This window comes from Amycolatopsis sp. NPDC004368 (assembly GCF_053602515.1).
The window spans coordinates 55,822-105,415 of sequence record NZ_JBSGDT010000027.1 but is presented as its reverse complement, the minus strand read 5'-3'; the positions used below and the strand labels follow the sequence as shown (position 1 = coordinate 105,415).

The window sequence follows — 49,594 nt, the reverse complement described above, 5'->3', positions numbered from 1 at the left end:
GACCACCTGCCACTGCTCGTCAGTCAACTCATGCCTACGCACCACAACCCAAGATCAAAGCAGGTCGCACCGCCCACTTTGAGGACAGGCCCTAGGGGCGGACCGGGTGGCCGACGATTCGAGCGGACGGGAAGATCACCCGGATGCCGCGGGGGCGTGCGGCACCCGGGTGACCTTCCGGCCGGCATCGGGACGGCTCGGGCCGGCGGCCCCCCGAATGAGCCGTCCGGTGTCGGCGCGGCGAAGCGGTCACCGGGGAGGCGACTGCTTCAGGACCACAGTGCGCTCGCCGAGCGGCGCGGCCAGCGCGACGGACAGGAACGGGTAACGCAGGTTCATCGTGCACATCTGGCCGGTCTGGGCCTTGGTCTCGCTCAGGTCCACGACCACGTGCTGCGCGGTCTGCTCGATCGCCTCGCCGAGGGCGTGGCCGCAACCGCCCTCTTCGGCGCGCACGTTGAGGATCGTGCCGCCGTTGGCGGTGTACACCTCGTGCGGGAAGCCGGACGGCAGGGCGGTCGCGTCGACCTTGGCGGGAGGTACCGGGGTGCTGCCGGCCGGAACCTCGAACCGCGGTTTGCCCGTGGGGTTCGGGGGCGCCGGGGGCACCGAGGAAGGCGCGGTCGAGACGCTGCCGCTCGGTGCCGCGGGGTCGCCTGGGGAATCAGTGGCCATGGTTTGGCCGCAGGCTGTCACCGTGGCGAGGATCAAGCCCGTGCCGACCAGCTTCGTCAAGTACCTCATGCGTCCAGGACGGAACGGAACCCGCGAACGGTTGCACGTGATCACGGACCGGGGCGCAGCACCAGCGTGCGACCGCCGAGCGGCTCGGCCAGCGGCACGGGCAGCGACACCTCGCGCACGTGCATGGGGCACATCTGACCGCGCGGGGCCTTGGTGACGGTGATGACCACGACGGCTTTCTGCGCCGTCTGCTCGCCGGCGGCGGCCACGATGTGGTCGCAGCCCGCCTCGTCGGCGTGGATGACCACGACCTTGCCGCCCTGGGCGAGCGTCACGTCGTGGGGGTAGCCGCCGGGCAGCGCCGACGCGTCGATCTGGCCCGCGGCCGGTGCCGTGTCGCCGGGAGGCACGCCCTGCGTCGGGTGGCTCTGGGGCGGCCCGGCCGGAGAAGACGGGGGCGTGGGTGCCTGGGGAGGCGCAGAGACCGACGACGGGGGCACGGGCAACGAAGACGCAGTAGAAGAAGGCGGCGAAGAAGAAGGCGCCCCCGCCGGCGCCGTTCCCCCGCCGCAGGCCGCGACGCCGAGCAGCAGCACGCTCACACCCAGGACTTTCACCGTTGTCCGCATACCGTGCGGACGGAATCCGGGCCGCCCGGGTTGCACCCGCCGCCGAGAAACTTCAGCCGAGCACGTCCGGCAGGTCGCGGACCGAAGCCACCACGTGCGTCGCCCCCGCTTCCAGCAGCCCGGCCCGCGTCCCGGCGCCGGTCAGCACGCCGGCCACCACACGCGCCCCCGCGGACAAGCCGGTGCGCACGTCCGAGGGCGTGTCCCCGGCGACGGCGACGTTGCGCACGTCGGTGATCCCCAGCCGCAGCACGGCCGTGAGCACGAGATCGGGGTACGGCCGCCCGCGCAGGCCCTCACCCGGTGCGAGCGTGAGGTCGGCGAGGCCACGCCAGCCCAGCGAGTCGAGGATCGTCTGCAGCGTCACGGGCGCGAAGCCGGTGGTCAGCGCCACCTTCACGCCGCCGTGGCGCAGACCGCGGATCACGTCCTCGGCACCCGGCACCGGCTCGCACTCCCCCGCCGCGACGAGCCGGGCGTAGGCGCGTTCGAACTCGGCGTTGGCGCGCTGCGCGAGCTCCTCCGTCGGCAGCAGCGCACGAAAGACGGTGATTTTCGACTGCCCCATGGTGGCGTGCACGTGGCCGAGCATCACCGGAAAGCGATCGTCCACTTCGGACACTCCGGCGCTCGCGATCGCGGCGGTGAAGGCACGCACCACGAGCCCGTCGTCGACGACGGTCGTGCCGGCCAGGTCCAGCACCACGAGCTCGGTCGTCACAGGCCCAGCTCCCGCGCCGTGTCCTCGGCGATCGCCGGCGAGCACGTCATCCCGCGCCCGCCGGGTCCGGTGACGAGGAAAGCGTTGTCCGCCAAGCGTTCCCGGTGCACGACCGCGGCCGGGTCGAGGGCCTGGGCGTAGACCCCGGCCCACCGGCGGCGGATCCGGGGCAGCGGCCGGCCCAGCAGCGCGCCGGCGACCTCGGCGAGGTGCTCGTACGGGTCTTCGGTCACGTCGAAGCCGAAGGGCTGCTCGTACTCGTGCGTGTCGCCGATGGTGAGCGAGCCGTCGAGGCGCTGCACCATGAGCAGCTGCATCGCGTGGGCGGCGGCGGTGTCGCCCTGCGGCTGCCCGCGGCCGAGCTCGGCGAGCGCGTCGCCGCGGAAGGCCGGGTAGTAGCGGAAGCTGTCGGCATCGGCGACGCTCGTGGTCAGCGGCTCGCCGAGCGGCTCGGCCTGGGCCATCTGCAGGCGGACGCGGCGCACGGGCACCTCACCGGCGAGCTCACGCACGAGACCGCCGAGCCACGCACCGGTGCAAAAGATCACGATGTCGCCTTCGTGGTGCTGCCCGTGGTCGTCCACCACACCGGTTTTCGTCAGCGCCCGCACTTCGCGGCCGGGCAGCCAGGTGTGGCGTCCGGTCTTCGCGAGGGCCGCGCGCAGGGCGGGCTGGGCGGTGCGCGGTTCCACGGCGGCGTCGCGTTCACACCAGAGCGCGGCCGTGAAGTCACCGCGCAGCGCGGGGTTCAGCCGGCGCGTTTCCTCGGGCGTGAGCAGCCGAAAGCCACGCTCGGCTGCGTCGGGCTTCGCGGCGGCGGCTTCGGCGACGGCACGTTCGGCTTCGGTGCGCAGGACCGTCAGCGAGCCGTTGGGACGGAAACCCAGCCCGGGCGTCCGTTCGCCGATCTCCTGCCACAGCTCGCGCGCCCGCAGCGCGGTCGTGAGCTCGGGCCCGTCCGCGCGGCCACTCACCCACACGAGCCCGAAGTTGCGCACGGACGCACCGCGGGCCTCGGGTTCCCGCTCCAGCTGCACCACGTCGTGCCCACGGCCGACGGCCTGCCACGCGTGCATGGTCCCCAGCACGCCCCCACCCACGATCAGTACTCGCACGCCCGCCACAGTCGCGGCCGGGCGGGAATGGGGGTTGTCGGGCCGGGGAACAGCAGGTGAAGACGTGGCGGTCGCTTGATTCGGTTGTCACAGCCGACCGGCGGCGACGAACACGGCGACGGCGAGGATCACGACGTTGGCGCCGACGTTGCGCCACTGGGCGGCCTGGTGCTGCGTGATCGCGAGGCGCGCGTGCATGGCCATGGCACCGAGCATCACCACGACCAGCCCGACGGCGGCCCAGCCCGTGAGACTCGGCGCGACGCCGGTGAGCTGCGGCAGGATCAGGCCCACCACCGCGATGAGCTCGCAGATCGCGGTGAAGCGCACCACCGGCAACGGGTAGGCGGCCGCGCCGGTCTGGCCGGTTTCGAGCATCCGCTCGCGCGACATCGTGGACTTGAGCCAGCCGGACAGGGCGAACAGCAGGGCGAGCACGATCTGCCCGGTCCAGAGTGCGGCGTTCACGGGGGCCTCCCTTCACATGGCGGTCGAGGGAGGAACGAAGCCACGGGGTGAGGTGTGACAGCGACTGTGGTTCGCTGTCGCTGCCGAAGCCAGGGAGAGGAACCACACGATGCCGCTCGCACGCCGGTTGGGGCTGGGGGACGCCGTGTTCCTCGGGCTCGGGTCGATGATCGGCGCGGGGGTGTTCGCGGCGTTCGCGCCCGCGGCCGCCGCGGCGGGGGCCGGGCTGCTGCCCGCGCTGGGGATCGCGGCGGTGGTGGCGTTCTGCAACGCGACGTCGTCCGCCCGGCTCGCGGCCCGGCACCCGGAGTCGGGCGGCACGTACGTGTACGGGCGGGCGCGGCTCGGCGAGTTCTGGGGTTACCTCGCGGGCTGGGGGTTCGTCACCGGCAAGACGGCGAGCTGCGCGGCGATGACACTGACAGTCGTGGCGTACGCGGCACCCGGCGTCGGACAGCCGTGGCGCGCGATCATCGCCGTCGCCGTGGTCGCGGCGGTCACCGGCGTCAACTGCCTCGGGGTGCACCGCTCGGCGCTGGCGACGCGGGTGATCGTGGTGATCACGCTCGTGGTGCTGGCCGCGGCGGTGGTGAGCGCGACGTCGCGGGGGTTCGCGGCCGAGCCCTTCGCCCCGTTCGACGGCACCGGCGTGCTGACCGCGGCGGGCTTGCTGTTCTTCGCGTTCGCGGGCTACGCGCGGCTGGCGACGCTCGGGGAAGAGGTGCGCGACCCCGCGAAGACGATCCCGCGGGCCATCCCGCTCGCCCTCGGGCTCACGCTCGTGGTCTACACCGTGGTCGCCGTCGCCCTGCTGCTCACGCTGGGTCCGCAGCGGCTCGCGGCGAGCGCCGACCCGCTCGCGGAGGCGGCGGCGCCGTGGCTCTCGCCCGTGGTGCGAGCGGGCGCGACGCTGGCGTCGCTGGGCTCGTTGCTGGCGCTGGTGCTGGGCGTCTCGCGCACGTCGCTCGCGATGGCCCGCGACGGGCACCTGCCGCGCGCGCTCGCCGTCGTGCACCCGCGCTACGAGGTGCCGCAGCACGCGGAACTGGCGGTGGGCGTGGTGGTGGCGGTGCTCGCGACCACGGTGGATCTCCGTGGTGCGATCGGGTTTTCGTCGTTCGCGGTGCTGGCGTACTACGCGATCGCCAACGCGTCGGCACTGCGGCTGCGCGCGGACGAAAACCCGGCGCCGCGGTTCGTGGCGGTGGCCGGGCTGGTGGGGTGTGCGGTGCTGGCGTTCAGCCTGCCGTGGGTTTCGGTCGTGGCCGGGTGTGTGGTGTTGGCGATCGGGGCGCTGGCCTACTTCGTGCGCCGTCGCTGAGCCGGGCCGGTCGCCCGAAAGATCCGAAGAAAGTTGGTTGTCCGATTACCGGGCATCTGGTGTAGTCGAGTCATCACTCCCCGTATCTCCTCTCCCTTGTGGACACCGGAAGGACGGATCCCCATGACGCTCGCCAGACGGTTCACCCTGCTCGGAAAAGCTCTCGTCGCCGTCACCGCACTGGCCGCCGCGGCCGGGTTCGCGACCCCCGCCGTGGCGGGGCCACCGCCCTCGACCAACGGCACGCAGGTGGTGGGCGGCACCCGAGCCGCGCAGGGTGAATTCCCTTGGATGGTAAGGCTTTCCATGGGCTGTGGCGGTGCGTTGTACACGCCGCAGATCGTGCTCACGGCCGCCCACTGCGTCACGCGCACGGGCTCGAACTCCTCGATCACCGCGACGCTCGGCGTGGTCGACCTGCAGAGCTCCAGCGCGAAAAAGGTGCGCTCCAGCTACGTCTACCGCTCCACGACGTACGACACCACCGGCGGTGACTGGGCCCTGATCAAGCTCGCCAGCCCGGTCAGCGGCATCCCCACGCTGCCGCTCGCGTCGAGCACGTCCCTGAACTCCGGCACGTTCACCATCGCCGGCTGGGGCGGCGCGACCGAGGGCGGCGCTCAGCAGCGCTACCTGCTCAAGGCCCAGGTGCCCTTCGTGACCGACGCGACCTGCAAGGCTCAGGGCGGCGACTACACCAGCCTCATCCCCAGCGCGGAGATCTGCGCGGGCAACGTCTCGGCCGGCGGCGTCGACACCTGCCAGGGTGACTCCGGCGGCCCGATGTTCCGCCGCGACACCGCCGGCGAATGGGTCCAGGTCGGCATCACGAGCTGGGGCACCGGCTGCGCTCGTGCCCATGCGCCCGGCGTGTACACCGAGGTCACGAGCTTCACGAGCGCCATCGCCGCGACAGCCGCGAAGATCTGAAGGTTCTGACGGAGGCGGCGTGACCCCATCGGGGCACGCCGCTTTCGTAACGTGATCGGCCGATTACCCGACTTGCCGAAAAGGGGGCTGATCACTGGGGGCGGCATGCGCGGGAGCACACGGACGGAGATCCTGGCGGGCCTTGTCTCGGCCGAAGCGGCCCAGGTGTACGAACGGCTCCACACCGCGGGCCGGCTGCCGGTCGGGGCGGGCGCCTACGACCCGGACGCACCTGCCGAGCGTGAGCTGCAGGAGGCGGGGGTGATCAGCTTCGGCGGCGCGGGGGCGGACCGGTTCGCGCGAGCGGTGCCACCGGCCGTCGCGTTGCGGCGGCTGCTCGATCGCCAGCACCGGCGCATTTCCGAGCTGCAAGCCGATCTCGCGGGCACCTGGGAACGGTTCACCGCGTTCGTCGCCCCCACCGGCGGGCTCACCGCGGTCGACGGCGAAGGGGTCCGCGCGATCGAGGACCACGACGAGCTGACCCGGCTCGCGTCCGGCCTCTACCGCTCGCCGCGGCAGCTGCTGCGCGCCACGTTCACCGGCAGCACCGCCGGGCACCGGGTGAGCGAGGGCGTGCTGCTGCCGCCCGCCGACGCCCTGGCGGCGGGCGCGGAGTTCCGCATGATCTACGACGCCGCCCACGCTCAGGACGACTGGGGCGCCCGCAGCATCCGCGAGTCCACGGCCGCCGGCGAGCAGGCGCGGGTCCGCAAGTCCGTGCCGGTGCGGATGATGCACGTGGACGACACCGTCGCACTGGTCACGATCGACCGCACGGGCGTGTCGGGTGCGCTGCACGTGACCTCACCCGAGCTGCTGAAGCTGCTCGCCGAGTGGTTCGACGCTCTGTGGGCCGCCCCGGACACCGTGCCGCTCGACGGCGCGGACGGCGACGAGCTCACCCCCGCCCGACGCCGGGTGCTGTCACTGCTCGCCGCGGGGCTGACCGACGAGGCGATCGCGCGCAGCACGGGTACCGGCGAGCGGACCGTGCGGCGGCACGTGTGCGCGATCCTCGAGATCCTGCAGGTCGAAAGCCGATTCGCCGCCGGCGTGGCGGCCGCCAAGCGCGGTTGGGTGTAGTCGCCGTCGCCAGTGGCCGGAACCGGACAATGGCCGGAAAATCACTCCCCGGGTCTCCCCCGCGCCGGAAAGGTGGGACGAACGGGTCGAGGGGCGACCCGGCCAGGGGAAGGATTTCGATGCGCAGGATTCTCACACTCGCCAGTGCCGTCGCACTCGTCGGCACCGCGGTCTTGGCGGCAGCGCCGGCCGGGCAGGCGGCCGGTCGGTACTCGATCGTCGGCACGTGCCCGGGAAACATGGTCAGCGGCTTCCCGAAGACGTTGCACAACGCGGTCGACGAGACGCAGGGCATCGTCGAGCTCAGGTACTCCAGTGCCAACGGGGGCACGAACTGCGCCAAGGTCTACGACAACGCGTCGGGCAAGCACGCGATGAGCGTGACGATGACCGTCGACACGATTCCCGGCTCCGGCCAGGACTCCGGCACGTTCGAGACCTACGCCGGCGGCGTTTTGGTCACCGGGACCAACGGCCACTGCGCCCACGTGAGCGGCACGCTGGTGATGGGCACGCACTCGATCGACCACTTCACCTTCAGCTCGGGCCCCGTCGCCTGCGGCTGATCGGAGGGAGGTCCTTTCAGGACTCGATCGAGTGTCCTGAAAGGACCTCACCGCGGCTTGTCCAGCCGCGCCAACGCTTCCTCGTACCCACTCACCAGCTCCGCCACCAGTCGCACGCCGCTCATGACCGGCGTCGGCCACGCAATGCGAAGAAGGTGCCCAGCGCCCCCAGCACCGCGCCGAGCGCGAGGGGACCGGCCGTGTGCCGACGCGGCGCGACCACCGGTCGCAGCTGGGTGGGCGAGGGCGGCGGCACCGGCTTCCGCGGTGCGTCGCGAGCCGTTGCCGTCCACGCGGTGATGTAGACGAGCATGCGGGCGATCAGGGAAATGAAGAACAGCAGACCGATCACCGACCCGAACGCGACGCCCGACGGCGACGCGCTGATCAAGCTCAGGTAGAAGCCGCCCGCCTGTTTCAGCAGTTCGAAGCCCAGCGCCGCCGCCACCGCGCCGCGCATCGCGCTGCGCCAGCCGACGCGTTCACGCGGCAGCCGCGTGAGCACCCACAGGAACACCAGCCAGTCGGCCAGCAGCGCGAGCGGCACCGAGGTCGCCGAGAGCACCGAATGGCCCCAGCTCGTGTCGTCGACGCCGATGAGTTGCAGCAGGTAACGCCCCACGGCCGTACCCGACACGGTGATCCCGAACGACACCAGCAACGCGGCCGCGAGCCCCAGCAGCGCGAGCACGTCCATCATGATCGTGCGCAGCAGTGGGCCCTCGGAGCGGTTCTGGCCGTACATCGCGGTGAGCGCGTCGCGCAGGGAGTTCATCCAGTTCCAGCCGGAGTAGAGGCCGACGACGAGACCCGCGACCCCGACGCCGGTGCGCTGCTCCACGAAGCCGGTCAGCAGCTCCGAGGCCTTGTCGCCGAGTGCGCCCGGCAGCGTGCCGGAGATCGCGTGCAGCATCTGGTCGAGCAGGTGCGGCTGCGTGGCCAGCACGAACCCCGCGGCCGACGACGCCAGCATCAGGATCGGAACCAGTGAGAGCAGGCTGAAGTACGTGATCGAGGCGACGTAGTGGTAGCCCCCGTACTCGAGGTACCGGTTGGTGGCCAGCGCGAGGTGGTCGAGCCAGCGGTACCGGGCACGCGCGCGGGCCCACCGGCTCGGCCCAGGCAGTTGACGGTTCACGGTCACTGTCTACCCAGCCGGGGCCAGGTTTGTCGCACCGGACCCGCGTTTCAGGCGAGGACCACCGGTTTGTCGTGATCGTCGAGCGGCGGCGGGGCGTCGGTGGTGGCGAAAACGGTGGCGCCGAGGAAGTCGAGCTCGCAGCCGAGGGGCGTGAGGAACCCGGTGTCGGCGGCGTCGCGTCCGGTGGCGATGCGCAGCATGGTCTGGCGCGGCGCGAGGCGCGTCGCGTCGAACACCAGCCAGCGGCCGCCGACGCCGGCCTCGAACACGGCGTGGAAGTCCATGGGTTTGAGGCCCGGCGCGTAGACGGTGGTGAAGCGCGCGGGAATGCCCGCGGCGCGGCAGAGGGCGATGCCCGCGTGCGCGAAGTCGCGGCAGGCGCCTTCGCGGGCTTTCAGGGTGGCGGCGGCGTCGCGGCCCGCGGGGCTGGCCGGGGCGTAGGTCAGCCGGGTGTGGAGGTGGTCGGTGATGACGCGGACGAGGGCGCGGTCGTCCTGGTGCTCGAACGCGGTCATGCGGTCGGACGGGCAGAAGCGGCTCGGGCGGGTGTAGCGGGCGAGGTCGGCGAGCGTCACGGCCTCGGCGGACGCGCGGCACAGCGTGCGTTCGGCGTGGTAGGTCACGCGGTGCTCGCCGGCGGGCAGGTCGTACACCTCGGCGCGGGTGCCGTGGTCGAGCTCGGCCACGCGCGGGGCGCCCGCGCCGGACACGGTGAGCTCGTCGGCGTCGGCGTGCACGGCGGCGACCGAGATCGCGGCGAGACCGGGCTTCGTCACCCGGACGCCGAACTCGACGTCGACCGTCACGCGTTGCGCCACCGGCCCATCATGCCGGTTTCGGGCGGTTCCGGCGCGGTTGTCAGTGGTAGCGGACCTGGTAGTGCTTGATGCCGTTGAGCCAGGCCGACCGCAGGCGCTCGGGCTGGGCGAGCTCGGTGATCCCGGGCATCACGTCGGCGATCGCGGAGAAGATGAGGTCGATCTCGAGGCGGGCGAGGTTGGCGCCGAGGCAGTAGTGCGAGCCGGTGCCGCCGAAGCCGACGTGGGGGTTGTCCTCGCGGAACACGTCGAAGCGCTCGGGCTCGTCGAACACCTCGGGGTCGAAGTTGGCCGAGCTGTAGAACATGCCGACGCGATCGCCGCGGCGGATGTGCGCGCCGCCGAGCTCGGTGTCGCGCGTGGCGGTGCGCTGGAAGGCGACCACGGGCGTGGCCCAGCGGACGATCTCGTCGGGCGCGGTCTTGGGTTTTTCCTCGCGGTAGCGCGCCCACTGGTCGGGGTGGTCGAGGAAGGCCTTCATGCCGTGGGTGATGGCGTTGCGCGTGGTCTCGTTGCCCGCGACGGCCAGCAGGATCACGAAGAACCCGAACTCGTCGGAGCCCAGTGCCTCGCCGTCGACGTCGGCCTGCACGAGCCGGGTCACGATGTCGTCGACCGGGCAGCGGCGGCGTTCCTCGGCCATGTTCCAGGCGTAGCCGACGAGCTCGGCACTCGCGGTGAGGGGTTCGAGCTCGTACTCGGGGTCGTCGTAGGCCACCATCTGGTTGGACCAGTCGAAGATCTTCATGCGGTCCTCCTGCGGCACCCCGATGAGCTCGGCGATGGTCTGCAGGGGCAGCTCGCACGCGACGTCGGTGACGAAATCACCGTGCCCCTTGCGCCTGGCCTCGGCGACGATGCGCTCGGCGCGCTCGCGCAGGGTGTCCTCGAGCTTGGCGATCGAGCGCGGCGTGAAACCCTTCGCGACGACGCGACGCAGCTTGGTGTGCTGCGGGGCGTCCATGTTGAGCAGCACGAGGCGGTTGGCGTCGAGGTTCTGCTCGGTCATGCCGTCGTTGAAGCGGATGATGGCGGTCTTTTCCCGCGACGAGTACAGCTCGCAGTCGCGCGAGACTTCCTTGACGTCGGCGTGGCGCGTGACGACCCAGTAGCCGTCGTCGCCGAAGCCCGCGGTGTTGCGCCGCTGCGGGTTCCACCACACGGGCGCCGTACGCCGCAACTCGGCGAATTCCGCCAAGGGCAGGCGGTTCGCGTAGAGATCCGGGTCCGTGAAGTCGAAACCGGCGGGCAAAAGCGGAGCGGCCACGGCTGCCTCCTGCACGGGATCGGTGGTGACTCGCGCACTGCAACACGTTCTATGAGCAAGTAGAGCATACGGTGTTTACTTACGGAACCCCGTTTGGTGATACGTGTTTACTTTACCGATTCTGCGCTGGTGATCGAGCGCTCAGTTGGTGAAGATCGAAATTACGGGACAGCTGGGAGTTGTTGTTCAAAAGGGAAACGTGTTCTGGTTTTGGGGAGGATTTCAGCGGAAGGGGATCCCGCGGGCGACCCCTCGACGCGCAGGGCCGGTCAGCCCACTCGGTGGGGGCCGACGCGATCTGCGCCGGCGTGGCATGCGGCCCGGAGTTCGATGAGCCGGGTGCCCTTCGGCTCGCCACGCCAAAGCCCGCGGTGTGCGGCCACTTCGACTGTGTCACGGGACGAGGCCTCCGGAAGACCACTGTGGACGGTCTGGTCCGCCTGAAGCCGGCGGTGTCCACACGGCGGGCCCGTCGTCCCAGATATCCGACGGTGCGGCGGCATTGCTGCGCATGGACACCGACCGCCCGCGTCCCCGCCGAAGCGTTGTTCGCCGAGCCTCGCTACCACCTGGACGGCCCCGTGCGGGCCACCGCGCGCGTGCTCGCGTCGGTCGGCATGACGAAGCGTTTTCTCGGTCGGCCTCTCATGGGCGCACGGTCACCGTTGGCGAGCCACCAGCCGAACGAGCCGCCGCTTGCCGATCGGGCTGAAACACGCGTGGTTCGGCTTACGCTGAGGTGATGAAACTGACCGCAACCGTGCTCGGCGCCCCCGACCCGCGGGCGCTGGCGAAGTTCTACCAAGGCCTGCTGGGCTGGCCCCTCGGGGTGAACGAGCCGGACTGGGTCACGCTGCGGCCACCCCTGGGTGGGCCGGGTCTGTCGTTCCAGTTGGAGCGTGAGCTGGTGCCGCCGAAGTGGCCGCAGCAGTCCGGGTACCAGCAGATGATGATGCACCTGGACATCGAGGTCGACGACCTCGCGAAGGCCGGCGCGAAAGCCGTCGCGGCCGGGGCGCGGCTCGCGGACTTCCAGCCGCAGGAGCACGTCCGTGTGTACCTCGACCCGGCCGGGCACCCGTTCTGCCTGTGGAGCCGGCCCTGAACCCTCACGCCAACGGCACGCCGACCACCCCGGGCGGCATCCGCCCCGGCTCCCGCCGCCACGCCGCGGCGAACGCGTGGGCAAGCCGCTTCGGCACCTCGACCTGGGCGCCGCCCTCGTGGAAATCGATGGTCACCAACGTCGCTTCGACCTCCCACGGCACCCGGCGCAGCAGCTTCGCGTAGTCCGCGCTCGACGACACGAACCCGAGCACCCGGCGCGACCGCAGGCGCCGCACCTCGTGCAGGATCGCCGCTTCGATCGTCCCCGCCGGCCAGTCGCGCAGCCTCAGCTTCCGGTCGTAGCGCGCGATCGGCTCCTCCGCCCTCGCGACTCCGTAGCCGCCACTGAGGATCAGCAACCGACCGGACGCCGCGGCGTCGGGCAACGCGTCACCGACGTTCCGGTAGAAGTGCCCGCCGTACCGCCGCCATGCGGGCAACCACGCCCGCTCGTCCACACCCGACCGCGGCAGGATCTCCTCGCGGGCGCGCATCAGCTCCTCGGGCCAGTCCTCCGCGCACGCCGCCACGCGCGGGCTGCCACCAGTGACCTTGGCTTTCGACGGGCCGATGATCAGCAACGTCCCGGGCTCGTCGACCAGGTCCTCCACCAGACGCATGCCCCGCATTGAACCACCCGGCCCGCCGACCCTCGGCACATCGGCGATCTGGCCTCGCGACTCCGGCGACCGAGCCGAACTGCACCGCCGGAACCCGCCGCCCGGAGCCCGAGTCCGGCTACCGGCGCCCGCCGCGAGGCAGCTCGGCACCCAGTGCCCAAGACTTGCATGCCCGAGCAGAGCTGCGACGGTGTCCGTGCCCCACCGGCAACCGACCACGCCGCCTGACCACCCGACCGGGCCGGCCGACTCAGCACAACCGCGCGCCGCGCGCCGACATCCGGCGCCAGGAATCGGCAAGCCGCGACAGACGTGCGCCCAAGGAGTGAGCAATCACCCTGGGAAACCAACCAGCCCACGGCAATTCAGTCACTCAATGCCGCGACGCTCGCCACGCGGCCCGCGCACCCGCGCACCCACGCACCCACGCACCCACGCACCCGCGCCCCCGCGCCCCCGCGCACAGAAAAACCCCACCACGGCCGCTGGCCGACCCCTGACCGGCGACACACCGACCCGAGGCCAGCGTCGATCCGTACGAAAACTCAGCCCAGCACCGTTCGCTCCACCGGTCCGTTGTCCGGCCTCGCGAACCGCACCCACGCACCCCCGTCGTGCCAGGATTCGACGAACAGCGTGTTGTCGGTGACCCACGTGTACACCGCCTCGGAGATGTCCAGGTGGAACAGATGGCTCGCCGGGTCGACGCCGAGGCGCTCGACTTCGTCCGCGGCCGTGATCTCCGAAGCGACTCCCGCGAGTTTGGCGTCCCCCTCGCCGCCGTCTTCGATGCCGGGGTAGGCGTGCAGGGCGAAGCGGCCGTCGCGTTGGAGGTCGCGAGCCTTGAGGGCGTGGAGCATCGAGCCGATGTACAGGCGGCCGTCGTCGCGGAAGGCGACTTCGGAGCCGCTCACGCGGGGTGAGCCGTCGCGGCGCAGGGTGGCCAGGACGTGGGATTCGCCGGCCGTGAATCGTCTGTGGATGTGGGAAGCGAGCGACGGGGCCGCCGCCGCGAAGGTCTGCCAGGTGGTCATACGCGCCAGTCAAGCACCCGCCACCGACAGAACCAGGCGCCGTGCACCGGTTCGGGTGAGGTGCCTCGGCGAGCCGTGAAGGCACCACGGCCCCAAAGCGCCCGCGGTCACCGTCCATTTCGGACACCCTTCACTTCGGCGGACTCCCCGGCGCCGCCGTTTCGAGCGCACCTTCCGTCATCCGCGTCCGCGCCGCCGGAGTGATCGCGTACACGCCACAGTGCCCCGGCTCCGCGGCACGACCCGGCAACCGGTGCCGTGGCGTCGGGGCAGGTCGTCGGGCTACTGCGTGACGTGGTGCGGATGGCGGACCTGATCGCACAGATCGCGCCCGACGCGGAGGCGATCCTGCGCCGCCTCGGCGGTGGTGGTTGTGCTTGACTTCAAGGCATGATCTCGGAAAGCCGCTGCCCGGTCGCGGAGGGCGAGCTCGCCGTCCGCACCGGTGGTGAGGGCCCGATGCTGCTGCTCGTCCCCGGGGGCACCGGCGGCGCGGACTCGGTGCGCGCGCTCACCAAGCTCCTCCAGGCGGACCACACCGTGGTCACCTACGACCGGCGCGGCCACTTCGCCAGCACCGACACCACCACGGGCCCGGTGCCCGTTTCGCGCCACGCGGACGACGCCCTCGCCGTGCTCGACCACGTCGGCGCCGGTCCGATCCCCGTCTTCGGCACGAGCGCCGGCGCCCTCATCGGCCTCGACCTCGCCGCGCGCCACCCCGACCGGGTGTCCGTGCTGGTCGCGCACGAACCCCCCGCCGTGCAGCTCATGCCCGACGCCACGGGCTGGCTCGAAGCCGTGAACGAACAGGTGCGGCTGGCCCGTTCCGGTGACGTGATGGGAGCCTTCACCCGCTTCGCCGACGGCATCGCCGGCGCGGCCCTGCCCGACCTGCCCAACCTGCGGCTGCCGCAGGAGCAGGAGTGGCTGCGGCTGTTCGACCGCGAGCTCACCGAGTTCTTCGACTACCTGCCCGACCTGCGCGCCCTGCGCCGCGCGAGCACCGAGATCGTGCCCGCCGCCGGTGAAGGCAGCCGCGGCCGTTACCACTACCAGCCGGCGAAGATCCTGGCGCTGGAGCTGGGTCTGCCGTTCGCCGAGGTCCCCGGTGCCCACCTCGCCCCGCAACGCAACGCCCCGAAGTTCGCGGCGGCGTTGCGGGAACTGATCACCGCGGCGCAGGCCTGACCGGTCACGCCGTCCGCAGCCGGTTCCGATAGACCAGCCCGACAACCAACCCGGCGGCGATGACCGCCCAGCCGATCGGCTTGCCCACCGCCAGGAACGTCGCGGTCGGCAGGGAGATCGCCAGTACCAGCAGCACCACCGCGTGCAGCACGAGCACCCCGCCGACCAAAGCCGTCAGGACGGTGAGGGCACGGCGGGGAACTGACCGGCCCTCACGGGCGCCGGCGAAGCGGTGCACCACGAGCAGCAACGGCTTGCCGATCAGCGCCGAGGCGATGAGCACCAGGCCGAGCGGTCCGGTGAGCACGGCTTCCTGCAGTTTCAGCACCAGCTCGTTGCCGCCGGTGAGCCCGAGGACCACGAGCATCGCCACGAATCCCGCGATGGCCACGGCGCCGACCGGGTCCAGGCGCCGCCGGACGGCGAACTCGCCGACGGTCACCAGCAGCGGGATGGCGGCGGAGATCGCGAGGGCCACCACCTCGCTGCCGACGACCGGCTCGAGGATCAGGTACACCCCCAGCGGCACGGCGACGTTCAGTACGAGGCTCGGCAGCAGCCGGCGCAGCAGTTCGGGTTTCACGAGTCAGGTCCTCCCGTTCGGTGACCTGCCCAGCGTCGCCTCCGTGACCGCCTCCCCGCGTCGGCGCCAGGGTGGGAAATCCTTCTCGACCCCGGGGTCTACGCGCACCGCGGCAGCTCCGCCCGTCGCCGCGACCACAGTTACACCCGAGGGTTGACGACTCGCGCCCGTGCCGCCGATACCGTCGGTCGGGTGTCCGAACCACGCGTGAGCAGCACCGTCCACCGCTGGCGGCAAGCGGGGGCGTTGCTCGTGCTGGCGCTGCTGACGTGGCTCGCGGCCCACTCCGAGCCCCGCCCGGCGCTGCACGGGCCGGGCCTGGGCGTGCTGCTGGGCCTGTTCGGCGTGCTGGTCGGCGGGGCCACGCTGCTGGGCACCGAACCCCGGCGGCGGCTGCCCGCGGCGGTCGAGACCACCGTGTTCCTCGTCGTGCTGGCGAGCTCGGTCACGCTGGTCTGGCTCGAGCCCAACGGCACGGGGTTCTTCGGCGGGTTCCTACTGGCCAGCGTCGCCTCGGCGCGGCTGAGCACGCGCGCGGGCACCGTGGTCACGGGTGTGGCCGTGGCGGCGCTCGTGGCGGCCAGCTTGTGCGGGGCTCGCCACGACGTCGTGCCCACGCTGCTGAGCGCGCTCGGCATGCTGGCGTTCCACCGGCTCGGCCTCTACACGCGCCGGCTCAAGGAACGCACCGAGGAGCTCGAACAGACCCGCGCGGCCCAGGTCCGCGCGGCCGCGCTCGCGGAGCGGCAACGGCTCGCCCGCGAGATGCACGACGTGCTCGCCCATTCGCTCTCCGGCCTGCTGCTGCACCTCGAAGGCGCGCGGTTGCTGTCCGTCCACAGTGGAGCCGATCCTCGGCTGACCGACGCGGTGGAGCGCGCCCACCAGCTCGCGCAGAGCGGGCTCGCCGAGGCTCGCCAGGCGATCGGCGCGCTGCGCGGCGAGGACCTGCCAGGCCCCGAACGGCTGCCGGTGCTCGCGGCGGCGTTCGAACGCGACACCGGGATCCCCTGTGAGGTCACCGTTTCAGGCCAGGCGCCCGCATTGGCCGCGCAGACGCGGCTCACGCTGTACCGGGTGGCGCAGGAGGCCCTGACGAACGTGCGCAAGCACGCCGACGCCGAGCGCGTGGACTTGCGCCTGACCTACGAACCGGGCGGCACGCTGCTCACCGTCGAAGACCGCGGCAGCCCCGCCACCGGCCTCGGCGACCACGGTTACGGTGTCAGCGGCATGCGCGAACGCGCCGCGCTGCTCGGCGGGCAGCTCGACGCCGCACCGACCGGCACCGGATTCCGGGTGAGCCTGTGGGCACCGGCGTGATCCGCGTGCTCGTGGCCGACGACCAGCGCGTGGTGCGCGACGGCCTGTCGATGCTGCTCGGCCTGCTGCCCGGCGTCGAGGTCGTGGGCACCGCCGCCGACGGCGAAGAGGCGACCGAGCTGGCCGGGCGGCTCAAGCCCGACGTCGTGCTGATGGACCTGCGCATGCCCCGCTGCGACGGGATCGAGGCCACGCGCCGCATCCGCGCCCACAATCGTGCGGTGCAGGTCGTCGCGCTCACCACGTACGCCGACGACCGGTCCGTGCTCGACGCGGTGCAGGCCGGCGCCCGCGGTTACCTCACGAAAGACGCCGGCGCCGACGACATCCGCGCCGCGCTGAGCCAGGTGACGCGCGGTGCGGCGGTGATCGACCCCGCCGTGCAGCACCACCTCGTCGACGCGCTCACCTCGGCCGCACCCCGGCCCCCGCAGGCCCCGCCCGACCGCCTCACGCCTCGCGAGGTCGACGTGCTCACCCTGATCGCCGACGGCCTGTCCAACACCGAGATCGCGCACCGGCTCTTCGTCGCCGAGGCCACCGTGAAGAGCCACATCAACCGCATCCTGGGCAAGATCGGCGCGCGCGACCGGGCCCAGGCCGTGGGGTACGCGTACCGCCACGGGCTGACTTCCGGTTGACACGACCGTAGAGTCGGCGCATGGCTGACGTGCTCCCGTGGCTGCTCGACTCCGACCCGGCCCTGCGCTGGCAGGTCGAACGCGACCTCGCGGGCGAACCACCCGCCGTCTGGCAGGCCACGCGCGCCCGCGTCGCCACCGAGGGCTTCGGCGCGCGGCTGCTCGCGCTGCAGGACCCGGACGGCCAGTGGGCCGGCGGCGCATACTTCCCCGCCGATTTCCGGGGCTCGCCGGAAGACGGCCAGCCGTGGACCGCGACCACGTGGTCCCTCAACGCCCTGCGCGACTGGGGCCTCGACCCGGCCGTGCTCGCCGGGACCGCCGAACTGCTCGCCCGCAACAGCCGGTGGGAGTACGAGAACCTGCCGTACTGGGGCGGCGAGGTCGACGTCTGCATCAACTCGTGGACGCTCTCCAACGGTCTCTGGCTCGGCGCGGACGTCCACGGCATCGCCGAGTGGTTCGTCGAGCACCGCCTGCCCGACGGCGGCTGGAACTGCCTGTGGGTGGAGGGTGCACGGCGCTCGTCCGTCCACTCGACCCTCAACGCCCTGAAGGCCCTGCTGGACTACGAGGTCGCGGGCGGTGACGCCGGGGTTTTTCGGTCCGCGCGCCTCGCCGGCCAGGAATACCTGTTGTCCCGCAAGCTCTTCCGCCGCCTGTCGGACGGCGAGCCGATCGCGCCGTGGACGCTGCTGTTCAGCTACCCGTTCCGCTGGTTCTACGACGTCCTCAACGCCGCCGACTACTTCCGCACCGCCGCCCTCGTCGACGGCACCGCCCCCGACCCGCGGATGGCGGAGGCCATCGAGGCCATCCGCGCCGCCCGCCGCCCCGACGGCACGTGGCAGCAGTCGCGCAGCCTTCCCGGCGAGGTCTGGTTCGAGGTCGACTCGCCGGCCGGGGAGCCGTCGAAGTGGCTCACTTTCCACGCGATGAGGGTGCTGGATTGGTGGGACTGTCACGCTCGCTGAGTCAGGGGGCGGTCTTTCAGAAAAAGGGAACCCGCCCCCAAACCCGGCCGCTGCGGCGCCAGGGGCTGAGTTGTCAAACTCGGCTTGCCTGTGGAAACCCGGGCAGCCTCCGCGCGAAGGCAAGCACGGGACGGACGAAGCGAGGCGCAGTCATCACCACATCCAAGGCAAGGCCCCCACGAAGTACTGATGGTTCACTCGTGCGGGTGTGAGCACGCGTTCGCCCCTGCCGGACGCCCTCCAGCGGTGTACCTCTGAGAAGGTCGCCGCCGAGGGGAGCTGGGGCATGGAGCCGCGTCGGGTGCTCACGTTGGCCGTCGTTGTCGCCGTTGCGGCCGCGGTGCCGATCAGCTCGCCTGCGAACGCCATACCGAAAGACGCCAAAACTGCCCAGGTCGCGCAGGCCGTGCGCGCGGGCACGCTCGGGCTGGACCACAGCGTCACGAACTCGTGCACCGGTGTCCTCGAAGGACACCAGGTCGACCTAGGCTGCCTCGCCCAGGTCGTCACGCAAGACAAGACCACCGAAGACCCCCTCACCACCCCGGCCCCCGCCGGGTTCTCCCCCGCCGACCTCGCGCGCGCCTACCACCTGCCCGACGCGAAGACCGGCGAACGCGGGCTGATCACGATCATCGGCGTCGGCGCGTACCCCACGCTCGAGGCCGACCTCGCGACCTACCGCGGCCAGTTCGGGCTGCCCGCCTGCACCACGGCCAACGGCTGCCTCACGATCTCCGACTACCACGGCGGCCCGCCGCTCAAGCCCGTCGGCGAACTGGGCGAGATCGAAGAGGCCTACGCCACCGAGACGGCACTCGACGTCGACCTCGCCTCCGCCGCGTGCCCGATGTGTCGCATCGACATGGTCCAGATCCCGATGGACGTGGGGCGGCTCCTCAACGCGGTGCTGCTGCAACTGCCCGGCGAGCTCGCCGACGACTTCGGCACCGCCGTGAACCTCGCGGCGAGCCGGCACTCCAGCGCCGTGAGCATGAGCTACGGCGTGCCCACCGGCCTGCAGGGCGACTACCTCGGCACCGGCTCGCCCGCGACCGCGCTGCACCACCCGGGCATGGCGGTCGTCGCCGCATCCGGTGACAAGGGGTACCTCGGCGGGCCGCAGTTGTGGCCGCAGGAACTGCCCTGGGTCACCTCCGTCGGCGGCACCTCGCTGAGCGGCACCGACGGCTCGTTCGTGCAGAAAGCCTGGGGCAGCCTCTTCACCCCCCACGGCGAACAACAACGCTGGGTCGGCGCCGGCAGCGGCTGCGCCCTCGACCTCGGCCCCGCGCAGGGCCAGCCCACCGCCATCGCCGCCAACTGCTCGGGCCACCGCGCGGGCTCCGACGTCTCCGCCGTGGCCGATCCCCTCACCGGCGTCGCCGTCTACCGTTCCTACGCGCCGAACAACGGCAAGTCCGGCTGGCTCGTCGTCGGCGGCACGAGTGCGGCGTCCCCGTTCATCGCGGGACTCTACGCCCGCGGTGGCAATCTGTCCGATGTAGACGGTCCGAGCACGCTTTACCGAGCACCCCAGGGGAGCATCGCCGACGTCTCGTCCGGCAGCAACGCCCAGCACGGCGCCGCGGACTGCGCGCAGTTCAAACCCGTGGTCTGCTCCGCCGGCCCTGGCTGGGACGGGCCGACGGGACTGGGGGTGCCAGTAGGCCTCGGCGCCTTCTGACCCGACAGAGTCACACCGCCCGCACCCCGTCCTGCCACACCTCCCGCACGTTGCCCGCCAGCCCGGCGAAGTCGTACGCGTCCCCCGCCACCACCACGAGATCCGCGCGGTGCCCCGGTGTCAACCGGCCCAGCTCCCCGTCCATCCCGAGCAACCGGGCGGCCGACGACGTCGTGGCGACGAGCACGTCGGCCGGAGTCATCCCGCAGGAGCGCATCAGCTCCAGCTCCTCCAGGTTCGTGCCGTGCGGACCCACGCCGCTGTCGGTGCCCATGGCGATGCGCACCCCCGCGGCGACCGCGCGGCGCACCGAGTCGGCGTGGACTTCGGCAACCTCCTTGGCCTTCTGGACGACCGCGTCGGGCAGGGAGGCTCCCGCGGCGGCCGCGCGGATCACGTTCACCGGGGCCACCAGGGTCGGCACGAGCCAGGTGCCGCGGGCGAGCATGAGCTCGATGGCCTCGTCGTCGAGGTAGATGCCGTGTTCGATCGAGCGGATGCCGGCGCGCACGGCGTTCTTGATGCCCTCGGCGCCCTGCGCGTGGGCCATCACGGCGCGGCCCTGCATCTGGGCCTCGGTGACCAGCACGTCGAGCTCTTCGAGGGTGAATTGCGAGTGCCGCGGGTCGTCGCGCGGCGAAAGGACTCCGCCGGTGGTGCAGACCTTCAGCACGTCCGCGCCGGCGCGCAGCAGGGTGCGGGCGACGCGGCGCATCTCGTCGGGGCCGTCGGCGGTGGCGTCGGGACGGCCGGGGTGGGGCAGCGACAGCGGAAGGCAGTGACCCGAAGGCATCCAGCCGTCGCCGTGGCCGCCGGTGGGGCTGATCAGGCCGATGGCGATCTCCAGGCGGGGGCCGGGAATCAGCCCGTCGGCCACGGCCTGCTTGATGCCGAGGTCGGCGCCGGCCGCGTCGCGCACGGTCGTGATGCCGAGCTTGAGCGTGGTCCACAGGTTCCGCGCGGCCTCGTAGAACTGATAGGAGAACGGCTTCTGCACGCGCGGCAGCAACCCGAGGTCCGACACCGTCACGTGCACGTGACAGTCGAAGAGGCCGGGCAGCAGCGTCGCGCCGGTGCAGTCGATCGAACGGTCGCCGTCGAGGCCGGTGCCGACGTCGACGATCCGGCCGTCCTCCACCACCACGTCGGCCGGTGCGGGTGCGCTGCCGGTGCCGTCGAACACCGTGCCGCCGCTGAACACCGTGCGGGTCATACCGGTTCTCCTGTCTTCACGGGGACACCGGGCCGCGTCACGGCCCGCTCGATCACGGCTGCCACGGCGAGCACCACGACGTTGGCCGCGAGCCCGATGAGGCCGACGTTCACGGTGCCGGCGAACAACGCGGCGAAGAACGTCAGCCAGACGACCACGAGCTCGCCGGCGATCAACCCGGCCAGCACCGGGCCCTTGCCCACCGGCACCCTCTTCAGGAACCCGAGCAGGTTGGCCGGCGCGAGCTGCACCGAGCCGGAATAGGTGAGCAGCAACAGGTTCGCGAGCAGATCCGGCCGGAAGATGCCGAGCACCAGCGCCAGCGCGCTCGCCAGCACGACCGTGCCGTGGTTGATCCAGAACTGCTTGCGCTCCCCGCGCACCCGCGCGATGTTGCGAGCGACCAGCGACGAGATCCCGATGAGGATGCCGGCCGCCGGCACCATCGCCGTGGCCGTCGCGGCGACCACCACGAGCCCGGTCACCCAGCCCGGCAACGCGTCCTTCGACAGGGTCAGCAGCACGCCGTTGGGGTCGCTGGTCTTGTCCACCACCAGGATCGCGGCGAACCCGATGATCATCGGCAGCAGCAGGCACAGCTCGTAGATCGGCATCCACGTGTAGTTGCGCCGCAGCACCTTCGGGTCGCGCGCGGCCATCAGCGCGGGCCACGAGTGCGGCAACGTCATCAGGCCCACGCCGATCGCGCTCACGAGCATGCTCGTGATGAACCAGGTGTGGTCGTTGCCGCCGGCGTGGATGAACAGCTTCTCCGGGTGCAGCTGCTCGATCTTGTGGAACACCCCGGACACGCCGCCCGCGAAGTGCGCGGGCACCGCGATGATCAGCACGACGAGGACCACGAGCATGATCGCGTCCTTGAAGTACGAGGTCGCCGCCACACCCCGCAACCCGGCCCACAGCACGAACGCGACGATCAGCACGCTGCCCAGGACCATGCTCAGGTTGCCCGACGCCGCATCGCCCGTGACCAGCCGCACGATCAGGCCCAGCCCGGTGATCTGCAGCTGCAGGTACGGCAGCACGAAGATCACGCCGAGCACCGCGGAGAGCGTGCCGAGGAACTTGCTGGAGAAGCGGTCCTCCAGGAAATCGCCCTGCGTGAGGTACCCGCGTTCCTTGCCCATCCGCCACAGGCGTTTGGCCAGGAAGAACAGGACCACGTAAGCGATCGGCACGTACGGCAGCGCGTACATCGCCGCGACGCCGCCGGAGAACGCGAGCCCCGCCATGCCGAGGAAGGTGAAGGTGGTGAACACCTCCCCCGCCTGCAGGAACCACATCGTGAGCGCGCCGAACTTGCGGCCGCCCACCGTCCACTCGCTCAGATCGGCGGCGGGTTTGCGGCGGCCGACGAACCCGAGCACGCCGATGAGCACGATGCCGACGATCGTGAAGGCCAGGATCATCAGTCGTCACCCGCCCCCGCGCGCGTCATCAGGCGCTCGCTCAGCATCAGGGCGGGGGTGAACATGAGACACCAGAAAGCGCCCCACACCAGCATCTTCGGCAGGCCGAGCCACAGCCCGGTGGAGTTGACGAACGGCAGGAACGGCATGAGGACCAGCGCGATCACCGGGATGATCGGCGGCAGGTGGTAGCTGCGCATGTGATCACGCTGCCAGCACGGCGAGCTGTCGGCACGCCAGCTCGGCGAGCAGGGTCGCGCCGTCGGCGAGCACTCGATCGTCGAACGCGGCGCGCGGCGAGTGGTTGCCGGCCGCGGTGAGCGGGTCGTCCGAGCGCGACGCCCCCAGGAACACGAACGCCCCCGGCACCTTCGCGAGCACTCGTGAGAAGTCCTCGGAGCCGGTCATGGGCTCGGGCAGCAGCTCGAACCGTTCCTCGCCGAAGACGTCGCGCACGGTGTCGGCGACGAACTCGTGGCCCGACTCGTGGTTCACGAGCACGGGGTACTCGGCCTCGTAGGTGATCTCGACGTCGAGGCCGTGGGCGGCGGCGATGCCCTCGCACACGCGCACGACTTGCGTCCGGATGCGCTCGCGCACCTCCGCGTCGAACGAGCGCACGGTGGCCTCGAACACGGCGTCGTCCGGGATCACGTTGCGGCGCGTGCCGGCGTGGAAGCTGCCGACGGTGAGCACCACCGGCTCGAACGCGCCGAAGCCGCGGGTCATCCGCGTCTGCAGGGTCCCGACCATCTCGCACGCGGCCGGGATCGGGTCGCTCGCCATCTCCGGCGTGGACCCGTGGCCGCCGGCGCCGACCACGCGCACCTTCACCGCGTCCGACGCCGCCATGAGCGGCCCGGGACGGCAGGTGAACAGCCCGCGCGCGTGGCGCGACGAGGAAACGTGCAGTCCGTAGGCGGCGTCGACCTGGCGGCCGGACGCGGTGAGCACGCCTTCGTCGATCATGTAGCTCGCGCCGTCGCAGCCTTCCTCGCCGGGCTGGAACATGAACACGACGTCGCCGGCCAGCTGATCGCGGCGGCAGACGAGCAGCTGCGCCGCACCGACGAGCCCGGCCGTGTGCAGGTCGTGGCCGCAGGCGTGCATGGCGCCGTCGATCTCGGAGGAGAACTCTTCGCCGGTCGCTTCCGTCACGGGCAGGGCGTCCATGTCGCCGCGCAGCAGCACAGTGCCGCCGGGTCCACCGCCGCCCCGCAGCACGGCGGTGACGGAGGACAGGTCGCGCCCGAGTGTGATCTCCAGGCCGAGGCCGTCGAGGGCGTGGAGCACCTTCTCCTGGGTGCGCGGCAGGTCGAGGCCGATCTCGGGGGTGCGGTGCAAAGAGCGGCGGAGCGCGACGAGGTCGGGGCGCAGGGCTTCGGCGTCGGAGCGCAACGACATGGGTCTCCCTCGCTGGAACATCGACATATGCTGGCCCGAAGATGATGCGAGTGTCGAACGCTCCTGCCGGCCGGATCGCAGGAATCCGCCAAATCGACGCCGCAGGGACGAAGGATCGGCCATGTTGAGCGAGAGCGACCTCAAACTCCTCGACGCCCTACAGACCCGGCCGCGCGCGTCGTGGGCGGTGCTGGGGCAGGCGCTGGGCATCGGCGCGGTCACGGCCGCACGGCGCTGGGAGACGCTGGTGTCGCGCGGGCAGGCCTGGCTCACCGCGTACCCGGGCGGCGAGCTGGTGGCGCAGCTGGCGCTCGCGTTCGTGGAGATCGACTGCGCGCCCGGCTCCGCCCTGGCGATCGCGCGGCAGCTCGCGGCCGACCCGCACGTCGCGACGGTGGAGTACCTCGCCGGCCACTGCGACCTGCACCTGCACCTGGTGGCGCCGTCGCTGCGCGCGATCTCCGACTACGTGCTGCACCGCCTGTCGGCCGTCGCGGGCATCACGGCGACTCGCACGGTGGTGTCGCCACGGCTGTTCACGGAGGGCAGCCGGTGGCGGGTCCGGGCCATCTCGCCGGGGGAACGGGAGGCGCTGGTGTCGCCTTCGGCCCGGACGTCCGGACCACTGCGGTTCGGCGCGCTGGACCGGGCGCTGATCCTGGCCCTGGGCGAGGACGCCCGTGCTTCGGCCGCGTCGCTCGCGGTCGAGCTGGGGGTCGGGGCGAGCACCGTCCGGCGCCGGTTGGAGGCCTTGCTGGCCCGCGGCGCGGTGCGTCTGCGCTGTGAAATCGCGCGCCCGCTGTCCCCCGCGCCCGTGACGGCGATGCTCTGGCTGCACGTCCCACCCGACAAACTCGAGACGACCGCGCGCTCGCTCGCCATGCTGCCCGAGGTCCGCATGTGCGCCGCCATCAGCGGCTCGGCGAACCTGATGCTGGTGGTGTGGCTGGCTTCCCAGCACGACTTGCCCGCGGTGGAGAGCTCGCTGGCCGCGAAACTGCCGTGGCTGCAGATCGTCGACCGCGCCGTGACCCTGCGCGGTGTGAAGCTCATGGGCCACCTCCTCGACGCCGACGGCCGCGCCACCGGCCACCTCCCCCTCGACTTCTGGTCGCCCGTGACCCACGCCTGAGGACCGCGGCACCCGTCTGACCGGCCCGGCGGCGCGCGGGGGGATGTGGGAGGGAAGCGCGCCGCCGAACCGGCCAGTGATCCCGGCCCGGCGAGTGGGGGGTGGGTGAAGGAGAGGGAACCTCGCCGGGCCGGAGCTTTATCGGGGAATCAGCCGGTTTCCGAGGTAGGCCAAGGGGAAACCGGCAGCACACCGGAGAAGCGCCCGTAACCGGCCGCCCGTCCGCCGCCCTCGCGCCAGCGCAGGTCGGTGGCCGTGTCGCGCGAGGCGCCGGCTTGGTCCTCGCGGCCGTCCGGGTCGCGATCCTCGGCGTGGTAAGGGAAATTCATGACTGCTCCCGAGTCGTTGGGTCTTCCTTGGGCGCCAGCGGTGCCCGCGCCGAGACGGAGCGAAGCACCACCCCGCGCCGCCGGGCCGGGCCGCGGAACCGCAGGACCCGCGAACCCACTCGGCGCCGACCACGTCGAACCGACAACGCCTCCACAGGCGGGGAAATCCTCATCGAAACTCCTCAACTCTCCTGCCCGAACCCTCGCGGGCGGGGCGGGGGCGGCCCGGTTCCCCGCGGTGCCCGAGCGAGGCACCACACCGGGCCGCCGGCTCCCGGGTCACTCCTTGCAGCGTTTGCCTGTGTTGATGCACGAGACCACGCGGTTCATCTGAGACTGCGTCATCACGTTGGCGAAGTCGTCGTGGTCGGAGCGGGGGTTGTGCTTCTCCTCGGGGAACGCGTCCACTTTGTACTGGCCCTTGACCTGCACGTCGTGCGGGATGTTGTAGACCAGGGTGATCTTCAGCTGCGGCACGGCCTTGAAGCCGCGCTTGCAGTTGCCTCCTCCGTCGGAGAAGACGATGTGGGTGCGGTGGTTGGCACTGTCGATGTTCTCGCCGTCCCAGCAGTTGGGGAAGGCGTGGATGCGCTCGACGTTGCTGCCCGCCGGGCAGATCGGATAGTGATCCGTCAAGCGGTCCTCGAAGCCGGAGCACGTCCAGCTCGCGCGGGCGTTCGCGGGGCCGTTGGCGCCTTCCTTGGCGTCACCGTAGAGAACCCGCAGGAACCGCGGCATCGCCACGACCCGGCGGGCGCCGCCGCTGCCGAAGGAGAGCGTCGCGGAGACCACGCGCTGGATCTCGCCGTCGTTGCCGGCGACCTCGTTCTCGTCGTTCACGCCGGGAAGCTCCGCGGCCTCGCCGTCGGACTGCTTCTGCTTCTGCTCCGCCGCGCCCTCACCCGCGGCCGGGTCGCTGTTGGCGCCGCCGTTGTCGAGGCCCTCGCTGTCGGCGTCCTGCACGGCGCAGTCCGCGAGATCGGCGGGCGCCTGCGCGCCCGTTGCGTCGGAGATCTTCTTCAGCGAGGCAGAGCGCTTGTCCTTCAACGACTTCAGCACCGCGGCCGAGTCCTTTCCGGACTCCACCTGCCGGTCGGCGGAATCGACCTGCTCGTCCATCGAGTCGAGCTCGGAGTTCACGGCGTCCATCGCCTCGTCCGACACGTCGGGCAGCTCGCTCGCCACGTCGGGGCATTCGACCTGCGGCTGGGCCGCGTCCTTGGCCGCGTCGGCGCGGTCGGCGGCCGCGTCCTCGCTCTCCGCCGGGGCGGCGGCTTCCTCGTCGTCGTCGGTGTCGATGCGGACGACCGGCCAGTAATAGGTGGACTTGTCGCCGTTCTTGCACGTCGTGCCGGCCCGGGCCAGGCTGCGGTTCGTCGAGTCGGCGTTGGTGGAGAGGTTGCCGACGTAGTCGTGCAGGTGCTGGGCGCCGTTGCGCACACCCGGCTGCGCGATGAAGTTGTCGGGGTTGAAGTGGCCGTTCTCGTTGCGTCCACAGTCGACGGTGAAGGTGCCGCGCGCACCGCGGCTCTGTGAGCGGCTCACGTTGGCGCCCTTGGGGACCTTGGTGATGTCCAGGAAAAACGACTTGTCGGCCGGATCGGCACCGGCCTGGCCGGGTTCGCCGGACGTCGCGTTCACGGCCAGCGCGCCGACCGCGATGGCGAGGCCGAGCGCGCCGGTGACGATCGCGGCGCGTTTCGGCGGCCGGTGACGGGGATGGTTCCTGGTCATGGTGCTCAGTTCACCTCGTTCGCTGCGCCGGGCGCGCCGAAGACGGCCGCTGCCCGGGTATGAACTCTCCGGAAGTCGAGGCGCTCGGATGCGGGGAATCCGGCGCCGGCACTGGGGAATACGGCCAGGCAGCCCAGTTGGTTCAAAAAGAAATCGCCGCGTTATCCGCGCGTGATCGGCAATCCGACCTGGTAATCCACAAAGGACAGCGCATTTCCCCCGGCGGGAAGCGTCAGCGGTCGACGACCACGAGCAGGGTGCCGTCGTCGGCGCGCACCTCGAACCGCGTGATGTCCTCGGCGGGCAACGACGTGCCGCCGGTCACGTGCAGCGGGTCCGGCGAACCCGGGATCCCGTAACCCTTCGCGGGCACGGACCAGCCCATGACCGTGCGGATGTCGCCGGCGGCCGAGATGGCCAGCAGCTGGCAGTTCATCGGCCCCGCCACCCCGCTCAGGTCGAGGTCCACGGCACTGCCCCACTCGCGCGGTGTCACGGTCACGCGCGCGGTCAAGGCTGAAGCACCCCGCCCCGACGATGTGCCGCCACCGGGCGCGGACAACGACGGTGTCGGCGGCACCGACGTCGGTGCGGCCAGGCTCACGGAGGGACCGGCGGCATCGGCCGGGCGCACGGCGAGCGTGACGAGCGGACCCGCCACCACGAGCGCCGCGGCGGCCATCGCGGCGACGAGCCCGGCACGGCGGCGCCGCTTGCGCTTCACCGTCGCCTCGGCCATCAGCGCGCGCAGCACGCGCGGGCCGGGCGCGAGCGTGCGTCCCGGCGAAATCGGTACCGGCGGCTCCGGCCAGTTCTTCTTCACGAGGTCGAGCACGTCGGGCAGCTGGTGGAGCTCGACGAGGTCGAGCTGGCAGTGCGGACAGTCGAGCAGGTGTTCCTCGAACCGCGTGTTGTCGGCCTCACTGAGCACGCCGAGCACGTACGCGGCGAGGTCGGTGTGCGGGGACCCGGCCACCGTCATCTCACCCCCGCTCGCGCAGCGCCTTCCGCAGGGCGCGGACGGCGTGGTGGATTCTCGATTTCACGGTACCGGGCGGCACCCCCAGGGTGGCCGCGACCTCGTTCACGGTCCGGTCGGCCAGGTACGTCTGCTGCACGGCTTCGCGGTGTTCCGGCGAAAGCCCTTGCAGCGCCTCGTACAGGATCATGGCCGCCACCGTCTTGTCCGACTCGTCGGGCACGAACACGGCGTCGGACTCGATTTCCTCGAGCTCCTGAGGACGGACGCTGCGGCTGCGCCAGCCGTCGATGACGATGCGCCGGGCCACCGTGAACAGCCACGCGCGCAGCATCGCCGGCCTCCGGTCGAGCTTGTCGGCGTTGCGCCACGCCTTGATCAAGGTCTCCTGCACCACGTCTTCCGCCCACTGCCGGTCGTGCCCGGTCAGGCGCAGCGCGAAGCCCATCAAGGCTCCGCCGAACTCTTGGTACAACGCTTTGGCCAGGTCGTCATGAACCCCGGGGGTTTCGGTTTCATGATCGTCCGTCGGGCTCAGCGTTCGATTGTGCCGTCCCACGCGGGACATCTTTGTGGCAACCACGTCATTTCGTCCAGTACCAAATTCGAGGGCACTGGTCACCGAAGTTTTTTGAACCGTGTCGAACCCGTGTCCGTATCCCCTCTCGAAGACCCCGACAAAGCGTCGTTCCCCCGCGACGCGCCGCATTCACCATGGGCTTACTGTCCACAGTGGATCCCCTGCGCCCTTTTCCTGTCGTTTCCCCACGATGGCGCGCAGTTCCGCCCCCTGGAGGAAGCCGTGAACCGCTTGATCGCCACGGTGGCGCCGCCCGCCGTGTGCCTGGCCGCATTCACATTGTTGACCGCATGTCAGTCCGAAACCGCTACCAATGGTTATTACCCGAGCCCCGCGGGCCCGATGAGCATGCCCGCGCCGATGCCGGCCGACCAGACCGACCCGGCGAAAGCCGCCCTGCGAGCCGCGCGGGCGTTCGACCTCGGAGACGTTGTCGTGGACGGAAGCGGTTTCGCCGTCTACCGCTACGACCGCGACAGCGCCAAGCCCTCGCGTTCGCGCTGCACCGACGAATGCGCCGAGAAGTGGCTGCCCGTGCGCGCCAGTGGTGACGTTCAACTCACCGGCATCGACCGTGCTCTCGTGGGGAGCGTCACGCGCCCCGACGGCACGGATCAGGTCACCCTCGCCGGCTGGCCGCTCTACCGCTACACCGGCGACGAGATGCCGGGGCAGACGTCCGGGCAGGGCGTCGGCCGCGCGTGGTTCCCGCTGACGCCCGAGGGCGCCAAGATCGAGGCCACCACCGACACCTGGCGGGCCGATGCGTTCCGGATCTGATCGCCTCCGCAAGGCCCTGCGTCTCGTGCTCGTCCTGTTCGTCGCGCTCGTGGTGGTGCCGGCCCCCGCGTCGGCCCAGACCGGCGTCGACGCCGGTGACGAGCTGCTGCTCGTGAAGGTGCGCCAAGCCGGGCTGTGGGAGATGCCGGCCGGTACGTGGGCCGAAACCCGCGGTGCGGACCCGAAGGTGCGCGAGGTCGGCGCGGCGATCATGGTCGACCACGGCCGGCTCGACGTGCTCACCCGCCAGCTCGCCGCGAAGCTCGGCGTCGTGCTGCCGGCCGAGCCGTCGGCCCAGCAGATGGGCTGGCTCGACCAACTGCAGAAGGCCCCGACCCCGCAGGACTTCGACCGCCTCTTCGCCAACCTGCTGCGCGCGGCCCACGGTCAGGTGTTCTCCGTGATCGCCCAGGTCCGCGCCGGCACCCGCAACCCCGAGATCCGCGCGTACGCGACCGTCGCGAACCAGGCCGTGCTGCGGCACATGACGTTGCTGGAGAGCACCGGTCAGGTCGACTTCAACGCGCTGCCGTCTTCCCAGGTCGCCGATTCCGCCACACCTGCCGGCAACGCTCTAGACCTCCAGAGCACCGACTTGCTCACCGCCGCACTGCTCTTCGTGCTCGTCGGCGGGGCGACGCTGCTCGGCGTCCGCTACGCGAAGTCGGGCCGCGTGCGCGGTCGCCGGCTCCGTCCGAACTCAGGAGAAACCCATGGTTGACACCGTCCACGAGGCGGTGACCACCCTCGCGCAGCAATCGACCGACCCGGCCGCCCGCGGCATCGCGGCCCTCTCGGCCCGCCTGTCGTACGCGTTCATGTGCCTCGCCCTGTGCTGGGGCGTGCTCACCGCCACCGGCTGGGTGCGCTCGGTCACCGGCCGCAGGGCCCTGCGCAGCGGCCACTTGATGCTCTCGACGCTGGCGCTCGCGTTCGGCTGCCTGCACGCGCTGGGGTTCCTCTACCTCACGGTGGATCCGTTCTCACTCGCGTACCTCTCGATCCCGTTCATGCCGGGCACGCTCGCGCGGCACACGTTCGGCATCGTCGGGCTGGAGCTGATGCTGGCCATCGCGCTCACCACGTGCGTGCAGCGCTGGACGTCGTACCGGCGCTGGCTGTGGTTGCACCGGCTGGCCTACCCGGCCGTCGCGCTGACCGCGCTGCACGCGTTCCTCGGCGCGATCGCCAACGGTCACCTCGCCGCGATGTGGCTCGTCGGCATCACCCTGCTCGTCCCCCCGGTCACGTTGGCGCTCCTGCGGTTCCTGCCGCCGCGCACCCTCGAGCGGATCGGGCTCGTCGAGGAGCACGTGGCGTGAAGCTCCCCGGCAGCGGGCCGCGCGTGAGTGTCGACAACGACCGGTGCGAGCTCTACGGAATCTGTGCGATGGAGGCTCCCGGCCTCTTCGACCTCGGCCGCGACGGGCGCCTGCGCTTTCGCAAGCGGCTGCTCGAACCCGAAGACATGACCCAGGCGATCGCCGCCGCCCGCGTGTGCCCGATGCAGGCGGTCGTATTGAGAGGGGAACTCGATGGCTGACGGCGACCGCATCGTGATCGTCGGCGCCGGCGTCGCGGGCCTGCGCGCGGCGGAACGGCTGCGCGAGCTGGACTTCGACGGTGAGATCGTGGTGGTCGGCGACGAGCCGCGCCGCCCGTACCACCGGCCGATGATCTCGAAGCAGCTCGTGATGGGCGCGGCCCGCCCACCCGACACCACGCTGCGGGCCTACCGCGACCTCGACGTCCACTGGCGGCTCGGCACGCGCGCGACGCACCTGGACACCGTCGAACGCGTCGTGCACCTGCCCGGCGGCGAATCGCTCTGGTACGACGGGCTCGTGCTGGCCACCGGCGTCGTGCCGCGGCACCTGCCGGGCTCCCCGCGCCACGACCCGCGCGTGCGGGTGCTGCGGACGATCGACGACGCGCTGGCCGTGCGGCGGTGCCTGCACGCCAGCAACAAACCGGCGGTGGTGATCGGCGGCGGGCTGATCGGCAACGAGTTCGCCGCGAGCATGCGCCACCTCGGCCGCGACGTCACGCTCGTCGGCCACGCGAAAGCGCCGTTGCACCGCTTCGGCACCCGGATCTCCGACGCCGTGGTGAAGCTGCACCACGAACACCGCACGAAGCTCGCGATGGGTTCGGAGGTGCGGCACTGGATCAGCACCGACGACACCGTGGGCCTGCACCTGACGAACAACAAGCTGCTCGTGGCGAGCTGCGTGGTGCTCGCCATCGGCAGCGTGCCCGCCGTCGACTACCTGCGGGGCTCGGGCCTCGACGTCTCCGACGGCGTGTTGTGCGACCCGGCGCTGTTCGCCGAGGGCGCCGAGGACGTGGTGGTGGCGGGCGACCTCGCGCGCTGGCCCAACCTGCGGTTCGACGAGGTGCCACGGCGCGTCGAGCACTGGATCAACGCCGTGGAATCGGCGCGGGCAGCGGCGGAGAACCTGATCGCGGGCCGGTCGGCGGCCACGCCGTTCGCACCGCTGCCGCGGGCGTGGTCGACGCTCTACGACGTGCGGCTGCAGATGGCGGGGCTGCCCTCGCTCGGTGAGGACACAGTGTCACTCGCCGACGGCATCACCGGGTTCATCCGCGGCGGGCAGCTCGTCGGGATCACGGCCTGGGACCGGCCGCGCGCGATGCTGGACTGGACGGCCGAGCTCGAGCGGCGGCTGCCTGCGCCGTCGTACCCGCCGGCCGCGATCGAGCCCGAGCACGTGGACACGTGGCCCGAGGACGTCGACGAGCGGTTCGACACGCAGGAGTTCTACGCGCAGTTCGCGGATGAATTCGACGCTGCCGAGTTCGACACTGCCGAGAACCACACCGCGCAGGACTACGCGCGGTGAGAGCCGGGGGTGGCTGTGCGCGGCGGCCGCCCCCTTCCGCCGGTCACCACACCGTCCCTGCGGCTGGGTGGTGTGGTGACCGGCCCATTCAGAACCGTTCGATGAGCGTCAGCTTGGCGGGTGCCGCCGTCGAGCCGAGAGTCCACTGTGGACCGCGCGGGCGAGGATCTTCGCCCGGAGCGAGCGCTCCTGCTCGTGATCACCACGGCTGCGCAGCGTGACGGAGCGCCTGTGCTGTCCGACACAGTGCTCGTGCCACGCTGAGCCGAACGCCAGTATTACGGTTGTCGGGAAGGACACCGGAACAGGGACGGGACGGCGGATGGCGGACGAGCACGCGCTGGGTGAAGACGACGGCACCTTCTTCGTGGTCCGCGGTCCGGTGGAGCCGGGCGACAAGCGTGGCCGCGAGCTGGGCTTCCCCACCGCGAACATCGCGTTGCGCAACCAGAGCGGCCAGGTCGGCGACGGCGTGTGGGCCGGCTGGGCCGAACGCGCCGACGGCACGCACGTGGCCGCCGCCGTCTCCGTCGGGCGCCGCCCCACGTACTACGGCGCCGACGGCTATCGCCTCCTCGAGGCGCACCTGCTCGACTTCAAGGGCGACCTGTACGGCGAGACGCTCACCGTCTGGCTCGGCGCGCACCTGCGGGAGCAGCAGAAGTACAACTCCGGCGAGGAACTGATCGAGGCCCTGGACCGCGACGTCGCCGCGGCGCGCAAGTGGGTGGACGAGCACCCGGCGAGCGAGCTGCCGGACCTGGGGACACCGCCTGGTGACGGTGAGGTTCGCCGGCTCGGCTGAGGGGCTGTCCGCAGCCCAACCGGCGACAGTCCGTCACACCGCGGCGAGCAGCAGGTACCCCATACCCGCACCCATCACCGCCCGGCACACCGTCCGCGAGGTCGAGCCGGGGGTCGCCCCCTCGCGCAAGCGCAACGCGACCACGCCCGAACGCGCGGCGTCGGCCACGAAGTACACCGCGCCCAGCACCGCGAGCACGGGCAGCGCGAGCCGGGTGTCCATTGAGGACATCGTGAGCCACGGGCCGTGGGTCATGCCGTCGTGGGGCATGGCGGTGACCATGTACAGCATGGCCGCGGCGGAGAGGGCGTGGTGGCCACAGCCCGGCACTCCGCCGCCGCGGCCGCGCCACCAGGCGAAGCCGAACCAGGCCGCGGTGAGCGCGAACACGGCTTGCCAGCCGGCGGCGGGGATGGGGCCGCCGACGGGCGAGATCATGGCCACCATCGCGACCACGAGCAGCAGTTCGGCCAGGTCGCCGTGGCGGACGCCGGAGCCGAGGCGGGCGTAGTCGAGGCGCACGAGCCGCAGGACGCAGGGCAGGGCGAGCACGGCGAAGACCGCGGTGAGCAGCCACGCCAGCAGCACCGGAGTGGTCATGGCGAGTCCGACATCACTCGTGCCTGCTTTCACGCTGCGTCGTTGATCCGGGTTCCACCGTGGCATCCCCCGAAGGGTCGGCGCCAGCCAGCAAAGAGGTGAAAGTCGTTGCCCCACAAGAGTTACGGCGGGGAAATCCGTACCGTACGGGGCCAGGGTATGCGTCGCTGTCAGTGACCGAAGTCAGGCCGCCCACTGGTCGAGACGCCCTGGAGGTACGCGTCGCCGAGCCGGCCCCCGAAGCCCAGCTCCGTTGGTTGCCTCGGCACGTACAGCACCGCGACGTCCACATCGGACGATGCCGAACACCCGCGCGGTCAGCGCGGCGATCTCGGCCTGCGTATCGTCTGGGGTGAAGTCCACACCGGTCCCCTTCCTCCGGAGGGCGACCTCAAGTGGAACACGTTCCAACCCGACCCGGAAGGAGCGGGATCGGCAACCCCGAGAGCTTCGGCAACCGGGTACTCCAGAAGGTGAACACGCCGTCGAGACAGAAGGGGCGCCGAGTCCACGTGGGTGCGGAACAAGTTCTCCTGGGCGCGCTGAGCGACGTCGGCTGGCAGGCCACCCGGCGGCTGGCCACGATCCCGTCCACCGCCGGGGTGCCGGACCCGGAGCCGCTGTCCCTGCCCGGGCGCGGCCAGACCGTGGTGGTCGACGTCGGCCCGCGGCAGGCGCCCGCGATCATCCTGCTGCACTCGGTGGCGTGCACCGGTCTGCTCACCTGGTACCCGGTGCTGCAGAGGCTCTCCGCGCACTACCGCGTGGTCGTGTTCGACCAGCGCTGGCACGGGCAGGGCATCCGCTCCCACGAGTTCTCGCTGCAGGACTGCGCCGACGACGTGGTGGCGGTGGCCGACGCGCTCGACCTCAAGCGGTTCATGATCGCCGGCTACTCGATGGGCGGCATGGTCGGCCAGCTCGTCGCCCACCAGCAGCCCGACCGTGTGACCGGGCTCGTGCTGTGCTCCACGGCCAGCCACTTCCGCCGCGGCGTGCGCCAGCGCGTGGCGCTCGACCTGTTCGGGCGCACGCTGCAGCTCATGCGCGACCAGGCCAAGATCGGCCTCGTGCCCGGTGAACCCCGTCGCGAGCGGCTCGCCCGCCTGGAAGACCACCGCTGGGCCCTCGCGGAGTTCCGGTCCACCAGCCCCTGGGCCATCGCCGTCGCGCTCGACGAGATCGGCCGGTTCGACTCGTCGCCGTGGCTGCACACGCTGCGCGTGCCGACGTCGGTGGTCGTGACCAGCCGCGACGGCTTCATCGCCCCCGCGCACCAGCGATCGCTGGCGCGGCGCATCCCGGGCGCGGCGACGTACGAGATCCCGGCCGGGCACACCGCGTGCGTGCTCGCGGCCGGCCAGTTCGTTCCGGCGCTGATGGCGGCGTGCACGTCGGTGCACGCGGCGATCGCCGACCGGGAGACGAGCCGGGAGCAGGAGCCCGGCTCGGCGTGAGACTCGAGAGCTCAAGGCTCAGTAGCTGGAAACGAGGGCGGCGGGGCTGAGGTCGATGCGGTAGGGCACCTCGAGGCGCACGATCTCCTCGCCGGTCGCCTCGGCGTCGAGCACGTATTCGGTGCCCTCGATGCGGAAGCAGCTGATGGTGGGCTCACGGGGCTCGATGACCCAGTAGAACGGGCAGCCGGCCGCCGCGAGGCGGGCGGGCTTGAGGTGGCGGTCGATGTAGCGGCTGGACGGGGACACGACCTCCACGGCGAGCACGGGCACACCCACGAGTGCGCGCTCGGTGAAGGTCTCGCGCCGGCCGATCACCACGTCGGGGATCATCACGGTGAACTCGTCGAGCACGACGTCGACCGGTGCCGGCAGCACCTCGCAATCCTCGGGGCACACCGGTGTGAGCGCCGCGAGCAGACGCGCGACCACCCTCTGGTGCAGCGGACGCGGGGACGGGCTCACCAGAAGCGTCCCGTCCACCAGTTCGTACCGATGGCGTTCATCCGTGATCGCCTCCAGGTCCCGACGGGTGAGACGGTCGCCGTGTGCGAACGACGGGACTGTCATCATGCTGCCCCCAGGACGGGCCGACCGGAAAACGACTAGGCAAGGGTAGACGGACACAAGCCGCAGCGCGAACCGCGCTCCGGCGTGGCGGAAACCCGGGCGGCCTATCGTTCCGCACGCGGTCCGGCGGCCGCTGTCACACAGCGTCATGGAAATGCGGCGAAACCGACCCGGACAGCCCAGGAGAACCCCGCGCGACAGGTCCGTTCGAGTCATGTGAGCGAATTCTCGGAATGGCCATTCCAGGTAGGTACATTCGACACCAATGGATTACCCGCTGGACGTCTGAGCTGCGCCGAAACCGATGTTTCGCGATGCCGTAAACGCTCCCCTCCCGGCGCCACATCACGGTATCATTGCGCGATCGAGGCAATCAGGAAACCCCGCTTAAGGTGAACTTCACCATTCCGCACCGCGTTCGCTCTCCGTGATTAACCCCCGCGACGACGAAATCACGCATTCTGATCGGACCTTCGCACGCGTCAGCACTCTTCGGTGGTGGTCATGCCTGCCCCGTCCGCACCCAGCCGACCCGTCTCCCTCTTCCGTCTCGACAGCACCGGCGCCGAGTCCGATCTGCTGGTGTCGCTCAAACCCGAGCAGGTCACCACCGACACGGCGGTGGACCTCTCCGGCACGCGCGCGAGGCTCGTCGCCGGCGCGTTCCACACCGAGATCCCGCAGTGGCTGCCGCACGCGAGTGCGTTGACCGGCAACGAACTCGACCTCTCCTCGACGTTGCCGTTCGCCGTGCTGCTCGTGCCGCGTCCACCTTGGACATACGCGGTGTCCTGGGGCGCCGGGCACCTGGTGCTCAACGACGAGTACGTGGAGCAGGGTTTCGGGCTGTTGTTCGGGATCCGCCGCCTCGACCCGTTCGACCTCGGGCTGGTGTCGAGTGCCGCGCTCGACGTGTCGGCGCGGGCCACGCAGATCTCGATCCCGGGCGGGGGCGAGCTTTCCGCGTTCCGGCTGGAGCCCTACGGCGATCTCGTGAACCGGCTGGCGGGTTCGGCGGACCTGACCGATCTCACCTACGGGCGCGTGACCGGCAAGCGCTACCGGATCCGCGTCGGCAACTCGCTCTACCTCCCGCTTGCCAAGGAACCACAGGCATTCCTGGCGGATCTCGACGCCGTGGGCGCGGTGGTCGACGAGCCCGACGGCGAGTCGGCACTGCGGTTCGTGGCGCAGACCCGCCCGCTCGAGCGCCACCACCGGCTCGTGCCGACGCTGGAACAGCGCCTGGCCGAAGCCCTCGGCGGGGACACCGACGCGGCGCTGGGCCTCGCGTGGCCCGCGTCCTCGGTGAACGACGCCGAGAACGCCGGCTCGTTCCGCATCACCGGCCTGGGCTCCGGCGGGCCGCTGCACGTCGAGTCGCGGCTCGAACTCGACCACCTCACGAGCCGGCTCGCTCGGCTGCCCGAGGACAAGCGCGTGAAAGCCCTGCGCGCCGGGCGCGTGGTCACCTGCGCCGACGAGGCCGGCGAGGAGGAAACCGGGTCACCCGTGCAGGTCGCGAAGTGGCTCGTGTTCGAGACGACCATCGGGCACACGCGGTACGTGTTCCACCAGGGCCGCTGGTACCGCATCGGCGAAACGTACGTGGAACAGATGCGCGAGCAGGTCGCGCAGCTGCTGGCGCGCAAGTACGAGTGGCCGGACCTCACGTGGAAACCCAGCGGCCAACCCGACGACGAGAACCGGTACTGCCGCCAGGTCGCCACGCTCGACGGCTACCTGTGCCTCGACCGCGACACCGCGACCACACCCCTGCACCCGCGCTTCGAGCTGTGCGATCTGCTGGGCCCCGGCAACGAGCTGATCCACGTGAAGTGGCTCGGCCGCGCGACGGCGGCGAGCCACCTCTACACACAAGCGCTGGTGTCGGCCGAAGCACTGCACGACGAGCCGGAAGCACTGGCCCAGCTGGCCGGGAAGGTGTCCACTTTGGACCAGGGCCGCGTGCTCACCGAGGCACCGGACACCGTCGTGCTCGCCGCCGCGGGGCGCGCGTGGCACGTCGACGAACTGTTCACGCTGTCGCAGGTCGCGCTGCTGCGCCTCGACCGCGCGGTGCACAGCCTGCAGGCCACGCTCAAGTTCGCCGACATTCCATATCTGGCCAAGAAGAAGACCACCGCGCAGCCCGCGAAACGCCGCCGGAAGGCGTGAGGCGGTCAGGCTGGCCGATCAGCCGGATCACCGGCGGCGGGGCGCTCTGGGTCAGCGAGTGCGTGATCACCTACGACGGCGCGCCCACGCACTCGGTGAGCGTCATGGAGTTCGCCGATGGCTTCGTCACGCACGAAACGCAGTACTTCGCCGACCCGTTCCCGGCGCCCGGCTCTCGGGCCGCGGGGGCCGAGCGGATGCCGGAGTGACCATCACGCCGGTGAAGCCTTCAGCAGCTCCGTCATCGCCTCGGGCAGGGCTTCGGCCAGCGGCCACAGGTCCTTCACGAGCTCCTTCGCGCCGAGCAGGCCGACACCGACCTTGCCCTCGTAGGAGAACACCGTGATGTTGAGCCCGGCGCCGTGGAAGACCGGGCCGAGCGGGAACAGGCCGGTGACGCGGGCACCGAGCAGGTAGAGCGGCACCTGCGGGCCGGGCACGTTGGAGATGATCAGGTTGTGCACCACCGGGTGACGCTCGGCCAGCCGCAGCGACGAGTAGGCGCGCACGCCGAGCCCGAACACCGTGGCCGGGGAGAACTGGGCCCAGTCGGCGAGCATGTCGGCGTCGATGTCGTAGTGGTGGTCCTTCGACAGCCGGTTGGCCTCGGCGAGGAAGAACACGCGCGCGGCCGGATCACCCAGGTGGGTGGGCAACGAGGCGAAGAAGGCCGACACCTTGTTGCTGCCGTGGTCGCGTTCGGTGCGCTCGTGCACCGACACCGGCACGGTCGCCACCAGCGGGTCCTCCGGCAGCTCGCCGCGGCCGAGCAGGAACTGCCGCAGCGCACCGGACACGAGCGCCAGCACCACGTCGTTGACCGTGACACCGAAGGCGTTCTTCACGCGCTTCACGTCTTCGAGGTCAACTTGTGCGAAGGCGGTGCTGCGGTGGCCGGTGATCGTGCCGTTGAGCGACGTGCGGGGCGCGGTGAACGGGACCGGCATCCCCTTGCCGCGCAACGTCTTGCCGAGCCAGCGCGGCACGAGCTCCAGCAGCTCGGGCAGCAGCCGGGCCATCTCGGCCGGGCGGTGCACCAGGCCTTCGACGCTTTCGCGCAGGATCTCGACGCGCGTGGGCAGGCCGCCGTTGTACCGCTTCTCGCGCGGGATCTCGGGCAGCGGCGCTTCGGGTTCGAGCCCCGCGAGGTAGGTGATCAGGCTGGCGCCGCCGACGCCGTCGATGCTCGCGTGGTGCATCTTGATGAGCACGGCGATGCTGCCGTCCTTGAGGCCCTCGATCACGTAGAACTGCCACAGCGGGTGCGCGCGGTCGAGCTGCTGCCCGGCGATGTGGGCGCACAGCTCGGCCAGCTCGCGGTCGTCGCCGGGCGCGGGCACCCCGATGCGGTGCACGTGGTTGTCGAGGTCGAAGTCCTCGTCCTCGACCCACACCGGGTGGCTGAGGTTCCAGAGTGGATTGTGCAGTTTGCGGCGGAATTCCGGAATCAACGCGACCCGCTCGGAAAGCCGGCGCTGGAGTTCGGCGAACGAGTAGCCGCCGGGGATGGTGGAGCCGTCGAGCGTGAGCAGCCCGCAGACGTGCAGGACCTGCGCGGGGGTCTCCAGGTAGAGGAAACTCGCGTCCAGGCCGCTCAGTCGCTGCATGCAGTCAGGCTACCAATCCGGCCGAAAGCAGGCGGGTTCGCAAACCGCGCGTTATCGCACGTGGCGACCGTTCCCGCCGTGGCTGTGGCCGGGTTGGCAGCGATCAGCACAGTAGCCAGAACGGCGGACGGGGCGGTTTGCGGCGGTAACATCGGGAAGGTGAAACCGGCCTTCCTCACCCGGCGGGCCGCGCAGCTCGGCCTCACCGCCGTCGCCCTGCGCCCGCCACGTAACCGTCTCACGTCGATCCCGGTGTTCTTCTCCGCCTGGCTCACCGACGAGCTGGCCCCGCACCTGCTCGCGCTCACCGCGCTGGACACCGCCCAGCACGTCGCGCGCCACGGGCTGCGGCGCTCGAAAGCCGGGGTCGCGCTGGCCGCGCTGTCGGCCGCCGGGCTGGGTGCGCTCGTGGCCACGGCGCAGAAAGCCCGCGGTGAGGTCGAGTCGGCGCTCACCGAGGCCCTCGGCCCGGACTACTCGACGCGGCTGGCGCACCCGCCGAGCCCCGACGACCTGGCGACGCCGTGGGGCCAGCTCGTGCTGCCGTTCCGCGGCAACCACGACCCGGACGTGGTGCGCGAACGGGACATCCCGTACGCCCCGGGTGGCAAGCGGTTCCTGCTCGACGTGTTCCGGCCCGCGAAGCCGGTGACCGGCGCGCCCGTGCTGCTGCAGATCCACGGCGGCGCGTGGACGATCGGCACCAAGGACGAGCAGGGCCAGCCCCTCATGCGCCACCTCGCGCGGCGCGGCTGGGTGTGCGTGGCCATCAACTACCCGCTCTCGCCCGCGCACCGCTGGCCCGCGCACGTGGAAGGCGCGAAGCGTGCGCTGGCGTGGATCCGCTCGAACATCGAGTCCTACGGCGGGGATCCGCGGTTCGTGGCCGTCACCGGCGGTTCGGCGGGCGGGCACCTCGCGGCGCTGCTGGCCCTGAGCCAGAACGACCCGGCGCTGCAGCCGGACTTCCCCGAGGCCGACACGAGTGTGCAGGCCTGCGTGCCGCACTACGGCGTGTACGACATCGCGGCGACCAGTGGCGCGGCGATGAGCCAGTACCGGCTCGAAAGCCTGCTGGCCCGGCGGATCTTCGCGCCCGACCGCGACCCGGTGGCGCACCTCGACGACTACCTGGCCGCGTCTCCGCTCGACCGCGTGTCCGGCGAGGCGCCGCCGTTTTTCGTGATCCACGGCCGCAACGACTCGCTCGTGCCCGTCGAGGAAGCCCGCGAGTTCGTGCACCGGCTCCGGGCTGCGTCCAAGCAACCCGTGGCCTACGCCGAGCTCGCGGGCGCGCAGCACGCGTTCGACATCTTCCCCTCGATCCGCAGCGCCCACGTCGTGCGGGGCGTGGAACGGTTCCTCGACCACACCTACCGGGCGTGGGCCGCCGCGGACCGGTAGCTCAGGGTTCGAGCGGGGCGTTCACGTCCGCGAGCCGGTCGGCGTCGATCGGGCCTTCGGCGCGGATGAGGGCCTTGAGCTGGTCGCCGACGTCCCAGACGTTGACGTTCATGCCGGCCAGCACGTGGCCGTCGCGCAGCCAGAAGGCGATGAACTCGCGGGCCTCGACGTCGCCGCGGAAGACGACGCGGTCGTAGCCGCCGGGGGTGACGTGGCCGTGGTACTCCATGCCCAGGTCGTACTGGTCGGTGAAGAAGTACGGCAGCTCGTCGTAGGCGGCGTCCTGGCCGGCCATCGCGGCGGCGGCCACGGCGGGCTGGTTGAGCGCGTTGGCCCAGTGCTCCACGCGCACGTGCTCGCCGAGCGTCGGGTGCAGCGCGGCGGCGATGTCGCCGGCCGCGAAGATGTCCGGGTCGGAGGTGCGCAGCGACGAGTCGACGACCACGCCGTTGTCCACGGTCAGGCCCGCGGCCTGCGCGAGCTCGACATTGGGCGCAGCACCCACGGCGACCAGCACGGCGTCGGCGGCGACCACCGTGCCGTCGGCGAGGCGGACACCGGTGGCCTTGCCGCCGTCGGTGGTGATGGCCTCGACGCGGACGCCGAAGCGCAGGTCGACGCCGTGCGCGCGGTGCAGGTCGGCGAACACGGTGGCGACCTCGCGGCCCAGCACGGCCAGCAGCGGCAGCTCGGCGACCTCGAGCACGGTCACCTCGGCTCCGGCCTCGCGCGCGGCGGCCGCGACCTCGAGGCCGATCCAGCCGGCGCCGATCACGGCCAAGCGCGTGCCCGCGGTGAGCGTCTCCTTGAGCCTCGTGGAGTCGCCGAGGCGGCGCAGGTAGTGCACGCCCTCGGCGTCGGCGCCCGCAATCGGCAGGCGGCGCGGGGTCGAACCGGTGGCCAGCAGCAGCTTGTCGTAGGCCACGACCTCGCCACCGTCGAGGCGGACCACGTGGTTCTCGCGGTCGATCTCCGTCGCCGCGACGCCGAGGCGCAGGTCGACGTCGTGCTCGGCGTACCAGCCCTCCTCGTGCACGAAGAGGCTTTCACGCTCGGCCTTGCCGGCGAGGAAGTCCTTGGACAGCGACGGGCGCTCGTAGGGCCGCTCGGGTTCGTCGCCGACGAGCGTCACCCGTCCGGTGAACCCCTGGCTGCGGAGTGCTTCAGCGGCCTTGGCTCCGGCGAGGCCCGCGCCGACGATGACAAAACCCTGCTCTGGCAAAGGGAACAACTCCTTTCATGCGTTGACGCCGGTGAGTGCGAAGAACTCCTGGCGTGAGCGGGCATCCTCCCGCAACGTACCCAGCAATGTCGAGGTGACCGTGCTGGACCCGGTGGCCTGTACGCCGCGCAACGTCATGCACGAGTGCTCGGCCTCGATGACCACACCGACGCCCTTCGGGCTGAGCTGCTCACCGAGCCAGCCCGCGACCTGCTTCGTGAGCCGCTCCTGCACCTGCGGCCGGCACGCGAAGTGCTCGACCACGCGCGCCAGCTTCGACAGGCCGAGGATGCGTTCACCCGGCAGGTACCCGACGTGCGCGACGCCCGTGAACGGCAGGAGGTGGTGCTCGCAGACCGACCGCACGGGGATGTCGCGGGCCAGCACCAGCTCGTCGTAACCCTCGTCGTTGGGGAAGGTGGTGAGGTCGAACGAGCGCGGGGTGAACAGCTCCACGTACGCGCGAGCCATGCGCGCCGGCGTGCCCCGCAGGCTCTCGGTGTCCAGCCCGATGCCGAGCGCCCGGAGGAAATCGCCCGCGGCGCGCGTCGCCGCGGCCAGGTCGACGCCGGGATCGGGTTCGTGGACGACGTGGAGAGCAGAGCCGGAGTGCATGGGAACCCCTTGGGATCGGCGGTTTTCGTCCATGAGTATTGGTCTTATTCGTGACGCAGGTCAAGGTGAGCAGTTCAACAGGACGTGGCACTGCTTGTGGACACGGTCATGGGCGTTATCGTGGAGGCGTGACGACTGAGCCCGCCGTCCCGGCGATCAGGGCCGTGGCGGCGCTGGAGGAGGACCTGCGCCGGGGGATGTACACGTTCATCCGCGGCTCGGGTCATCCCGTCACGCGCGACGAGGCCGCCGCATCGGTCGGGATCTCCCGCAAGCTCGCGGCGTTCCACCTCGACAAGCTCGTGGACGCCGGTCTGCTGCGCTCGCGGTACGAGGCGGTCGGCGGCATCCGCAAGGTCGGGCGCACGCCGAAGGTCTACGAACCGGCCGACACCGACTTCGCGGTCACCATCCCGCCCCGCCGCCACGGCGTCCTCGCCGACATCCTCCTGGACGCCGTCGTCACCGAAGCCGAGGGCGAAACCGCCCGCGACTCGGCGTTGCGCGTGGCCGCCGCCCGCGGCACCGCCCTGGGCGCGACCGAACGCGACGAACTGCGACCCGGCCGCCTCGGTGTGGAACGCGGCCTGACGCTCACGGAGACCGTGCTGGCCAGCCAGGGCTTCGAGCCGCGCCGCGAGACGCCGACGTGCGTGCGGTTGCGCAACTGCCCGTTCCACCCGCTGGCCGGGCAGGCTCCGGACCTGGTGTGCGGGATCAACCAGGCGTATCTCGGGGGGATCGTGGCGGGGCTCGAGGTGCCGGGGGTGGATGCGGTGCTGGTGGATCCGCCTTCGGGTGGGTGCTGTGTGGAGTTGCGGGGGTCGGTGGATCAGGCGGGCGGGTAGGCGACGTCCAGAGGGCTGGTCGCCGGTGGACCGTCGAGCTGCCAGCCCGAGCCGGTGCGCACGAAGCGGTACCAGCGGTGGTCGCGGCCGTAGCGCAGTTGCAGTGGGCCCTGGGTCACGCGGTTGCGCCACGTCGTGATCGGGTCGCCGACGCCGGTGTCGGCGAGGCAGGCGCGGGCTTCGGCGAGGGGGCCCGGGCCCGGTGACCACACGTCACGCTGGGCGGAGAGGCCCGGGCGGCCCGCGGAGCGCCAGGTGTGGGCCCAGGTGGTGAGCTCGGCGAGCCCGAGGGCGGCCGCCTGGGCCAGGGCGGGCAGGTCGGCGCCGGGGCGGGCGGCGCGGCGGGCGAGGTCCTCGTCGAAGGTCAGGTCGGTGGCGGCGGGGCCGGAGACCAGCAGGTCGCGGGCGAGGGAGGCGGCGTCGGCGGCGAGGGTGGCCAGGGTGGCGGCCGTCCAGCCCGTGCTGGGCGGCGGGTCGAGGTCGAGGACGGCCGGCGGGCCGGCGACGTCGGGCACGGGCGGCAAGCGGGGCACGGCGGTGACGCGGCGGGCGTACGCGCGGCCAGGGGTGAGCCCCGGGTCGCGCACCTTCACGGGCCGCGGGTGGTCGGGCGCGCGCAGTGTGCGCAGGCGGGCGAGCACCTCGTCGCGGGGGCGGCCGCGGAGCTTGAACAGCACGAACGGGTCGGCGTCGACCTCGTCGGCCACCACGTAGTAGACGGCGGCGACGTGCTTGCACGGGTTGGCATCGTCGGGGCACGAGCAGCGCGGCCGCAGGTCACCGGGCCCCGGCAGCAGGTCGGCGCCCGCCTCGCGGGCGGCGACGGCCAGCTCCTCGGGCAGCTCGCCGTCGAGCAGCGCGGCGGTGTGGCCGAGGCGGCGGCCGACGACGTCGAGCAGCGCCGCCCACTGCTCCGGCGAGAACTCCCGCGTGCGGATCGTGACGCGGTACGGCTCGGGCCGGCTGCCGCGGACCCGCGCGGTGATCTTCCCGGCCCCGACGTGCAGCTCGCTCACGGTGTCCTGCCGCGCGTACGTGCGCCCGCGCGGCAGGCGGTTCGGGTCCACGCTCGCGCGCTGCTCCAGCGCCTCCACCCAGGCGTGGCCCCACCACGTGTTGCCGAAAGTCCGGCGCCGGCCGCGCATCAGCCGCCACCGAGCCGGACCAGGTCGGCGAGCTGCTCGTCGGACAGCTCGGTGATCCAGTCCTCCCCCGCGCCGACCACGGCCTCGGCCAGCCCGCGCTTCGACTCCAGCACCGTCGCGATGCGCTCCTCCAGCGTGCCCTCGGCGATGAGCCGGTGGACCTGCACGGGCCGGTCCTGCCCGATCCGGTACGCGCGGTCGGTCGCCTGGTCCTCCACGGCCGGGTTCCACCAGCGGTCGTAGTGGATCACGTGCGTGGCGCGCGTGAGGTTGAGCCCGACGCCGCCGGCTTTGAGCGACAACAGGAACACCGGCACCTCACCCGACTGGAACGACGCCACCAGCTCGTCGCGCCGCTTCGGCCCGACCTCGCCCGACAGCAGCGCGACGGGCAGCCCGCGGTCGGCGAGGCGGCGTTCGAGCAGGCGGCAGAGCTGTACGTACTGGCTGAACACGAGCACACTGTCACCCTCGTCGAGGATCACGTCGAGCAGCTCCTCGAACGCGGCGAGCTTGCCCGAGCGTCCACTGAGGACTCCGCCGCTCTCCTTGAGGAACTGCGCGGGGTGGTTGCAGATCTGCTTGAGCTCGGTGAGCAGCTTCAGCACCTGCCCGCGCCGCTGCACGCCCTGCGACTCGCGGATCTCGGCCAGGTTCTCGCGCACGACGGCCTCGTACAGCGTGACCTGCTCCGAAGTGAGCGGCACGAACCGGTCGGTCTCGGTCTTGCGCGGCAGCTCGGGCGCGATGTCCGGATCGGTCTTCTTGCGCCGCAACAGAAAGGGCCGCACGGTCGTGGCCAGGCGCTCGGTCGCGGACTTGTCGCGGTCGCGTTCGATGGGCCGCGCGACGGCGCGGCGGAAGCGGTCGAGCGGCCCGAGCAGACCGGGCGTGGTCCAGTCCATGAGCGACCACAGCTCCGTGAGCCGGTTCTCCACCGGGGTGCCGGTGAGCGCCACCCGCGCGGCAGCGGGCACCTTGCGCAGCTCCTTCGCCGTGGCGGACAACGGGTTCTTCACGTGCTGGGCCTCGTCGGCGGCGACGAGGCCCCAGTCCACTTCGGACAGTGTCGCGCGGTCTCGGCGCACCACGCCGTAGGTGGCGAGCACGACCTCGTCGGGCAGCAGGTCGTCGAGGTGACGGCTGCCGCCGTGGAAACGACGCACGCGGACCGCGGGCGCGAACTTCGCGAACTCGCGCTCCCAGTTGCCGAGCAGCGACGTCGGGCAGACCACCAGCGTGGGCCCGGCGCCGAGCGCGCGGCGGTGCAGGTGCAGGGCGATGAGCTGGATGGTCTTGCCCAGGCCCATGTCGTCGGCGAGGCAGGCGCCGAGGCCCAGGCCGGTCATGGTGGCGAGCCAGCCGAGGCCCGCGAGCTGGTACGGGCGCAGCGTCGCGGAGAGGTCCGCGGGCGGCCCGACCGGCTCGGGGTCGCGCTCCTTGAGCCGCTGGACCAGGCCGGCGAGCGCGGGCTGCGCGGCGAACTCGACCGTTTCGCCATCGATCTCGAGCTCCCCCGTGAGAGCCGCGGCCAGCGCCTCCGCCCCGGTGAGCTTGCGGTTGCGCTTGGCGCGCACGCGGGCGAGCAGGCGCGGGTCGAGCTTCACCCACTGGCCGCGCAGGCGCACGAGCGGACGCTTGGCCTCGGCGAGGGCGGCGACCTCCTCGTCGGTGAGCTCGGCGCCGCCCAGCGACAGGCGCCAGCGGAACTCGAGCAGGCCCGTGAGCGGGAACGCGGGGCCGCCCTCGCCGGCCGGCGCCTGCGTCGCGCTGGCCTTCGCGCGGACTTCACCGGCGAAGAGATCCTTGGGCCACAGCACTTCGATGCCCGCGCCACCCAGGTCGCGCCCGCCCGCGCCGAGCAGGTCGACCACGTCGTCGTCGGACAAGGCCAGCCGCGTCGGCGCCGCCTCGGCCAGCACCCGGCCCAACGGCGACCACGCCCGCGCGCCGCGGCGCAGGCCCAGCAGCAGCTGCGTCTCGACCTGCTCGCCGAGTCGCTGCAGCACGGCGTCGGGCGCGTCCCACAGCGTCTCCGCCTCGACGACCAGGCTCGGCTCCAGCGCCGACCGCACGGCCAGCGCGCCCGCGAACTGGTCGTCCTCCCCCGCTTCGACGCGCAGGATGAGCTGCGCGCCGTGCGGCCCGCGGGCCTCGAGCTCACCGAGCCACGCGGCGCCCTCGGGCCCCACCAACGTCGGCTCGGCCTCCGCGAACGCCGGCCCACCCGCCCCGACCGCCGCGGCGGGGCTGCGCACGAGCACGTCGGCCGCCGCGTCCCACAACGCCCTGACCAGTGACTCCGGCGAATGCAACCTGATCCGCTTCACCCCGGACAACGGCAACGCGTGCGCTTCGGGCGGCAACGCCGACGCCAGCCCCCGCAGCAGCTCCTCGTCGGCCCCGTCGAGCGGACCCACGCGCCAGCTGCCCACCCCGCCGGGCGTCAACGCCGGCCGCAACCGCCCGCGCGCCACGAGATTGACCCCCGCGTTGACGGCGGCCGACCACGCCGCGATCGCCGCGCTCACGTCGTCGGGCACCACCAGCAGCCGCGGGATGGCCCGCGCCAGCGGCACCAGCCGGGCCTCGACCTTGGTGCGCGCGAACTTCTTGTCGTGGGGCAGCACGAGCTCGATCGCGGTGTCTCCCGCGACCCCGTCGCCCCACAACGCCAGCACACCCTCCCGCGGCGGATCCGAGGGAAGGTAGGTGGCTTGGGTGTGCGCGCCGAACTCCACGCTGAGCACCGTAGGGCAGGGGTACGACAACGGCGCAGCGCGGCAGGCCGAGCACCCGTCCGGTGGTCGCGGAGAGCAGGCCTTGGGTGGTGCCGCAGAAGCCGCGGCGATCGCGTGGTGCGGGCCGTCGCCGCGTCCGGGACCGGGGCTTTCGCGGCCTCGGCGCGGCACAGCACCTCAGAAGAACGTGTTACCGTTTTTCGGCCAGCCAGTCGAGAGCCGAACGTTTCGCCAGGGAACGTACGCTGAACGCAGAACTGGAACGAGTTCCGCAAGACGGGAGAAGGCCGATGCCGGGCAAGGCGAAGGCTCCGGCGGCGAAACGCACCGGACTGGGCACGATCGGCGAAGAGTTCGGCTCCGCGGCCCAGCGCGACCGCCGCCGCCGCATCATCGACGCCACGCTCGCGCTGGCCGCCAAGGGCGGCTACGACGCCGTGCAGATGCGGGCCGTCGCGGAGAAGGCGGACGTCGCGCTGGGCACGCTCTACCGCTACTTCCCGTCGAAGATCCACCTGCTCGTGTCCGGCCTCGCCCGGCAGTTCGAGCGGGCGCAGGAAAAGCTGGAGCGCGCCGCGATCCCGGGCGAGACCCCCGCCGAGCGGCTGATGTTCGTGCTGAGCCGCAACACCCGGCTCATGCAACGCGACCCGCACCTCACCGAGGCGATGGTGCGCGCGTTCATGTTCGCCGACACCTCGGCCGCGGCCGAGGTCGAGCTCGTCGGCCGGCTCATGGAGGACATGTTCGCCCAGGCCATGGGGATCGACGAGCCCACGGAGTCCGATCGCGACATCTTCCACGTCGTCGCCGACGTGTGGATGGCCAACCTCGTCGCGTGGGTCACGCGCCGCGCGTCGGCCGCCGACGTCGCCCACCGCCTCGAGCTGGCGGTGCACCTGCTGCTGGACAAGTGAGGGCCCGCGGACACCCGCGGGCCCCCGAAACCTCAGGCAGTCAGCTTCGGCAGCACCTGCGAGCCGAACACGTCCAGGAACTGGTCCTGGTTGCGGCCGACGTTGTGGATGTAGATGCGGTTGAAGCCGGCGTCCACGTACTTCTGCAGCGCGGCACGGTGCACGTCGGGGTCCGACGAGACGACCATGCGGCCCTCGAAGTCCTCCCGGCGCACGAGCTTGGCCATCTGCGCGAAGTCGAACGGCGAGCGCACGTCGGCCTTCGGGAACTTCATGCCCCCGTTGGGCCACTGCTCCATCGCGTTGGTCCACGCGGTCTCGTCGTCCTCGGCCCACGACAGGTGCACCTGCAGCAGCTTCGGCATCTCGTCGCCGTTCTTGCCGGCCTTCTTCGCGCCCGCGTTGAAGTTCTCCAGGATCCCGGCCAGCTTGTCGATCGACGCGCCCGGCGTGATCAGCCCGTCGGCCAGCTCGCCGGTCTTGCGCGAGGTGTAGGGCCCGGCCGAGGCGATGTACACCGGCGGCGGCGTGTCCGGCAGCGTCCACAGGCGCGTGGTGTGCAGCTTGAAGAACTCGCCGTTGTGCTTCACGTCCTTGCCGGTGAACAGCTTGCGGATCACCTCCAGCGCCTCGAACATGCGCCGCACGCGCTCGGGCGCCTCGGGCCAGTAGCCGCCGATGATGTGCTCGTTGAGCGCCTCACCCGACCCGATCCCCAGCCACGTCCGCCCCGGGTACGTGGCCTCCAGCGTCGCCGCGGCCTGCGCGACCATCGCCGGGTGCAGCCGGAACGAGGGGCACGTCACCCCGGGACCCAGGTCACCGGTCGTGTTCTCGGCCAGCGACGCCAGCACGCTCCACACGAACGAAGCCTCGCCCTGCTGCGGCACCCACGGCTGGAAGTGGTCCGCCGCCATCTGCCCCGAGAAGCCACGCTCCTCGGCCGCCTTCGCCAGCCGGATCGACTCCCGCGGCGAGAACTGCTCCAACGCGGCCGCAAGACCGATCTGTACGTCACTCACGCGAAACTCCGCTCCTTCACCGGTACTTCCCGACGACCTCGACGAGGGCGTCGAGCCTGCTCAATGTCTCCGCTTCGGGGCGGGTGCCGAGCAGGAACGTCACCCGCTCCAC

General features: G+C 71.6%; 52 protein-coding genes (1 of these 52 cut by a window edge). 24 read left to right on the top strand and 28 right to left on the bottom strand.

Going from position 1 to position 49,594, the window contains the following annotated elements; all coding sequences use genetic code 11:
• Nucleotides 1-249: 249 nt before the first annotated feature.
• The 5 genes from ACWEOE_RS30650 to ACWEOE_RS30630 all read right to left on the bottom strand — a co-directional run bounded on the left by ACWEOE_RS30650 (nucleotide 250) and on the right by ACWEOE_RS30630 (nucleotide 3,617).
• Complete coding sequence (locus ACWEOE_RS30650; RefSeq protein ID WP_452015229.1) at nucleotides 250-744, bottom strand: hypothetical protein; 495 nt, start codon at nucleotides 742-744, stop codon at nucleotides 250-252.
• A 41-nt stretch (nucleotides 745-785) separates the two neighbouring features.
• Nucleotides 786-1,286: a hypothetical protein gene (locus ACWEOE_RS30645; RefSeq protein ID WP_452015227.1), complete on the bottom strand. Its 501-nt coding sequence runs from the start codon at nucleotides 1,284-1,286 to the stop codon at nucleotides 786-788.
• A 79-nt stretch (nucleotides 1,287-1,365) separates the two neighbouring features.
• Nucleotides 1,366-2,034, bottom strand: coding sequence for a phosphonatase-like hydrolase (locus ACWEOE_RS30640; protein WP_452015225.1), 669 nt, complete (start codon nucleotides 2,032-2,034; stop codon nucleotides 1,366-1,368).
• The gene (locus ACWEOE_RS30635; RefSeq protein WP_452015223.1) at nucleotides 2,031-3,149 is read right to left on the bottom strand and encodes a TIGR03364 family FAD-dependent oxidoreductase; all 1,119 of its coding nucleotides are present in this window, start codon (nucleotides 3,147-3,149) and stop codon (nucleotides 2,031-2,033) included. Before ACWEOE_RS30635 ends, ACWEOE_RS30640 begins: the two co-directional genes overlap by 4 nt.
• Before the next feature lie 87 nt (nucleotides 3,150-3,236).
• Complete coding sequence (locus tag ACWEOE_RS30630) at nucleotides 3,237-3,617, bottom strand: DoxX family protein (RefSeq protein WP_452015221.1); 381 nt, start codon at nucleotides 3,615-3,617, stop codon at nucleotides 3,237-3,239.
• Between the two features lie 109 nt (nucleotides 3,618-3,726).
• On the opposite strand from ACWEOE_RS30630, the gene ACWEOE_RS30625 reads away from it, so the two are divergent.
• From ACWEOE_RS30625 to ACWEOE_RS30610, 4 genes are all read left to right on the top strand, one after another.
• Complete coding sequence (locus ACWEOE_RS30625; protein WP_452015219.1) at nucleotides 3,727-4,938, top strand: APC family permease; 1,212 nt, start codon at nucleotides 3,727-3,729, stop codon at nucleotides 4,936-4,938.
• Nucleotides 4,939-5,061: 123 nt separating this feature from the next.
• On the top strand, nucleotides 5,062-5,868 hold the full coding sequence (locus tag ACWEOE_RS30620; RefSeq protein ID WP_452015217.1) for a S1 family peptidase: 807 nt from the start codon (nucleotides 5,062-5,064) through the stop codon (nucleotides 5,866-5,868).
• Nucleotides 5,869-5,973: 105 nt separating this feature from the next.
• A complete protein-coding gene (locus ACWEOE_RS30615) occupies nucleotides 5,974-6,954 on the top strand; it encodes a LuxR C-terminal-related transcriptional regulator (RefSeq protein ID WP_452015215.1) in 981 nt (326 codons plus the stop codon).
• A 119-nt stretch (nucleotides 6,955-7,073) separates the two neighbouring features.
• Nucleotides 7,074-7,520 (top strand): hypothetical protein, encoded by a 447-nt coding sequence (locus ACWEOE_RS30610; protein ID WP_452015213.1) that lies wholly within the window; start codon nucleotides 7,074-7,076, stop codon nucleotides 7,518-7,520.
• 121 nt (nucleotides 7,521-7,641) lie between these two features.
• On the opposite strand, the gene ACWEOE_RS30605 is transcribed toward ACWEOE_RS30610, so the two are convergent.
• Genes ACWEOE_RS30605 through ACWEOE_RS30595 form a run of 3 tightly spaced genes read right to left on the bottom strand, consistent with a single transcriptional unit; the run spans nucleotide 7,642 to nucleotide 10,746 of the window.
• Nucleotides 7,642-8,658 (bottom strand): YhjD/YihY/BrkB family envelope integrity protein, encoded by a 1,017-nt coding sequence (locus tag ACWEOE_RS30605; RefSeq protein ID WP_452015211.1) that lies wholly within the window; start codon nucleotides 8,656-8,658, stop codon nucleotides 7,642-7,644.
• A 50-nt stretch (nucleotides 8,659-8,708) separates the two neighbouring features.
• Nucleotides 8,709-9,479 (bottom strand): transglutaminase-like domain-containing protein, encoded by a 771-nt coding sequence (locus tag ACWEOE_RS30600; protein WP_452015209.1) that lies wholly within the window; start codon nucleotides 9,477-9,479, stop codon nucleotides 8,709-8,711.
• 40 nt (nucleotides 9,480-9,519) lie between these two features.
• Entirely contained in the window at nucleotides 9,520-10,746 is a 1,227-nt protein-coding gene (locus ACWEOE_RS30595; protein WP_452015207.1) for a cytochrome P450, read from the bottom strand.
• A gap of 742 nt (nucleotides 10,747-11,488) precedes the next feature.
• Between ACWEOE_RS30595 and ACWEOE_RS30590 the strand changes: the two genes are divergently transcribed.
• Entirely contained in the window at nucleotides 11,489-11,851 is a 363-nt protein-coding gene (locus ACWEOE_RS30590; protein ID WP_452015205.1) for a VOC family protein, read from the top strand.
• Nucleotides 11,852-11,855: 4 nt separating this feature from the next.
• Here ACWEOE_RS30590 and ACWEOE_RS30585 read toward each other — a convergent pair whose 3' ends face one another.
• The gene (locus tag ACWEOE_RS30585; protein WP_452015203.1) at nucleotides 11,856-12,473 is read right to left on the bottom strand and encodes a hypothetical protein; all 618 of its coding nucleotides are present in this window, start codon (nucleotides 12,471-12,473) and stop codon (nucleotides 11,856-11,858) included.
• A gap of 545 nt (nucleotides 12,474-13,018) precedes the next feature.
• The gene (locus tag ACWEOE_RS30580; protein ID WP_452015201.1) at nucleotides 13,019-13,507 is read right to left on the bottom strand and encodes a pyridoxamine 5'-phosphate oxidase family protein; all 489 of its coding nucleotides are present in this window, start codon (nucleotides 13,505-13,507) and stop codon (nucleotides 13,019-13,021) included.
• 258 nt (nucleotides 13,508-13,765) lie between these two features.
• On the opposite strand from ACWEOE_RS30580, the gene ACWEOE_RS30575 reads away from it, so the two are divergent.
• The gene (locus tag ACWEOE_RS30575) at nucleotides 13,766-13,888 is read left to right on the top strand and encodes a hypothetical protein (RefSeq protein ID WP_452015199.1); all 123 of its coding nucleotides are present in this window, start codon (nucleotides 13,766-13,768) and stop codon (nucleotides 13,886-13,888) included.
• Nucleotides 13,889-13,897: 9 nt separating this feature from the next.
• Nucleotides 13,898-14,698, top strand: a complete 801-nt coding sequence (locus ACWEOE_RS30570) for an alpha/beta fold hydrolase (protein ID WP_452015197.1) — start codon at nucleotides 13,898-13,900, stop codon at nucleotides 14,696-14,698.
• Nucleotides 14,699-14,702: 4 nt separating this feature from the next.
• On the opposite strand, the gene ACWEOE_RS30565 is transcribed toward ACWEOE_RS30570, so the two are convergent.
• Nucleotides 14,703-15,281, bottom strand: coding sequence for a VC0807 family protein (locus ACWEOE_RS30565; protein ID WP_452015195.1), 579 nt, complete (start codon nucleotides 15,279-15,281; stop codon nucleotides 14,703-14,705).
• Between the two features lie 192 nt (nucleotides 15,282-15,473).
• Between ACWEOE_RS30565 and ACWEOE_RS30560 the strand changes: the two genes are divergently transcribed.
• From ACWEOE_RS30560 to ACWEOE_RS30545, 4 genes are all read left to right on the top strand, one after another.
• Complete coding sequence (locus ACWEOE_RS30560) at nucleotides 15,474-16,604, top strand: sensor histidine kinase (RefSeq protein WP_452015193.1); 1,131 nt, start codon at nucleotides 15,474-15,476, stop codon at nucleotides 16,602-16,604.
• The gene (locus ACWEOE_RS30555) at nucleotides 16,589-17,245 is read left to right on the top strand and encodes a response regulator (RefSeq protein WP_452015191.1); all 657 of its coding nucleotides are present in this window, start codon (nucleotides 16,589-16,591) and stop codon (nucleotides 17,243-17,245) included. The genes ACWEOE_RS30560 and ACWEOE_RS30555 overlap by 16 nt, the downstream gene beginning before the upstream one ends.
• A 20-nt stretch (nucleotides 17,246-17,265) precedes the next feature.
• On the top strand, nucleotides 17,266-18,219 hold the full coding sequence (locus ACWEOE_RS30550) for a squalene cyclase (protein WP_452015189.1): 954 nt from the start codon (nucleotides 17,266-17,268) through the stop codon (nucleotides 18,217-18,219).
• 286 nt (nucleotides 18,220-18,505) lie between these two features.
• Nucleotides 18,506-19,906 carry a S53 family peptidase gene (locus ACWEOE_RS30545; RefSeq protein ID WP_452015187.1) on the top strand — a complete coding sequence of 467 codons (1,401 nt, stop codon included), beginning with the start codon at nucleotides 18,506-18,508 and terminating at the stop codon, nucleotides 19,904-19,906.
• Between the two features lie 10 nt (nucleotides 19,907-19,916).
• Here the strand turns inward: ACWEOE_RS30545 and ACWEOE_RS30540 are convergent, their stop codons facing one another.
• The 4 genes from ACWEOE_RS30540 to ACWEOE_RS30525 are packed head-to-tail and all read right to left on the bottom strand — an operon-like array spanning nucleotide 19,917 to nucleotide 23,953.
• Nucleotides 19,917-21,119 (bottom strand): amidohydrolase family protein, encoded by a 1,203-nt coding sequence (locus tag ACWEOE_RS30540; RefSeq protein WP_452015185.1) that lies wholly within the window; start codon nucleotides 21,117-21,119, stop codon nucleotides 19,917-19,919.
• The gene (locus ACWEOE_RS30535) at nucleotides 21,116-22,549 is read right to left on the bottom strand and encodes a sodium:solute symporter family protein (protein ID WP_452015183.1); all 1,434 of its coding nucleotides are present in this window, start codon (nucleotides 22,547-22,549) and stop codon (nucleotides 21,116-21,118) included. Before ACWEOE_RS30535 ends, ACWEOE_RS30540 begins: the two co-directional genes overlap by 4 nt.
• Nucleotides 22,549-22,749 carry a hypothetical protein gene (locus tag ACWEOE_RS30530; protein WP_452015181.1) on the bottom strand — a complete coding sequence of 67 codons (201 nt, stop codon included), beginning with the start codon at nucleotides 22,747-22,749 and terminating at the stop codon, nucleotides 22,549-22,551. The genes ACWEOE_RS30535 and ACWEOE_RS30530 overlap by 1 nt, the downstream gene beginning before the upstream one ends.
• Before the next feature lie 4 nt (nucleotides 22,750-22,753).
• The gene (locus ACWEOE_RS30525; RefSeq protein ID WP_452015179.1) at nucleotides 22,754-23,953 is read right to left on the bottom strand and encodes a M20 metallopeptidase family protein; all 1,200 of its coding nucleotides are present in this window, start codon (nucleotides 23,951-23,953) and stop codon (nucleotides 22,754-22,756) included.
• Between the two features lie 121 nt (nucleotides 23,954-24,074).
• Here ACWEOE_RS30525 and ACWEOE_RS30520 point away from each other — a divergent pair, with 121 nt between their 5' ends.
• Nucleotides 24,075-25,085 carry an Lrp/AsnC family transcriptional regulator gene (locus tag ACWEOE_RS30520; protein WP_452015177.1) on the top strand — a complete coding sequence of 337 codons (1,011 nt, stop codon included), beginning with the start codon at nucleotides 24,075-24,077 and terminating at the stop codon, nucleotides 25,083-25,085.
• Between the two features lie 149 nt (nucleotides 25,086-25,234).
• Here the strand turns inward: ACWEOE_RS30520 and ACWEOE_RS30515 are convergent, their stop codons facing one another.
• The 4 genes from ACWEOE_RS30515 to ACWEOE_RS30500 all read right to left on the bottom strand — a co-directional run bounded on the left by ACWEOE_RS30515 (nucleotide 25,235) and on the right by ACWEOE_RS30500 (nucleotide 28,686).
• Nucleotides 25,235-25,414 carry a hypothetical protein gene (locus ACWEOE_RS30515; protein ID WP_452015175.1) on the bottom strand — a complete coding sequence of 60 codons (180 nt, stop codon included), beginning with the start codon at nucleotides 25,412-25,414 and terminating at the stop codon, nucleotides 25,235-25,237.
• Nucleotides 25,415-25,693: 279 nt separating this feature from the next.
• The gene (locus ACWEOE_RS30510; protein WP_452015173.1) at nucleotides 25,694-27,148 is read right to left on the bottom strand and encodes a DUF1996 domain-containing protein; all 1,455 of its coding nucleotides are present in this window, start codon (nucleotides 27,146-27,148) and stop codon (nucleotides 25,694-25,696) included.
• A gap of 232 nt (nucleotides 27,149-27,380) precedes the next feature.
• Nucleotides 27,381-28,130 (bottom strand): zf-HC2 domain-containing protein, encoded by a 750-nt coding sequence (locus ACWEOE_RS30505; protein WP_452015171.1) that lies wholly within the window; start codon nucleotides 28,128-28,130, stop codon nucleotides 27,381-27,383.
• A gap of 1 nt (nucleotide 28,131) precedes the next feature.
• Nucleotides 28,132-28,686, bottom strand: a complete 555-nt coding sequence (locus ACWEOE_RS30500; protein ID WP_452015243.1) for a sigma-70 family RNA polymerase sigma factor — start codon at nucleotides 28,684-28,686, stop codon at nucleotides 28,132-28,134.
• A gap of 363 nt (nucleotides 28,687-29,049) precedes the next feature.
• On the opposite strand from ACWEOE_RS30500, the gene ACWEOE_RS30495 reads away from it, so the two are divergent.
• From ACWEOE_RS30495 to ACWEOE_RS30470, 6 genes are all read left to right on the top strand, one after another.
• Nucleotides 29,050-29,487 (top strand): hypothetical protein, encoded by a 438-nt coding sequence (locus tag ACWEOE_RS30495; protein WP_452015169.1) that lies wholly within the window; start codon nucleotides 29,050-29,052, stop codon nucleotides 29,485-29,487.
• Nucleotides 29,471-30,208, top strand: coding sequence for a DUF4142 domain-containing protein (locus tag ACWEOE_RS30490; RefSeq protein ID WP_452015167.1), 738 nt, complete (start codon nucleotides 29,471-29,473; stop codon nucleotides 30,206-30,208). The genes ACWEOE_RS30495 and ACWEOE_RS30490 overlap by 17 nt, the downstream gene beginning before the upstream one ends.
• Nucleotides 30,201-30,809 (top strand): ferric reductase-like transmembrane domain-containing protein, encoded by a 609-nt coding sequence (locus ACWEOE_RS30485; RefSeq protein ID WP_452015165.1) that lies wholly within the window; start codon nucleotides 30,201-30,203, stop codon nucleotides 30,807-30,809. Before ACWEOE_RS30490 ends, ACWEOE_RS30485 begins: the two co-directional genes overlap by 8 nt.
• Entirely contained in the window at nucleotides 30,806-31,030 is a 225-nt protein-coding gene (locus ACWEOE_RS30480) for a ferredoxin (RefSeq protein WP_220238256.1), read from the top strand. Before ACWEOE_RS30485 ends, ACWEOE_RS30480 begins: the two co-directional genes overlap by 4 nt.
• Nucleotides 31,023-32,351, top strand: coding sequence for an NAD(P)/FAD-dependent oxidoreductase (locus ACWEOE_RS30475; RefSeq protein WP_452015162.1), 1,329 nt, complete (start codon nucleotides 31,023-31,025; stop codon nucleotides 32,349-32,351). The genes ACWEOE_RS30480 and ACWEOE_RS30475 overlap by 8 nt, the downstream gene beginning before the upstream one ends.
• Before the next feature lie 322 nt (nucleotides 32,352-32,673).
• Nucleotides 32,674-33,156: a riboflavin kinase gene (locus tag ACWEOE_RS30470; protein ID WP_452015160.1), complete on the top strand. Its 483-nt coding sequence runs from the start codon at nucleotides 32,674-32,676 to the stop codon at nucleotides 33,154-33,156.
• Between the two features lie 33 nt (nucleotides 33,157-33,189).
• Here the strand turns inward: ACWEOE_RS30470 and ACWEOE_RS30465 are convergent, their stop codons facing one another.
• Nucleotides 33,190-33,756, bottom strand: coding sequence for a DUF5134 domain-containing protein (locus tag ACWEOE_RS30465; RefSeq protein WP_452015158.1), 567 nt, complete (start codon nucleotides 33,754-33,756; stop codon nucleotides 33,190-33,192).
• 512 nt (nucleotides 33,757-34,268) lie between these two features.
• Between ACWEOE_RS30465 and ACWEOE_RS30460 the strand changes: the two genes are divergently transcribed.
• The gene (locus ACWEOE_RS30460; RefSeq protein ID WP_452015156.1) at nucleotides 34,269-35,213 is read left to right on the top strand and encodes an alpha/beta fold hydrolase; all 945 of its coding nucleotides are present in this window, start codon (nucleotides 34,269-34,271) and stop codon (nucleotides 35,211-35,213) included.
• Nucleotides 35,214-35,231: 18 nt separating this feature from the next.
• Here the strand turns inward: ACWEOE_RS30460 and ACWEOE_RS30455 are convergent, their stop codons facing one another.
• The gene (locus ACWEOE_RS30455) at nucleotides 35,232-35,786 is read right to left on the bottom strand and encodes a Uma2 family endonuclease (protein ID WP_452015154.1); all 555 of its coding nucleotides are present in this window, start codon (nucleotides 35,784-35,786) and stop codon (nucleotides 35,232-35,234) included.
• Between the two features lie 501 nt (nucleotides 35,787-36,287).
• On the opposite strand from ACWEOE_RS30455, the gene ACWEOE_RS30450 reads away from it, so the two are divergent.
• Complete coding sequence (locus tag ACWEOE_RS30450; RefSeq protein ID WP_452015152.1) at nucleotides 36,288-37,961, top strand: TIGR04141 family sporadically distributed protein; 1,674 nt, start codon at nucleotides 36,288-36,290, stop codon at nucleotides 37,959-37,961.
• Nucleotides 37,958-38,170, top strand: coding sequence for a hypothetical protein (locus tag ACWEOE_RS30445; RefSeq protein WP_452015150.1), 213 nt, complete (start codon nucleotides 37,958-37,960; stop codon nucleotides 38,168-38,170). Before ACWEOE_RS30450 ends, ACWEOE_RS30445 begins: the two co-directional genes overlap by 4 nt.
• A gap of 3 nt (nucleotides 38,171-38,173) precedes the next feature.
• Here the strand turns inward: ACWEOE_RS30445 and ACWEOE_RS30440 are convergent, their stop codons facing one another.
• Complete coding sequence (locus tag ACWEOE_RS30440; RefSeq protein ID WP_452015148.1) at nucleotides 38,174-39,568, bottom strand: WS/DGAT/MGAT family O-acyltransferase; 1,395 nt, start codon at nucleotides 39,566-39,568, stop codon at nucleotides 38,174-38,176.
• A gap of 159 nt (nucleotides 39,569-39,727) precedes the next feature.
• On the opposite strand from ACWEOE_RS30440, the gene ACWEOE_RS30435 reads away from it, so the two are divergent.
• Nucleotides 39,728-40,972, top strand: coding sequence for an alpha/beta hydrolase (locus ACWEOE_RS30435; RefSeq protein ID WP_452015146.1), 1,245 nt, complete (start codon nucleotides 39,728-39,730; stop codon nucleotides 40,970-40,972).
• 1 nt (nucleotide 40,973) lies between these two features.
• On the opposite strand, the gene ACWEOE_RS30430 is transcribed toward ACWEOE_RS30435, so the two are convergent.
• A complete protein-coding gene (locus ACWEOE_RS30430) occupies nucleotides 40,974-42,194 on the bottom strand; it encodes an NAD(P)/FAD-dependent oxidoreductase (RefSeq protein WP_452015144.1) in 1,221 nt (406 codons plus the stop codon).
• Between the two features lie 15 nt (nucleotides 42,195-42,209).
• On the bottom strand, nucleotides 42,210-42,809 hold the full coding sequence (folE, locus tag ACWEOE_RS30425; RefSeq protein ID WP_452015142.1) for a GTP cyclohydrolase I FolE: 600 nt from the start codon (nucleotides 42,807-42,809) through the stop codon (nucleotides 42,210-42,212).
• A 197-nt stretch (nucleotides 42,810-43,006) separates the two neighbouring features.
• Between folE and ACWEOE_RS30420 the strand changes: the two genes are divergently transcribed.
• Complete coding sequence (locus tag ACWEOE_RS30420; RefSeq protein ID WP_452015241.1) at nucleotides 43,007-43,657, top strand: helix-turn-helix transcriptional regulator; 651 nt, start codon at nucleotides 43,007-43,009, stop codon at nucleotides 43,655-43,657.
• On the opposite strand, the gene ACWEOE_RS30415 is transcribed toward ACWEOE_RS30420, so the two are convergent.
• Together ACWEOE_RS30415 and ACWEOE_RS30410 are read right to left on the bottom strand one after the other, a co-directional pair.
• On the bottom strand, nucleotides 43,642-44,802 hold the full coding sequence (locus ACWEOE_RS30415) for an SWIM zinc finger family protein (protein WP_452015140.1): 1,161 nt from the start codon (nucleotides 44,800-44,802) through the stop codon (nucleotides 43,642-43,644). The genes ACWEOE_RS30420 and ACWEOE_RS30415 overlap by 16 nt on opposite strands.
• A complete protein-coding gene (locus ACWEOE_RS30410; protein ID WP_452015138.1) occupies nucleotides 44,802-47,543 on the bottom strand; it encodes a DEAD/DEAH box helicase in 2,742 nt (913 codons plus the stop codon). The genes ACWEOE_RS30415 and ACWEOE_RS30410 overlap by 1 nt, the downstream gene beginning before the upstream one ends.
• 290 nt (nucleotides 47,544-47,833) lie before the next feature.
• Between ACWEOE_RS30410 and kstR the strand changes: the two genes are divergently transcribed.
• Nucleotides 47,834-48,460 carry a cholesterol catabolism transcriptional regulator KstR gene (kstR, locus tag ACWEOE_RS30405; protein ID WP_452015136.1) on the top strand — a complete coding sequence of 209 codons (627 nt, stop codon included), beginning with the start codon at nucleotides 47,834-47,836 and terminating at the stop codon, nucleotides 48,458-48,460.
• Nucleotides 48,461-48,492: 32 nt separating this feature from the next.
• On the opposite strand, the gene ACWEOE_RS30400 is transcribed toward kstR, so the two are convergent.
• Complete coding sequence (locus ACWEOE_RS30400) at nucleotides 48,493-49,482, bottom strand: TIGR03557 family F420-dependent LLM class oxidoreductase (protein WP_452015134.1); 990 nt, start codon at nucleotides 49,480-49,482, stop codon at nucleotides 48,493-48,495.
• Nucleotides 49,483-49,498: 16 nt separating this feature from the next.
• On the bottom strand, nucleotides 49,499-49,594 hold the final stretch of the coding sequence (locus tag ACWEOE_RS30395; RefSeq protein ID WP_452015132.1) for a hypothetical protein. 162 nt of this gene lie beyond the right edge of the window; 96 of the gene's 258 nt are visible here — the last part of the coding sequence; its start codon lies off the right edge, out of view; the stop codon is at nucleotides 49,499-49,501.

Excerpts from the sequence above, each read along its gene's own strand:
- ACWEOE_RS30520 (WP_452015177.1), top strand. The coding sequence starts at position 24,075 with ATGTTGAGCGAGAGCGACCTCAAACTCCTCGACGCCCTACAGACCCGG.
- kstR (WP_452015136.1), top strand. The coding sequence starts at position 47,834 with ATGCCGGGCAAGGCGAAGGCTCCGGCGGCGAAACGCACCGGACTGGGC.
- ACWEOE_RS30540 (WP_452015185.1), bottom strand. The coding sequence starts at position 21,119 with ATGACCCGCACGGTGTTCAGCGGCGGCACGGTGTTCGACGGCACCGGC.
- ACWEOE_RS30570 (WP_452015197.1), top strand. The coding sequence starts at position 13,898 with ATGATCTCGGAAAGCCGCTGCCCGGTCGCGGAGGGCGAGCTCGCCGTC.
- ACWEOE_RS30585 (WP_452015203.1), bottom strand. The coding sequence starts at position 12,473 with ATGCGTCTGGTGGAGGACCTGGTCGACGAGCCCGGGACGTTGCTGATC.
- ACWEOE_RS30415 (WP_452015140.1), bottom strand. The coding sequence starts at position 44,802 with ATGCGCGGCCGGCGCCGGACTTTCGGCAACACGTGGTGGGGCCACGCC.
- ACWEOE_RS30530 (WP_452015181.1), bottom strand. The coding sequence starts at position 22,749 with ATGCGCAGCTACCACCTGCCGCCGATCATCCCGGTGATCGCGCTGGTC.
- ACWEOE_RS30455 (WP_452015154.1), bottom strand. The coding sequence starts at position 35,786 with ATGATGACAGTCCCGTCGTTCGCACACGGCGACCGTCTCACCCGTCGG.
- ACWEOE_RS30535 (WP_452015183.1), bottom strand. The coding sequence starts at position 22,549 with ATGATCCTGGCCTTCACGATCGTCGGCATCGTGCTCATCGGCGTGCTC.
- ACWEOE_RS30545 (WP_452015187.1), top strand. The coding sequence starts at position 18,506 with ATGGAGCCGCGTCGGGTGCTCACGTTGGCCGTCGTTGTCGCCGTTGCG.
- ACWEOE_RS30475 (WP_452015162.1), top strand. The coding sequence starts at position 31,023 with ATGGCTGACGGCGACCGCATCGTGATCGTCGGCGCCGGCGTCGCGGGC.
- ACWEOE_RS30550 (WP_452015189.1), top strand. The coding sequence starts at position 17,266 with ATGGCTGACGTGCTCCCGTGGCTGCTCGACTCCGACCCGGCCCTGCGC.
- ACWEOE_RS30495 (WP_452015169.1), top strand. The coding sequence starts at position 29,050 with ATGAGCATGCCCGCGCCGATGCCGGCCGACCAGACCGACCCGGCGAAA.
- ACWEOE_RS30485 (WP_452015165.1), top strand. The coding sequence starts at position 30,201 with ATGGTTGACACCGTCCACGAGGCGGTGACCACCCTCGCGCAGCAATCG.
- ACWEOE_RS30505 (WP_452015171.1), bottom strand. The coding sequence starts at position 28,130 with ATGACGGTGGCCGGGTCCCCGCACACCGACCTCGCCGCGTACGTGCTC.
- ACWEOE_RS30650 (WP_452015229.1), bottom strand. The coding sequence starts at position 744 with ATGAGGTACTTGACGAAGCTGGTCGGCACGGGCTTGATCCTCGCCACG.
- ACWEOE_RS30525 (WP_452015179.1), bottom strand. The coding sequence starts at position 23,953 with ATGTCGTTGCGCTCCGACGCCGAAGCCCTGCGCCCCGACCTCGTCGCG.
- ACWEOE_RS30420 (WP_452015241.1), top strand. The coding sequence starts at position 43,007 with ATGTACACGTTCATCCGCGGCTCGGGTCATCCCGTCACGCGCGACGAG.
- ACWEOE_RS30490 (WP_452015167.1), top strand. The coding sequence starts at position 29,471 with ATGCGTTCCGGATCTGATCGCCTCCGCAAGGCCCTGCGTCTCGTGCTC.
- ACWEOE_RS30515 (WP_452015175.1), bottom strand. The coding sequence starts at position 25,414 with ATGAATTTCCCTTACCACGCCGAGGATCGCGACCCGGACGGCCGCGAG.
- folE (WP_452015142.1), bottom strand. The coding sequence starts at position 42,809 with ATGCACTCCGGCTCTGCTCTCCACGTCGTCCACGAACCCGATCCCGGC.
- ACWEOE_RS30470 (WP_452015160.1), top strand. The coding sequence starts at position 32,674 with ATGGCGGACGAGCACGCGCTGGGTGAAGACGACGGCACCTTCTTCGTG.
- ACWEOE_RS30625 (WP_452015219.1), top strand. The coding sequence starts at position 3,727 with ATGCCGCTCGCACGCCGGTTGGGGCTGGGGGACGCCGTGTTCCTCGGG.
- ACWEOE_RS30610 (WP_452015213.1), top strand. The coding sequence starts at position 7,074 with ATGCGCAGGATTCTCACACTCGCCAGTGCCGTCGCACTCGTCGGCACC.
- ACWEOE_RS30615 (WP_452015215.1), top strand. The coding sequence starts at position 5,974 with ATGCGCGGGAGCACACGGACGGAGATCCTGGCGGGCCTTGTCTCGGCC.
- ACWEOE_RS30465 (WP_452015158.1), bottom strand. The coding sequence starts at position 33,756 with ATGACCACTCCGGTGCTGCTGGCGTGGCTGCTCACCGCGGTCTTCGCC.
- ACWEOE_RS30590 (WP_452015205.1), top strand. The coding sequence starts at position 11,489 with ATGAAACTGACCGCAACCGTGCTCGGCGCCCCCGACCCGCGGGCGCTG.
- ACWEOE_RS30510 (WP_452015173.1), bottom strand. The coding sequence starts at position 27,148 with ATGACCAGGAACCATCCCCGTCACCGGCCGCCGAAACGCGCCGCGATC.
- ACWEOE_RS30450 (WP_452015152.1), top strand. The coding sequence starts at position 36,288 with ATGCCTGCCCCGTCCGCACCCAGCCGACCCGTCTCCCTCTTCCGTCTC.
- ACWEOE_RS30620 (WP_452015217.1), top strand. The coding sequence starts at position 5,062 with ATGACGCTCGCCAGACGGTTCACCCTGCTCGGAAAAGCTCTCGTCGCC.
- ACWEOE_RS30580 (WP_452015201.1), bottom strand. The coding sequence starts at position 13,507 with ATGACCACCTGGCAGACCTTCGCGGCGGCGGCCCCGTCGCTCGCTTCC.
- ACWEOE_RS30440 (WP_452015148.1), bottom strand. The coding sequence starts at position 39,568 with ATGCAGCGACTGAGCGGCCTGGACGCGAGTTTCCTCTACCTGGAGACC.